Genomic DNA, 57,671 nt, shown 5'->3' on the forward strand with positions numbered 1-57,671 from the left:
CTTCTGGAAGTGCATCAACTTTCGCTTGTGCATCTTCTTTAGCAGCAAGTGCATCATCACGTGCTTGAGTCAGCTCAGCAAGTTCTGTTGGCGTGATTAAACCATCTGATTCTGCATCTGCTAGTGCTTGCTCTGCCTCAGCATATGCTGCTTCAGCCGCCTCTACTGCCTCTGTTGCTTCTTCAAGTGTAATATCTTCGCCGTCTGGTACGCCATCACCATCTGCATCATTGACTTCAGGTAAGTCAATATTTACAAGAGCATCTAGACGATCTTGTAAACCATCTTTAATCGCTCCATTTGGCAATACATTTACCTTATCTTGAGCAACTTCTTTTGCATCAAGTGCAGCCTGTACTTTCTGTTCAAGAATACTGAGTTCAAGCGGGTTAATTAAGCCATCTTTTTGAGCCAAAGCTAAATTATTAAGAGCTTCAGCATATTTAGCTTCAGCTTCTTCTACAGCTGACTGAGCTTCCTGAATCGCTTCTGGTAAGCCATCTACAATGCCATCACCATCTGCGTCATTTACTGCAGGCAAACTTATGTCAGTCAGATCATCTAATCGATTTTGAAAGGCATCTTTCTGTTCCTGAACAGATTCAGGTAGAGCATTTACTTTACTTTGAGCAGTTGACTTAGCAATTTGTGCCTGCTCTAAAGCATTCTGTAAAGCATTAAGCTCTGTTGGATTAATTAATCCATCACGATTTGCAACAGTTAAAGCATTTTCAGCAGCTGCATACTTTGCTTCAGCCTCCGCAACAGCCAACTCTGCTTCAATGAGTGCTTCAGCGATATCATCTACGATACCATCATCATTTTCATCATTAATTTCAGGTAGGATGATATCCACTAAATCTTCAAGACGTTCCTGCAAAGCATCTTTTTGAGATTGAACTGATTCTGGTAATAAATTTGTTTTAGTTTCTGCTAAGGCTTTGGCACTCTCGAAAGCCTCTTTAGCTTGATCTAATTCCGCTCTTTCAGCAGGTGTAATCAGGCCGTTTTCATTCTTCTCTAAAATTAAATCTTTTAATGCTTCGTACGCTTGTTCAGCATTGGCTACAGCTTCTTCAGCATCTAGTAAAGCTTGCTCGAGATCATCTGGTACACCATCACCATTTTGATCATTAATTGGTGGCAACTCTTCATCAACCAAATCATCTAGTCGATCTTGTAAATCAGATTTTTCCTCGCCATCTACCAAGTTATCGACTTTATCTTGAGCAGCATCTTTAGCATCCTTTGCATCTTGTAATGCTTCCTCTAATTCAGCTTTTTCCTCAGGAGTAATTAACCCATCATTTAATTTATCTTCAATCAAATCTTTAAGATCTTGATAAGCTTTCTCTGCATCATTAACGAGCTGTTTTGCTTCTTCTAATTCATCGTTAATTGGTGGTTCTGGTTCCGGCGATACAGAATTAAATTTTTTATCTGAATCACTCATATTATCTGCAATAGCAACTACTCCAGCAGCTAATCCCCCTGCAATTAACCATGGAGTTAACCCTGTCAAAGCTGTACTTGAGTTTCCAGCGATAAGTGCTGAAATATCATCAATTGGATAATATTTAATAGTCGAAGCTATTTCATTGGCAGCATCTGTGAACTCAACCCAATAAAGCTGACCATTGTCATTAAATAAAATATTATGACTATTTAAGGGATCGTCAAAATAACTTTCTACAACTAATTGTTCGCCATTTTTAAAATTAATAACTAAAGAATTTCCTTCTTTCTGAAAATTTAAGACCTCTTCGATTGATGCATCAATTTTCACAATTGAGTTCTGGTTTAATACGATTTTATTAGCAGTAGTCTTTTCTAAAACCGCCCCATCGTTTTTTGATAGTATTTCTAAATTTTTCATGACGTCACCCAGTATTATTAAGATATTCTTTAACCCTCTATTTTTTTATCAGATTGAGAATCAATGTAAACGTCATAAAAAGTCAGTTGAAAATCAACAAAAATTCATAGTTAAAAAAAATTTTTTACACCCCATTCGAAATTCTTAAAGCAATGTTTTTATTGAGAATATTTAATTTTAAACAAAGTCACAATTTATAAATTAATAGTGAAAAAAATCTCATTATTTATTATTTTATATAAGTTAGACATAAAATTTTTAAATATTGCAAAAAAACACCAGAAACAAAATTACACTATTACTTAATTAAAGTTACATAATAAAACCCAATGAAACAATATTTTATTTCTTGAAACAAATTAAATTTTATTTATTTTCAAACACTTATTTTTACTAATTTATTTTTTCTATATAAAACATAAAGTTAGGATTAATGAGTTTATTTCAATTTTTTATTCTTATTACTTCGAAATAACTTAAAAAATGGCCAAAAACACCATTGCAATATGGAAGTTAAAATATATTTATAGAAATTTTCTAGGCGTTAAAATATTGTTTTATATTGATAATTTAGAAATCAGTTTTAAATTATTAAGTTACTTTAAAATAAAAAACCGAGATTTAAATCTCGGTCTTTTAGATTCACTAATATTTTAGTTTGGAATTCTTAGAACCTGTCCCGGGAAAATATCATCTGCATTTTTAAGTAATGGTCGGTTTGCTTCAAAAATTTTGTTGTACTGATTTGCATCACCATAAAACTCTTTAGAAATTTTTGAAAGATTATCCCCTGATTTTACTGTATAGAATTTACTTTCAGGCTCTGGAGATGAAACAGTAAGTTGGTCATCGACTTGAGCAACATGATCAATATTTCCCACAGCCAAGATGATCTTTTCACGATCTGCTTGAGTTTGCACTTGTCCTTTTACAGTCGCTAAATCACTGCTTGCATTATAAGTCACAGACAGTCCTGTTACTGGTAAGCCAAGTGATTTAATATGCCCCAATAATTTATTCGCAATTTCTTGAGCAGATGGCTCTGCTGGCGTTGCTGGTGTAGCTTGTTGCTCAGCTGGTGCGGTATTCTTTTTCCCAATACCTTTCACAAAATCAAAAAGACCCATTGTTATTCTCCTATTGTTATTTCAGTTTGGTGATCAAATAATTTAGATCCCTTAATTTTTATACAGAAGAACTATACCTAACGCCGTTATCTTTCTTAAACTTAAGGTAACTTAATGTAATATTGCAATTTAATCCTTAATAAAAAAAAGCCACCATAAAGGTAGCTTTTAAGTTCGAAAAGAACTGAATCTGATGATTAAGCTAATTTCTTAGTTACATAATCGATAGCAGATTGAACAGTTGTAATTTCGTTAGAGTCTTCATCAGGAATAGTAATGTCGAAATCATTTTCGAAAGACATTACAAGCTCAACTAGATCTAGAGAGTCAGCACCTAAGTCATCCATGAAAGATGCTTCGTTTTTAATCTCTTCAGCTTTTAAGCCAAGTTGTTCAGCTACTGCTTGTTTGATACGTTGTTCGATATCGCTCACAGGAATTCTCCTCATTGCTTGTGGCGGCGTATAATGCCTATAGTTTAATTGAATCTTGATATATTTGAAAGTTTATACATCGCATTACGCCATGTATAAACCGCCATTCACGTGTAATACCGTACCAGTAATGTAACTTGCTTTATCAGAAGCAAGGAAACTTACTGCATTTGCGATATCTTGAGGCTGACCAAAACGGTTCAATGCCACTTGATCACTCATTTTTTTCTGAATTTCATCACTTAACTGTTCAGTCATCTCAGTTGCAATAAAGCCAGGCGCGATACTATTGACAGTAATTTGACGACTGCCCATTTCTTTAGCCAAACTGCGGCTAAAAGCTTCAATCCCAGCCTTCGCAGCTGAATAATTTGCTTGACCTGGATTTGCAAAATGCGCAACGACAGAACTAATATTGATAATTCGTCCAAATCTCGCTTTCGTCATACCTTTCAATACACGTTTAGAGAGACGGAACACTGCTTTAAGATGAATATTTTGGATATCATCCCAATCATCTTCAGACATACGAAGCAGTAGATTATCTTTTGTGATACCTGCATTATTCACAAGAACAAGTACAGGACCAAAACTTTGTTCAATATCTGTAATGAGTGCATCAATTGCAGCTCCATCACGAACATCGAGTACTTTTCCTGCACCATGTTCAGCAAATTGTGTAGATAATTTTTCAGCACCAGAATCAGATGTAGCCGTACCTACAACAAAAAAGCCATCTTCGATCAGCTGTTGTGCAATCGCAGCACCAATACCACGGCTTGCACCTGTCACTAACGCGACTTTACGTTCCTGCGTCATGCAATTTTCCCTTCTGCAACTAATACAGTATTTAAAGCATCTTCTAAACGAGATTTAGTATCTAAAGGCAATGCTTTTTCAACATGTGCTAGACGTTTTGCTAAATTTGTTAATACATTCCCAGGACCACATTCAACAACATAGCTCACATCTTGATCAGCCAATACTTGAAGTGTTTTAGTCCATTGGACAGACTGATAAAGTTGTGATGTCAACGCTGTACGCAATTCATCAACACTGTCAGCCACTTGTGCATTGACATTTTGAATCACTGGAATGCGAGGTAATTGAATATCAACATCTGCTAAAGCTTTGGCAAACTCTGCTGCCGCTGGCTTCATTAATGAACAATGTGATGGTACTGATACTGGTAACGCAATTGCTTTTGCACCTTGCTCTTTTACCAAAGCTATTAACGCTTCAACTCGTGAAGTATCACCTGCCACCACAACTTGACCCTGTGCATTATAGTTTGCAGCCTCCACCGAACCCTCACCTTGAGCGGTGACTTGAGCACACAGTTCTACAACCTTAGCATCATCAAGACCAAGAATCGCAGCCATAGCACCTTGCCCCTGAGGGACAGCATCTTGCATCAACTTACCTCGTAAGTTCACCAATTTAACTGCATCTTTTAAGCTTAAAGATTCTGCAGCAACCAATGCACTGTATTCACCCAGTGAATGTCCCGCTAAATATTTAGGAACGACACCACCAAGCTCTAACCATACACGCCATAAAGCAATGCTTGCTGTGAGCAGTACTGGTTGTGTAAATTCAGTTTGGTTTAACCCTTCACCACTTTGCGCAATGTGCCATAAATCAAAGCCGAGTGCTTCAGAAGCTTCAGCAAACGTTTCTTGCACACTACTAAACTGTTCTGCAAGCTCCGCTAACATTCCTGCTTTTTGAGAACCCTGTCCAGGAAAAACAAATGCAGTTTTGGTCGCAAGAACGGCTTGCTCGAGGCGTTTAGCAGACATATAAAAATCCTTTATTCAGAGCTTGACTATTCAATTTTGATTAATTTCGATCATCTTGAACATCAAACTCAAGTCTTAACTGATTTGATGGAGCGAAATTTATCATTAAAAAAAAGCTTTGGTAATTGCCAAATACAACAAAAAATACAAATAAAAAAAGGGAGCTTACGCTCCCATTTTTTCTACTAAGCTTGACGCTTAATACATCACCAATTATTCAGCATCAGCTGCTTTAGCGAATAATTGGCGACCACGGTAGACACCATCTTTAGTTACGTGGTGACGACGGTGAGTTTCACCAGTCGTTTGGTCTACTGTTAATGCATTCTCGGTTAAAGCGTCATGTGAACGGCGCATGTCACGGCGAGAGCGACTTTTACGGTTTTGCTGAACGGCCATGATGGCTCCTTACAAAGATCGAAAAAATGGATCAGAACAAATTCGATTGTCTTATACCTAAGAGTATAACACAAAAATTAGTTAAGTTTACCCTTCAAAGCTGCCAAAACACCAAACGGATTATCTCGTTTTTCTTCAACAACTTCTTCTTGGGCAGGTTGATGCTTATGCTCACAAGACTCATGTCTTGGTGACAAAGGAATCAACAATAACAATTCATCTTCTATGAGAGAAAGTAAATCAGCGGTTGCAGGTGCATCAAATGAACCTTTTGTCGTTGCTTCACTCTCACCTAAGACGATGAAATCAGCATCCTCATCCAAGCGCTCTATCAGTGACTCATCATCGACTAAAGCCAGATGAAAGTCCAATTCGAGAGGTAATTCAACAGTATCCAAACAACGTTGGCATTCCATTGGAACCTTCGTTTCAACACTACCATCAAGCCAAACGATACGATGATACGCATCCATTGATAGCTTACAGTCTATGTTGATCAATTGATTATCAATTGACCCAACAGCTTCACGGGATATACGAACAAAGCGCGACAATGGCAGTGTACCTGACCATGTGAAGCCCTGTTCAGCCCATTTAAACGGCTCAATCTGTGCCGGAAAGGTATTTGCTGACATAATTAAGGCGGCAATTCTACAAATTCATAAGTACTCTGTCAAAGATTAAGATACAATTTTGCACTTATTCAGACAGATCATTTGGGTTAATCAAGTCATGCATCAGTTGCAGCCGCAACCTGAAGTCACAACTTCATTACAGTTACACTATCCTTCGACCTCAAATTTGACCGATCACTTAGACCGCGTGCAACTCGCACCTTGGGTAAATCTGCAAACAGAAGCTCAACAGGTAGACTGGCTTATCTTACACTTTAATCATTGGTTTTCCCACTTAAATGTCACATTAGTCAAAGGCGACTTTGAACCTGAATACTTCCCTGCCTCAGACCAACAACCCGCTCGCATCCAATTCGCACATGGATTTTTCAATAGTGCTTTACATGAAATAAGTCATTGGACAATCGCAGGAGATCATCGTCGCACTCTTCCTGATCTTGGCTACTGGTATGCACCAGATGGTCGAACCGCTGAACAACAAGCCCTATTTGAACAAGTCGAAATTAAACCTCAAGCAATAGAATGGATGTTTGCCACAGCCTTTGGTCGAAAATTCCGCGTTTCTCTGGACAATTTAACGGGTGAAGGTGGTGATGGACAGTCTTTTAAAGACAATGTTTATGCTCAAGTACAGCGCTATTTTTCAGGTGACGCTCAGCTTCCAAGAGATGCTCAACACTTTATTCAGTGCATCTGTAAGTGTCTCAGAAGTGGCAAAACATTACATTTGGATGAATTTTCTCGTGCATCGCTAGATTAAGTCTAGTAAATATATATTCATGACATTGAAGTGAATGTCTATGCACGCAATAATACGAAAAAATAATCAGGAGAAAATAAAATGCTTCATTTAAGAGTACATCCTGACAATCCACAATCTCGACTTATTACTCAAGCAGTAGAAAGAATACGTGCAGGCGATGTCGTGGTTTATCCAACAGATGCGGCCTATGCCATCGGATGCCAAATTGGTAATAAGCAAGCAATGGAACGAATTGCTCAAATCCGTGATCTTGGTGCTAAGCATCAATATGCGATCTTATGTGCGGATCTCTCAGATATTGCAACGTATGCAAAAGTGGATAATGCAACTTATCGTCTGCTTAAAAATAATACACCTGCGATTACCACCTTTATTTTGCAAGCGACAAGTGAAGTCCCTCGTCGCTTGATGCACCCCAAAAAGAAAACCATTGGTTTACGTGTACCGAGCAACCCAGTCTGTCAAATGCTTCTTAAAGAGCTGGGTGAGCCTTTACTCACCAGCACCCTGATTCTTCCAGGTCAAACTGAGCCTTTGGATGATCCATATGAAATAGAACAACAATTAAGTAAAAGAATTGATGTTTTTATTGATAGTGGACTTGGCACATTAACAACAACAAGTATTGTTGATCTCTCAGGAAGTCAACCTGAAATTATCCGCCGTGGCGTGGGTGATGTGAGTGCTTTTGAGTAAAATGCCTCACCATTCATCTCGCTTTATTTAATTTACGCTGATTTTTCTTTATAAATTACTTGGAGGGTCTTTATTTGTTGACCCTCTTGCGTAAAGTTGCTTGGTTCAAGCCAAGCTAAATAACTTTCTTTTAAAGTCAGCCACTCTTCATCCAACATTGAAAACCAAAGCGTGTTTCGGTTTCTTCCCTTGACCACTTTATGTTGTCTAAACATTCCTTCATATTGAAAACCGAATCGTAGCGCGGCTTTTTTGGAAGCTAAGTTCAACTCATGACACTTCCACTCTATACGCCTAAATCCTAAAGTAAAACACTCATTCAACAGTAAAAATAATAATTCTGTAGCAGCTCTAGACCGTTTTAAATCTGCTGAGAAGTATACATTCCCAATTTCAACCACTCCATCATCCAACCCGATATTCATCAATGCGATCCACCCCACTGGTTTTTTCGCTATGCGAATAACATAATAAATATTCACTTGTGTACCAAATTACGATGAGAGTTTATATGACAAATCTTCAATCGAAGTTGGCGCATCGTAAGGCAAATAGGTAAAGCTTGAAATAAACTCATCTGTAATCTTGAGTGGGAATAGATCTCTTGCAAGCTCTTCAATATTTTGAATTAAATTTAAGGGATATAAATTTACATACGTTCCACTCAACGCTTTGAATGAGTCTATAGGGTGAGTATATGAGTGAACTTTTATACCTACACTTTGTTCATATACATTTTGTTCTACTTTTTGAAAATTATTCATACTCTTTTACTTCTCGTCGAATACACGCTAACAATGAATACCAGTTTACATTTATTAGTTAAAACACTAAATATATCTATATAACCTTAAAAAATACTACCTATTTATTTCAAATTTTTTATCGTAAAACTGCGGATAAAGATATATTCAGCACTCGATTTAATTTAGAATACCCATATTGTTTTTATGCTATTCGAATCACTGTCCTTTTACTGATTTCGATATGTGATCTCCTGAATCGCCCAACATGCTTTTGAAAATTCGCGTGGCTAATAATTGTAATGACTCAAGCTATCCATAATCCCATGGACGCACTTCCACACATCCGTGTTTTAGATGAGTGGCAAGATACGATTCCTGAAGATTTATATATACCGCCTGCAGCATTCGAAATTCTATTAGAACATTTCGAAGGACCACTCGACTTTTTAATTTACCTCATCCAAAAAAACGGTTTCGATCTACTTCAGCTCGATATAGCTCCGATTGCAACGCAATATTTGTCATATATTGACAGTATGAAGTCACTCAATATTGAGTTAACCGCAGATTATATGGTGATGGCGGCATTATTAGCAGATTTAAAATCACGCTTACTGCTTCCTAAACCTAAATCAATTCAAATTGAAAAAGATCCAAAACAAGAATTAATAGATCGCTTAGAGACATATTTAAGGATCAAGCAAGCTGCTGAGCGTCTCGGTCAAATGCCAATTTTAGACCGTGATACTTTTCTACCCAACGTTAGTCTTGGACAAATTAATACAGTAAATGAAGGTTATGAAGCCTCTCTTCTGCGCGATGCAATGTTTTGTATTTTTAATCGCCCAGAGCCTGTTACACACCAGATTACTCAAGAACCTGTTTTGCTTGAAGAACGTATTGCCTATATTGAACAGATGACAAAATCAGGTGAAGTTTTGAAATTTGATCAACTTTTAAAACCAAGTCAAGGCCGTATGGGGTTAGTGGTGACGTTTATGGCAATATTAGAGCTAACACGTCAGCAAAAAGTTCAAATTATTGCATCAGGTATTGAAGCCCCGCTGGCAATTCAAGGGCTGATGATATGACCATTGATCAATCAAACTCCTTTCAAGTTGATGAGTTACACCACGAAGTGCTCATGCAGCTCGAAGCTATTATTTTTGCCAGTGAAGCGCCTGTTTCTATTGCACGCTTGAAAGAGGCATTTCAAAACCAATTTTCCAAACAACAACTGCGCGCATATTTGCAACAGCTTGCAGTGTTACAACACGGTCGTTCAATTGAGCTGACTGAAACAGCTCAAGGTTTTCGCTTTCAAGTTCGTGCTAAGTATCGACAAGTGATTGCACAAACTTGGCCAGAACGTCCAACTAAATTATCACCATCATTGTTAGAAACTCTAGCAGTGATTGCTTATCATCAGCCCGTTACCCGAGCCGATATTGAGCAAATTCGAGGAGTCACGAATAACAGTCAGCAACTCAGAACGTTATTCGATTGGAACTGGATTAAAGAGTCTGGTTTCCGGGAACTTCCAGGAAGACCCGCGTTGTTGGTTACAACGCCACAATTTTTAAATGCTTTTGGTTTAAGTGATTTAAATCAACTGCCTCCCCTACAGGATGCCAAGGAAGCTTTTATGGCATTGGATGCTCACGCACCCAAGTCGTAAATAGGTGAACTGTTGATGATTATTTCTAAGGTTATGCTGTTATGAGTGAAAAATTGCAAAAGGTATTGGCACGTGTAGGTTTGGGCTCTCGCCGCTATATGGAAGAAGTCATTGCTGCCGGTCGTGTTAGTGTCAACGGTCAAGTTGCTCAAGTAGGTGAACGTATCGAACCAACCGATGAGCTTCGTATCGATGGTCGTAAAGTACAGTTCCAAATTGAAGATGAAATCCGTCGTCGTGTATTGATTTACTACAAACCTGAAGGTGAAATCTGTTCACGTAACGACCCTGAAAATCGCCCAACTGTATTTGATCAATTACCATCAATTCCGGGTGATCGTTGGGTCATGGTTGGTCGTTTAGATATCAACTCAACAGGATTATTACTTTTCACAAACGATGGCGAGCTTGCAAACCGCTTAATGCATCCATCTAGTGAAATTGAACGCGAATATGCTGTACGTGTGATGGGTGAAGTGACCCCTCAACTGAAAAAGAACATGACAGATGGTGTCATGCTCGATGATGGTCCAGCAAAATTTGAGTCATTCTCGGAAATTGGTGGTGAAGGGATTAACCGTTGGTATCAAGTGGTTGTAAAAGAAGGACGTAACCGTGAAGTACGCCGCATCTTTGAATCACAAGGTCTAAAAGTCAGCCGTCTATTACGTACACGTTATGGTACAGTCATTCTGCCACGTGAATTACGTACAGGTCGTTGGATTGAACTTGATAAAAATGACATTGATAACTTAACTAAGTCTGTTGAACTCAAACCACGTCAAGGTACTGGTCTTTACGGTATGGCGAAACGCCGCAATGAACGTATGCAAGAGAAACCACTTGCAGCACGTCGTGGTGGTTATTTACGCCAACAACGCCGTGACGAAGGCGAGCATCAAGAACCACGCCGTGACTTCCGTCAAGGTGGTGCTGATCAAAGCCGCAGCGATAATCGATTTAACAATCGCGCACCGCGTCAAGAAGGCTCAGAAAACCGTTTCAATGCACGTGCGCCACGTCAAGAAGGCTTTGAGAATCGATTCAACAATCGTGCCCCTCGCACTGAAAATCAGGATTTCCGCAATAAGCGTCCTGAAAACAAAGGTGAAGTAAACGGCAATTCTGTTGATTACAAACCACGTAATGAAAATAAATTTGGTCAACGCAAACCTTTTGGTATTAACAAAGGTTTTAAAAAGTTTTAATTAAAACTTGAATCAAAAAGCCACTATTTTTATAGTGGCTTTTTTCATAATAACCATTCAAAATCATGATAAAAAATTATACTACTCTCCTGTATCTCTTCATCATTTATCTATTGGCTTGCTGTTATATCGCTTATGAAGGGCAATTCCTTTCAAGCTATTTACAATCAAGAGGATTATTACAAGATGAATATCAATATCCTTGGGCAGGAGTATTGTTTTGTTGCGGATTATATTTTTTCGTAATTCTTAACTATATACCATTATTTACAATGAAATTCAGTCAAAATAATCCTGCTAAAAGCTATATATTAGCCAGCATCGCTCCCATATCCATCACTCTATACTCTTTATTGGGGGCTATGCATGCCTCGAGTTTCTCGGGCGCATTTATAATGGTTATGCTAGTAACCATATTAGTCCATTTTTTTGTTTTACCTTTTATACTCAAGTACGCCAATAAAAATTTAAAAGCACGAAATAGAAAATCATTCAGATCAATCTAATTTAGGTATATCGACCCATCGTGCTGTTGGAAAATGTTGCGATAAATAATTTTTTAAGTAGGTAGATGTATCACGTGAAATAAGCTCATCGTCAGATTCAGCATTCAAATTATATGCTAGAGCATATAACTCAAGCCCACGATGCTTCAGTGCCTCTAAGCTCAACAAAGTATGGTTGATGCTTCCCAAACGCCCCGAACTCACCAAAATTATGGGATATTTTTTATCCACCAAATAATCAATGGTTAAATATTGTGTTGTTAGAGGGACCATCAAGCCACCCGCCCCTTCAAGTAAAACAACTTCATATGAAGAGGACAACTGTTGAGTCGCTTGTTCAATTTTAGCGAAATCAATACTTCGCCCATCTATACGTGTCGCTAAGTGAGGCGATGCAGGATAACTGAAAATTTCAGGCATAGTGAGTTTTTGAGTATCTTCCTCTAACCAACCACACCCCATAATTTCACGATGTTTTTCAATATCTTCAGAAACATCCACATTACCCGTTTGAATTAATTTCTGAGTAATGACATTCCGCCCTTGTTCACGCCAAATTTTTGCCAAATAACCAGTGACATATGTTTTTCCAATTCCAGTATCAATACCGCTCACAAAGTAGATTTGAGCACTCATGACTTACTCCGTGCGATAAAAAATATAGGGTGATACGTTAAAGGATATACAAGATTCTCTTGCTCATCAGTCGCAATAAATTGTCGGTAACCTAGATAAAACTGATTCAAACTTTCCTTCGTCCAACGAAACCCCTGTGAGGTTGCCGTCACACCTGTGGCCTGTAAATGTTTTAGGACCAATTTTGGGTGCGCGAAGTGTAATTGAGCCAATTGTTGTTCACAGTGCATCACTTCAAATCCGTTCTGCTCTAGTAAGCTTTTAATTTGGCTTTGATCAAAATATTTTAATCCTTGTCCAGTTAAGGATTTAATTTCTTTTAAGTTCTGAGGCCCATAAGTTGAAAAGCAAAAATAACCATTGGGCTTTAAAGCCGAATAAATTTTCTGTATCAATCTTTCAAACTCAGACATCCACTGTAATGCAGAGCTTGAGGCACATAAATCAAGGTCTTTGGGTAACTCAATTTTTTCGACATCACCAATACGCCACTCGACAGGCTGATGATGACTGATGGTATGCTCAACATCAGCATATAAATCATTCAAAATGACTTGATCCATTTTAAAATGATGAAACATCTCTTGAGTTAGATTTCCAGTTCCACATCCAATTTCAAATACTTTAGCAAGCTCAGAAGATGAAACATAAAGACGCATCAGCTCGCTTAAATGCTTCGCTACATTTTGTTGAATACGTGCCTGATCTGCATAAGTCCAATGCGATTTTGCAAATCGAGTAGCAATCATTTCTTTTTGAATAAATTTGTTCAACATAGAGTCATTCATAATTGTTCTTTCAACCGCTCCAATTCATCTTGATTCAGCTGAGAATTCATACAAATTCTCAGGCGTGAACTTCCTTGTGGAACCGTTGGTGGCCGAACCGGCAAAATATAAAAACCAGATTGTTGTAATTGTTGTGCGCGCTCAAGTGCACGCTGAGAATCACCTAAAATTAAAGGAATAATCTGCGAGCTTGAAGGACATTCGTAACCTTGCTCAAGAATATATTGACGCAGTTGCAGACTCAAATCACTTAAATGAGCACGTTGCTCCTGCATTTTTTTCATTTTATTCCAAATAAAATGCGTCCAAGCCATGTTGATGGGTGGTTGTGCGGTACTAAAAATCAAAGAGCGCATTTTGTTGATTAAATAATCTTTTAAGATTGGATGACACACAATGTATCCACCAACAGATGCGAGTGCTTTCCCGAATGTTCCGACTAAAAAATCGATATCATCTATGACAGCATATTGTTCAGCACAACCGAGCCCTTGCTCTCCCCGAACACCAATAGCATGTGCTTCATCAACATATAACATGATTTTACTGAACTGATATTTCAGACTCACCAACGCAGTTAAATCAGTTTCATCACCATCCATACTAAAAATTGATTCAGTTACCACAATGATTCTTTGATACAAGGGATCATCATGATATTGCTCGATCAATTGCTTTAAATGAAGCAGATCATTATGTCGATAACGTATCAGCTTCGCTTTACTTAAGCGAATCCCATCAATCATGCTGGCGTGAATCAATTTATCCGAAAGAATTAAAGTCTGACTATCAGCAATCGCAGGCAAAATACCAATATTCATGTGATAGCCACTGTTGAATAACAGGACTGCCCTTTGATTGAATGATTGACTCATGTCATCTTCAAATTGCTCATATTCAGGATAATTTCCTGTGAGTAATCTTGAAGATGAAGAGCTCATTCTTTTTGAATCTACTGAACAATGATCAAAAAATGCTTCTCTTATTTGTAGATCTGACGCAATTCCTAAATAATCATTACTCGATAGATTCAACATTCTTTGTTGCTGAAGCTCAACCCATTTTCCATGCTGAACGATGGATTTAAACTGCCGAAAATTTCCAGTTTGTTTTAATGAGTCTAACTGCTCTGCGTAGTGGTCCAACAGATTCATCTCATTTCCTCTGCAAGTTCCATCACAACACTTACCAACTGCGTTAATAATTCAGTGAGTTCGACATCTGAAATCACAAAAGGTGGCATGACATAAACTAATTTTCCAAAAGGACGAATCCACACGCCTCGTTCTACGAAACGCTGTTGCAGCGTTTTCATATCAACATTTTGTTTAAGCTCAACAACACCGATAGTACCGAGCACACGAACATCTTGAATATGCGCTTGATCATCTAATCTATGTAAATAATGTTTTAGAATTTGCTCTATTCTTTGAATATTGGACTGCCAATCTTGTGACAATAAAAGCTCAGTACTCTTTAAGGCGACAGCACAAGCCAAGGGGTTCGCCATAAATGTAGGTCCATGCATAAATACGCCAGCTTCACCAGAGCTGATCACTTCAGCGACATGTCGTGTGGTCAGTGTTGCAGATAAAGTCATATACCCACCGGTCAGCGCCTTACCAATACACATGATGTCTGGTTCAACTTGAGCGTGTTCCCAAGCAAATAATTTACCTGTTCGCCCAAACCCCGTGGCAATTTCATCAAATATCATTAACACCTGATATTGATCGCATAGCCTCTTGGCTTCGCGTAAATATTCAGGATGATAGAAACGCATGCCTCCAGCACCTTGCACAATCGGCTCAACAATCATGGCAGCGATAGTGGCATGATGGTTTTTTAAAGTTTCTGCCAATACAAGAATATCTGCTGGATTCCAATCTTCATCAAATCTAGTCTGCGGTGCAGGAACAAAATAACGAGAAGGTAAACTAGAACCAAAGACCTGATGCATCCCAGTAACTGGATCACATACTGACATTGCATTCCATGTATCACCATGGTAACCAGAACGCGTCGTGATAAAACTGGTTTTATCTTTCTTATTTTGTGCGGTCCAATATTGAACTGCCATCTTTAGTGCGACTTCAACAGCGACAGAACCTGAGTCCGCATAGAATATTTTATCTAATTGAGGTGGTGTAATTTTTAATAATGCCTTCCCTAATTCAATCGCAGGATCATGAGTTAGCCCACCAAACATAATGTGTGACATGTGCTGCAATTGATCCGACACAGCTTGATTAAGTTGAGGATGGTTATATCCGTGAATGGCACACCACCAAGATGACATACCATCAATGAGTTGACGGCCATCTTCAAGTTCAATCATCACCCCTGTAGCCTTTTTTACTTTATATGTCGGCAGTGGGTTTAACATCGAAGTATAAGGGTGCCATAAGTGTGCTAAATCGAATTCGTCAACCATCCTGGAAGAATTTCCTTATTAATCTAGACAGAGCATAACGCGAATTATTTTTGTTATGAATTGCCTGATTAGACAATATTCATCAGGATTTCTCATTCTTTCTTAGATATTGAACGATTTTGTCACTTAGTTGTGTAGCTCTAAAAATTGAAAAGCAGTGAGAGCCTGGGATAATTTCGAATTTAAAAAACTTTGCATCTATCTTTCGGATATTATCTAGAACTTTGTTACTAACTAATCCATCATCATCAGCAAATACATGTAATTGTTTTCCGACATAATTTTTCAATATCTCGACAGTATTAAGATGATATAGTAAATCCAAGCCCTGCTTTTTTAAATCTAGCTCTTCACTCGTAATTGAATTTTGCAAAGATTGCCAATCTTGTTTAGCAGTTTGGCTGCCCTGTGAGACCAGATAACAAAATCGCTTTAAAGTGGTCATGGGGTCATTTTCAAAAGACTCTCTAAAACTTTGAAAAGTAGAAAGCGGCATACCTGTAGACCAGCGTTCATTGGCAACGAAGCAAGGATTCGATGCTAAAGTAATTAACGTTTTTGCCTGACCTGAAAGCTCGAAAACCTTTTGGGTGAGCAATGTTGCTAATTGCCCGCCTAAAGACCACCCTATAATGACATCGACTTTTTTAGCTAACTCAACATGTTTAGATAATTCAACAGGGTCGAGTGCATTAAAGATATTAATCAGATCGATTTGAAATCCTGCCATATCCAAAGCAGTTTTTAAGTTTTCGAGTGGTTTTGTTCCGAGTCCCCAACCGGTAATTAATAAGATTTTACTCATGATTGCCAATCCTTAGCTGATCGTTTTCGGTCAGTATATAAAGCCAAGCACAATAACTCATTGAGCAAATCATTCAATTTCACTTTGATTTTTAGATAATTATAAAAAATGAGTCAATTCAGGCAAAACTGAGGTATAAAAAAACCCAGCCTTGCTGGGCTTTAACTTACATTTGAGACTGAATATAGTTTTGTAAACCAATTAGTTCAATTAAGCGAAGCTGTTTTTCCAACCAATAGGTATGATCTTCTTCGGTATCCGACATTTGTTGACGCAACATATCACGTGTCACGTAATCGCCTTTTTCCTCACAAAGCTTTACACCTTGCGCTAATTTTTCACGCACTTCGTACTCAAGCTTTAAATCGGCTTTTAAACATGAAACAACGTCTTCACCTACTTCAATATCATCACGACTCATATTCGGTGTGCCTTCCAAGAATAAGACACGGCGAATAATAGCATCAGCATGTTGTGCTTCTTCTTGCATTTCGTGATCGATACGCTCAAAAATCTTAGTGAGACCCCAATCTTCATACATACGTGAATGAATGAGATATTGATCACGAGCAGCCAGTTCACCACCGATCAACATATTTAAGTAATCTACGACTTCTGGATTGCCACGCATTTCAATCACTCCATTCTTTAATAGCAACATTATGAACAATAAGAGCTTATTTTGCAAAAAATATAATGTGTAAGTTTATGATTTTTATATAATTAAAATGAGAAACATACGCATTTGCAGTTTGAATCACTTATTTTTTACTTAAAAAATAACCCCTTGCATACAGTTAAAAAAATTCGAGAGCAGTTTTAAACAAATTTTAGCTCTATTTAATTTTGTAACCAATCGAAGTGACTCTCATTACATTTGAGTTGATGTTGAAAATGATCAAGGACAAATCCTTTTTTTAATTTTAGAATGAATCTATTTGACCATCAGGCAATAACAATGATGACGACTACTGCCCCGATTTTGGTGACAGGTGCAACTGGCTATATTGCTGGTTGGGTAATTAAACAATTATTAGAACAAGGATACACCGTTCACGCCACTGTACGAGACTTAACTAAAAGTTCAAGTTTTCAACATTTAGAACAAATCGCATCTCAAACTTCAGGCGCTTTAAAGTTATTTCAAGCAAATCTCTTAGAAGAAGGTTCGTTTGATGAAGCAATGAAAGACTGTGAAATTGTGATCCATATGGCGTCACCTTTTTTAGTGACTAACTTTAAAGATCCAATCACAGACTTGATTGACCCTGCACTAAAAGGTACGACCAATGTACTGAACAGTGTCAATCGTACAGATACAGTAAAACGTGTCGTTGTCACATCTAGTATTGCTTCAACTTATGGCGATGCAGTGGATATTTTGAAAACTGAGCAGAACCAGTTTGAAGAAAGCCATTGGAATACCACCAGTAGTGCCGAACACCAACCTTATTTTTACTCTAAAGTCGCAGCAGAACGCAAAGCATGGGATATGCAAAAGGCACAATCTCGATGGAATTTAGTGTGTATCAATCCCTCATTGGTTGTTGGACCATCACTCACACCTTCTACACAATCTGGAAGTGTTGAAGTCATTCAACAATTTGGAAATGGCATGACATTATTTGGTGTTCCTCCAATGTGGAATGGTTTAGTCGATGTTCGAGATGTCGCTCATGCGCATATCCAAGCAGCACATCACCCTAAAGCACATGGACGATATATTATTAATGCTAAAACGATGACCCTACTCGAAATGGGTAAAACATTACGACAACATTATGGTGGACGCTATCCTTTCCCACGAATGATTGCTCCCAAGTTTTTATTCAAATTACTCGCTCCTCTGTTTGGCTATACGCGAAAATTCGTTGACTTGAATGTGGGTTACCCCATTTATTTCAATGCTGAGCGTAGTAAGCAAGAATTAGGCATGCAATATCGTGACGTTGAGACAAGTATCGTAGAACATTTTCAACAGCTACTTGACGATGGCATTATCAAAAAACGTGGTTAATATCTAATTACTCGAGAAAAAAGGGCATCTATTGATGCCCTTCGTTATGTGCAAGATACACTTAAGACTCAGGTTCAGTGAGCTGACCATGCTGAATCATAAATGCAATAAACTCAGCCTCATTCATCACCGGAATACCTAGTTTTTCTGCTTTTTCAAGTTTGGAACCCGCCTTTTCACCAGCAACCAAGCATTTCGTTTTACTGGATACACTACCACTCACACGTGCACCTAATGCCTGTAAGAGTTGAGTCGCTTCATCTCGTCCCATACTGCTTAAAGTACCAGTCACCACCCAGCTCTCACCATTTAAAGGTTGTCGAGTCGGTGCTATCGGTGCATCCCAATGAATTCCAGCCTCAATTAATCGATTTAATACTTCAATATTATGTTCAGCTTTGAAAAAGTCTAATATCCATTCTGCAGTAATATCACCTACATCAGGGGTTTTCTTCAATGCTTCTAAATCAGCAGATTTCAGCGCATCTAAAGTCTGGAAAGTATTGGCTAACATTCGAGCCGTAGTCTCGCCTACTCCTCGAATGCCTAGTGCGTAAATAAATGCCGCTAATGTTGTTTTTTTACTACTTTCAATTGAGTCGATGAGATTTTGTACAGATTTCTCACCCATTTTTTCAATAGTCAGTAATTTTTCACGATGCTCGTGCAAGTGATAAATGTCTGCAACATCTTTGAGGAGTTCAAGATGTAATAAAGACTCAACCCAACGATCACCCAAACCTTCGATGTCCATTGCTTTACGTGATACAAAATGACGTATCGCCTCTATACGCTGCGCTGCACAATAAAGCCCACCTGAACATCGTGCTAAAGCTTCGCCTTCGGGCATCACAACTGGAGAAGCACATACAGGACATTGTTCTGGCAATTGAATTTCAGTGGTTTCTAGAGGTCGAAATTCTGGCCAAACCTTTTCAACTTTAGGAATAACATCTCCGCTACGATAGACACTCACCGTATCTCCAACGCGCACGTCCAAGCGATGTATTTCACCAATATTATGTAAAGTCACGTTTGATACTGTGACTCCGCCAACCGATACAGGATTTAATCGCGCTACAGGCGTTAAAGTACCTGTACGCCCTACCTGCCAATCAATATTTTCAACTGTGGTTAGCGCAGCCACTGCAGGGAACTTATATGCTGTTGCCCATCGAGGTTCACGACTTAAAAAGCCTAATTGTTGTTGTTGCTTCAAATCATTGACTTTGATGACCATCCCGTCAATTTCAACTGACAGGTTTGGACGCTCCTGATTTACAGATTCATAAGCCGCTTGAACCTCTTCAATACTGTCACAAACAAAATGTTTTTCCCCAACAGCAAAGCCCAACTGTTCAAGCCAATTTAAGCTCTCTGACATCGTGCTCAGACCATGATGTGGCATGCATTGCGCAATTCCATAAGCATAGAATGCAAGTGGTCGTGATGCTGCTATGGTCGGATCAAGTTGACGCAAACTCCCTGCTGCTGCATTTCTTGGGTTAGCAAAAGTTTTCTCACCTTTGGCCTCATTTTCAGCATTTAACTTTACAAATCCAGCTTTAGGCATTAGTACTTCGCCACGAACTTCTAACAACGCTGGTGGTACACCTTGAGACATCATGAGTACTTTAGGCAAATTACGAATTGTTTTTACATTTTGGGTTATGACTTCTCCTGTTTCACCATCCCCACGTGTAACCGCTCGAATCAACACACCATGTTCATACCATAGTGAGATCGCAAGCCCATCAAATTTAAGTTCGACGTCGTATTGGATTTTCTGGTTAGGTAAACGCTCTTCAATTCTGCGTGCAAAGGCAAAAAGTTCATCCTGATTAAACACATTACCCAAAGACAACATTGGAACAGTATGTGTAATATTTTCAAACTTAGATAAAGGTTTATCACCGACTTTATTGGTCGGTGTATCCGTCTGTACTAAATCAGGATATTGTTCTTCTAAGTTTTTTAGTTGATAAAACAATTGATCATATTCACTGTCTTCAATTGTCGGCTGATCCATCACATAATAAGCATGGTTATGCCGAGCCAATAATTGAATGAGTTGGCGCATTTGCGCAACGACAGCGTTCTGATCCATATTTTCACCATATAAAAGGGCGGAAAATTCCGCCCAATAATTTCAACCTAAACAGTATAAATGACTTTACACAAATTCAGTAAGTCACCTAGGTGATTAAACAGCTTGACCTGATCTATAGTCGATCGCTTTATGGCGCCAGTGTTCTTTTAACTGCGGTGTAAATTCAAGATTATTTTCATCATAGACGGTACCATCTGTTTCACGTGCAATAAGCCCTGCAATACTCACCATACTGTCATAGCCTTTTTGAACATTATGATGCGGTAATGCTAAGAAGAATGCTAAACCTTGGACTTGTTCACCAGATAATGTTTCTAAATCAAAACCTGCAGGACCCTGATCTGTGATTCTGAGTACGGAAAACAGCAATGGGCTGACTACATCAGGAGTTTCATAACGATGGAAACAGTTCATTTCGCCAAAGCGCAATCCATATTTCATTAACACTTTCAAAGCTTTATCACCAGAAAGTGCTTTTCGAGGGTTCGGATACATATTCAAACTAATAATGTATTCGGCATTTGCTAAAGCACTTTCATCATCAAAACGTTGCTGTTCATGTAAATGCACATCCAAGATGCTGCTTTCTTCTTCAAATTCTTTGATTTCAGCAGTTTGAATATTCGGATTTAATACAAAACTTGGCTCAACTTTTTTCGAGTCTTCAATTGTATTTTCTACGATTGAATCTTTGGAAATAAGATCTGCACTTTGAGTGTCTGTTACACCATCAATCGACTGAGCTTTACTCTCAATTGTTTCTGTATTTTTTTCTAATGGGTCAGTCTCAGTGCTATCCGTGTTTTTACTGGAGTCGAGCAGAGATTTACTTTCTTTCTCTGCAAGGTCTACCGAAGTATTCAATTGCACTGTATCTACCACTTCTACAGTTTCTTGAATATTTTCAGGCGTCTTTGTAGCTTGTTGAACAGCTGTTTGATCCAATTGAGCCACTTCACTCGCTTCAATGTCTTTCAAACTTGGTTCTACACGCTCAGAAGAAGCCAATGGAGCGGCTTGCGCCTGTAAAAGACTACGAACATGACGCGGAATGACGGGTTGATTACATTGTTCATTTATATGTAATTCAGCATCTAATGACGGTGCTGCATCACTCGGCTTGCGCAGGATCATAAACAACCCTATGCAACAGATCACGATTGCGATCACAATTCCGATAATGGTACTGATTTCCATATTAAGACTCCGCAGCTAAACCGTATTCTTTCGCTTCTTCTAGATCAACAGTGACTAACTTCGATGTTCCTGGCTCAGGCATTGTTACACCAAGTAAATCAGTAGCCATCGTCATCGCAACTTTATTGTGTGTAATGTAAATGAATTGGACCTGTTCAGAAAGCTCTTTTACTAAATTACAAAAACGTCCAACATTTGCATCATCTAACGGTGCATCAACCTCATCCAATACACAAAATGGTGCTGGATTCAGTCGAAATATAGCAAAAACTAATGCTAGTGCTGTTAGTGCTTTTTCACCGCCTGATAACAATGCTAAAGAACTATTTCGCTTTCCTGGTGGTCGAGCCATTAGCTTTACACCAGATTGCCAATCATCTTCTAAACTTAAACTTGCTTCACCACCATTAAACACCTTTGGGAATAAGTTTTGCAATTCCGCATTTACTTGATCAAAGGTAGTCATGAATAGCTTTTTAGTTTCTTGATCAATGCTTTTCATCGCATCTTTTAATTGTGCGACTGTTTTTTCAAGATCTTCAATTTGATGGCTTAAATCTTCATAGCGCTTTGATACTTCTTCATACTCTTCTGAAGCTGCTAAGTTCACAGCGCCTATTTTGTCAAACTGACGCTGTGCCTGCTCTAACTGCTGTTGGTGCTGACTCAGATCGATTGGCACATTTTTTAATAATTCAGCATTAAGCTCTTTTAATTGTTCAGCATAATGTTGTAAATCAGATTTAGCCACTTGCCATGCTAAACGCTTCTCTTCTAACTGGGTTCTAAAGTGCTCATCACTTTGCTGATGATTTAACCGTAGCTCCGTCAATTTTTGTTGCTTGGACTGAATTTCATTAAGCTCGACTTGCCATGAGGACCAAGTCTTTTGTAACTTTTCAGTCTGCTGCTTTTGAGCCTCATATTGGCTTTGCAAAGTGGGTAATTCTAATTGAATCGGATCCACGAAATTTTTAGCTTGTGTAATTTGAGTGATGATCTGCTGATATTGAGTTTTTAGAAAACTTGCATCTTTTTCCAACAGCTCAATTTGTTGCTGATTTTGCGTATGAGTACGGCGGTTTGTTTCTAACTCTTGTTGTTTTTTGTAGACTAAGTCCTGAAGATGCTCAACCTGATCATTCAATTCTTCAACTTGAAACTCTAAGGTTTTGTAGTGTGGAAGATTGTGTTCAATTTTAAGCATCAATGCATGTAAATCGATTTCCAAATCATCTTTTTGCATCGCATCTTCTTCAAGCTGCGCATCAAGTTGAGCAATTTGTGACTCGATGTGTAGATTTTGCGATTCAAAAGCTTGCTGAGCCATTTGCTGTTTTGCAATCTTCACTTCAAATTGGTGAGCAAGAGCTTGATGATTTTTTAACGCTTTTTGTAACTCCGTAAATTCACTATTTTTTTGTTCAAGCTTTAATTGCATCTCAGCGAGTTCGAGCGTCATTGACTCATGCGCTTTCACCATTTGTGTCAACTCTGAATCAATTTCATCTAATCGAATTCGGTGGCTAAGTGCTCCTTGAGCATCTTGACTCGACTCATCAAAGTACAGACCAATCATCCAGTCAGGACCAATATGATAGCCATCCAAACTTAAAATAGACTCACCTTGTTTTAATTGAGGCTGTAATTGAAGCGCCTGCTCAAAATCTTGAGCTATCGCAACGTTTAACCATAATGAGTTTTGGGGGAAATCAATCCAGCTCGCTAATGTGGGTACACCAAGTACAGTCCCAGATACATCTTGCTGAATAACTTTTAATTGACGGGCAGATTCGGTCTGAAATAAATCTTCACTCTTTAACGTATTCGCATGCAGCCACTTTGACAGAAATTTTTCGACCAATGCTGCAAATGGTTTCGCCTGATCTTTTAGCTTCAAAATTTGCATTAAAGGGTCATTGCTCTTCGATGCATGTCGACTGACTTTCACCACAAGCTGTTGTAATTGTTTTTGTTCAGATTTCAAAATCTGTATGTGTGAATTCAAATCTGTGCATTTACTTTTTTGCTCAGTCAATGAGATTTGATCACGTTTCAATTGAGTTTCTAATTTCTCAATTCTTTCTTCTAGACGAACGATTTCAATCTGTACATCATTTTTTTCATGCAGGAGATTGTCAATATCATCCTGTTCATACTGTGCTTGATTTTGAGATTTTTGTTCGAGCAAAGTTTGTTTTTGCTGCTCAATTCGAAGCACATTTTTAGCCAATTGATCACTCTGCGCCAACATTTGTGCACGTTGCTGTTGTTGCTTTTCAACCAATGCTTTTATTTCAGAAAATGATTTTTGCGCTTCAAGTTGCTTTGCCTTCAGCTCATTGAATTGTTGTAAATCAAGCTGTGCATTTGATTCAGTATCACTCAATGTTGTTGCTTGATGTTCTTGCTGGAGGATCAAATCTTCCAACTGAATATCAATCAGTTGCATCCGCTCTTTGGTTTGTATTTTTTGCTCTTCAAGCTGCTTTAAAGTTAAAGTATTTTGAGCAAACAATTGCTGTTTTTGATCCAAATTGGCTTGTAATTCAGCCAGCTTTTTTTCAGCTTGTTGCCATTCTTGCTGAAGTGGTGTGGATTGTTGCATTAATCGCTGAAATAACTCATTTGTTGCTGTTAAATCATGCTCAACAGTGGTGAGTTCAGAACGAACAAGCTTAAATTGCTCACCCAATTCAGTCATTTCAGTTGTATATTCTTGTTGAATTCGTTCACTTTGATGGCATTGAAATGAAAGTATCTCAACTTTCAAAGTTCGAATTTCAATCTCTAAGGCTTTATATTGAAGTGCAGCTTCTGCTTGACGCTTTAGTGTCTTTAATTGGGATTTTAATTCAACAGCAATGTCATTTAGACGACTTAAATTTTGATGAGTATGTTCTAAATGTTGCATCGTCTCACGACGACGTGCTTGATAACGTGATACTCCAGCAGCTTCTTCGATATAAACGCGCATTTCATCTGGTTTTGCATCGACCAAACGGTTAATCATGCCTTGCTCAATAATCGCATACGAACGAGGACCTAAGCCTGTTCCTAAAAAAATATCTGTAATATCACGGCGGCGGCATTTTGTACCATTAAGAAAATATTCAGATTTACCATCGCGATTGACTTGGCGACGTACCGCCAACTCACTATAAGCGTTATATGCTCCACCTAGTTTTCCATAGGTGTTTTCGAAGCGTAATTCTACACTCGCCATTCCCACTGGTTTACGCTTTGCTGTCCCAGTAAAAATGACATCCTGCATACTTCCACCACGTAACTGGCGTGCGCTTGACTCTCCCATCACCCATCGGATTGCATCGATGACGTTGGATTTACCACAACCATTTGGTCCCACGACTGCGGTACGGTTAGCTTTAAATTGTAAGGTGCTGCTATCCGCAAAAGATTTAAAGCCAGAGAGTTTTAAGCTGCTTAATCGCATAGTGTCCTGATTATCTGCGCGATCTCCGCGCCCAAGCTAGTTCAATTTGTTTCATTCGTGTCAGTGACTCTAACACTAGATTGCGCAAGTGTCGGCAAAAATCTTCCATAAATAAAGTAGCTTGTTGTGATTTTCGGATCAAAATTGCATCGATCACGAGCTTAATTAATTCAAGTGCTTCTTGGAGCTCTCTACGCGAAGTATTTAAGGTTAAAAAATAACTACGACGTATAGATGGCAACAGTTCGCGATAAAACTTCATTAAGTATGGGTTGGCTACCATATCTTGTTGCTTAGCTAAAAATTGAAATACACCATCGTAAAATTTTTCAGTATTACTTTGTTTAACTTGTTCAATTAAATATTGCAAAAGTTGCTGAAGCGCCTCAGCTTCATGATTACGCCAAGTTTCACTCATACGCTGGACGATCTGCCCTAACATAAGAGCACTCGTATCAAATAAAGCTCGCACTTGTTGGGCAGACATTTCTGACACAATTGCGCCGCGTCTTGGATAAATTTCAATTAAATGCGTGCGTTCAAGTAATAATAAAGCTTCACGTACCGAACCTCGACTCACGTCTAATTCTTTAGCGATACGCAATTCTTGTATACGTTCACCTTCGACCAATTCGCCACTAATAATCTGTTCACTTATATGTCTGGCTATTTGCTCTGAAAGGCTGTCCACTTCTTCCAATTGCATAATATTCCTATTTATTTTTTTACTCACACTTCATCAAGCATGATGCTATTTTATTGTTTTTATACCAATAGCATCATACTGACTATGTCTTTGTCTGACAATTTATCAAATTTTTAAGTCAATACACATCACTATTTTTGAGAGTTATTTGGCATATTTTTCTCAAAATACGCCTTGATAAATAAAATAAATACCTACAGTTGTAAGCAAAGCTGCAAAACATTTTTTCAACATCGCTGCTGACAGTTTATGTGCAACTTTTGCTCCTACTTTTGCGGTGATAAAACTCATTACACTAATGCCAATGAATGCATAAACATGAACATATCCAATGGCATTTTCGATTTCAGCAGGTGCTTGTTGTCCATAGAATATAAATCCAAATGCACCTGCTAAAGCAATCGGCAGTCCACATGCAGCAGATGTTGCAACAGCTTTTTGCATCACCACCCCATGATGATTCAAATAAGGTACGGTTAAACTTCCTCCACCGATCCCAAAAATTGCTGAAGCCACCCCAATTCCACTTCCCGCAGCCAATTGAGCAGGTACAGAAGGTAGTTGCTTAGATTGATCGACCACCACATTAGCTCCACGGAACATACGGTATGCAACCCAAATTGCGAAACAACCGATAATCAATTGCAGCACTTGTCCAGAGATAATACTGGCCAATCCAGCACCAAAAAATGAGCCCAGTACCAAACCTGGCGCTAAATTTTTAAATACTGACCATAACACTGCACCTTTTTTATGATGTGCCATAACCGAGCTAATCGATGTGACCACAATCGTAGCTAATGATGTTCCAAGCGCCATGTGCATAATGACAGTTGGGTCATAACCCATTTGGGTAAATACAATAAATAAAATGGGTACGATGATTAATCCACCGCCCACGCCAAACAACCCTGCAGTAAAACCAGCGATTGCACCAATAGCTAAATATATGATTAACTCCATAAATCTTTTACTCTTCTCAGATTCAACATGGATTTAGAGACTCGCCACCTCAGTCAGCTTTTAACTGAAGCTCAACAACTTCCAGAAGTTTTACTGTTAAAACAGAGCACCACTTCAACCAATGATGAAGTACGTGCACTCATCAGAAAAGGTGTACAGGGGATTCTTGTATGCAGTGAGACTCAAACTCAGGGACGTGGACAACATCAACGACAATGGGTTTCCCCAGTCGGGAATATTTATTTAAGCACATTGCTAGAAACCAAAACACCCTTAGATGGTCGACTATCCCTTGAAATTGCACTTAATATTTTGCAAATTCCTTCATTTAAGTCATTGGATCATTTACAAATCAAATGGCCAAATGACCTTTATAGTGTGCAAGGTAAATGGGGTGGCATTTTGGTAGAGCCTGTAACCCCACATCAGGCGATTGTTGGCGTTGGTGTTAATTTATTGCCTGTTTCTGATGCAGCAATCGAACAGCAAACCACATCCATTATGCAATTGGGTTTAGCTCATCCAAATCGAATTAAGATTATTTCAGAACTTTATCTCGCCATCATGCAAGCCGGACAATGGTTTGAGCACGGAAGTTATAATCTCTCAGGACGTTTCAATCACTATGCTGCTTTTATGAATCAGACTGTAGAGTTTGAGCAAGTGAATAAAACAGTACAAGGTATCTTTAAAGGTATTGGAGATGATGGTCGAATTAATATTTTGACTGAACAAGGTTTAATCGGTTTGTATCAAGGGCGTTTACGCTTAAAAAAATAAAGAAAAGATAGGTCAGCGAATACATGATGAAACGTCTTTGGTTAGATATAGGCAATACGCGTTTAAAATATTGGATCACGGAAGGTGAGCAAATCTTGGAGCATGTGGCGGAGCTTCATCTACAATCTCCTGCGGACTTAATGTTGGGTCTCATCCAACACTTTAAATCTCAAAACCTATCAGAAGTCGGTATCTCATCTGTTCAAGACAAGAAAAATAACGATCGTATACTCAAAATTTTAAAACTGCTAGATATCCCAATTGTCGTTGCTAAAGTTCATCAAGAATATGCAGGACTTCAATGCGGATATACAGAACCGAATCAATTGGGTATCGATCGTTGGCTACAAGTTCTAGCGGTCGTCACTGATCCTCAAGAGAAATATTGCGTGATCAGTTGTGGAACGGCCTTAACGATTGATTTAGCAGATGGATTTAAACATCTAGGTGGATATATCGTACCAAATCTCTATCTACAGCGAGATTCACTTATTCAAAATACCAAAGGGATCAAAATCCCTGATGCTGCATTTGATGAGTTAAGTCCTGGGCAAAATACAATGGATGCTGTTCATCATGGTATTTTATTGGGATTGGTCAGTATGATCGAAAAAGTTTTAATAACATCACCAAGAAAATTAATTCTTACTGGTGGTGATGCTGCACTCTTTGCTCATTATTTACAATCTTATGACCCGCAAATCGAAACCGATTTATTATTAAAAGGCTTACAACGCTATCTTGCTGTTGCGCAACAAAAAACATAACTTGGTCATCAGGTCTGCTGAACTGAGTGTCTCTTAAAACAAAAAATTATTCACTCAGTATCAGTACACACACCCAAAATATAAAAAGTAGGCTGAACAACATGAATAACAAGACGTTAAATGCTTGGAATATTGCGAAGAAACTTCCCTTAGGGAAAGCGCTTTTCAATCAAATGATTCAACTCAAAGCACCTTATTTCAAATCGATTCGCACGAAAATTATTGAATTGAGACCAGATTTTTGTCAGGTCCAGATGTCTAAAGAAAAAAGGGTTTTAAATCACCTTAATACTGTACATGCGATTGCATTGTGTAATTTGGCAGAGCTTACTGGTGGCCTAATGACAGAAGTTACTCTTCCACCAAGTCATCGATGGATACCCGACGGTATGCAAGTCAAATATATTAAAAAAGCTACGACCAATTTAATAGCAGTTGCTTATCCTCTGACGCCAATTCAAGCGGGGCAATCCATACCAAATAGATTTGTAGCGTGTGTCGAAGTCCATGATCAAAACCAAGCGCTTGTCTTTAGAGCAGAAATTAATATGTGGGTGACATCACGTTAAACACGTCAGTGAGAGCTTATAGCTTCTGAATTAATCTCGAATAATCTCAGCCCAGACCTCAGGCAATGCCGTACAACCTTCTGAATCAATAAAATGGCCTTGATGTTCAGCAGCAACGACATGTGCATCAATACTTTCAGCTTGCTGGAAACTAAATTTAGGCAGAACGCGCTCATCACCTTCAGAATAAATGACCACGCGATCATGAACTTGGTCACGAATGAGTTCAAAATCTATATCAGCAGCATCAATAAATGGATTGACTTGCTCAAGACGCCCTAAACGTCCATTGAAACCAGCAACTAGAATTAATTTTTTGATTTTTTGGTTTAAAAGCACTTGGCTTAAGTAATGTAAAGTTGCAATACACCCGAGACTGTGAGCAACAAAAATTGTTTGATCATCAATTTGAGCTATTTGCTCTTTCATTTGTTGTTCCCACGTTCCTAATTGTGGCGTCTCAGAAGGATCTAATCTCAATACTTTTAATGGAATACCATACTGATCAGCTTGTTGTTGTATCCATGGAAACCAATTTTCTTCAGGGCTTGCCGTATATCCATGCACAACATAAACCTGTGTCATTTTCTTGCACTCTTGACTATATTCTCAACATCATGAATTGATTATTTTTTAAACTAAATAGTAAGTTTGCAAAATTATGTAGCATGAAAAAAGGCGCCAAAGCGCCTTTTTAAATTATGGGAGTTATTTTGGATCTTTGCCACCAAATAACGGACCAACGCCACCGCCGCCACCAAATTTCTTTTGCATACCGCTTAATGATTTCATCATTTTCGCCATACCCGATGGATTCGCAAATTTTTTCATCATTTTTGCCATTTGGGCATGTTGTTTGATCAGCTTATTGACTTCAGCAACATCCATACCACAACCTGCTGCGATACGTTTTTTACGGCTTGGATTCATCAAGTCAGGATTGCGACGCTCTTTGATGGTCATCGATTGAATAATCGCTTCCATTTTCTTCACTTGCTTTTCAGGATTTGCTTGAGCAATCGCATCCTGAATTCCTGAGTTACTCATGCCAGGCAACTTGTCTAAGAAGCCCATCATACCGCCCATTTTATTCATTTGTTCAAACTGCATCAGCATATCTTCAAAGTTGAAGCTGCCGCCTTTTTGCAGTTTTTTCGCCATTTTTTCAGCTTTTTCTTTGTCGACTTTACGTTCAAGCTCTTCGACCAAAGAAAGCACATCACCCATACCTAAGATACGTTGTGCTACACGCTCAGGATGGAATGGTTCAAGGGCATCGAGTTTCTCCCCCATCCCCAAGAATTTAATAGGCTTACCAGTAATTGCACGAACAGAAAGTGCCGCACCACCACGCGCATCACCATCAGTTTTTGTAAGAATCACACCGGTTAAAGGCAATGCATCATTGAATGCTTTTGCTGTATTTGCAGCATCCTGACCGGTCATTGCATCTACAACGAACAGTGTTTCTGTAGGATTAATCGCTGCATGCAATTCTTTAATTTCGCCCATCATATCGTCATCGATATGTAAACGACCTGCAGTATCGACAATCAATACATCCGCAAATTGAATTTTGGCTTGTTCAATTGCTCGGTTTGCAATCGTAATTGGCTTTTCATCAGCACTTGATTCAAAGAAAATCGCGCCGACTTCACCTGCTACAGTCTGGAGCTGCTTAATCGCTGCAGGACGATAGACGTCGGCAGAAACCATTGCGACTTTTTTCTTTTGACGCTCTTGTAAAAAACGAGCTAATTTTGCAGCAGTCGTCGTTTTACCTGCACCTTGTAAACCAGCCAATAAAACAACAACGGGAGGCTTTGCAGCAAGATCAAGACTTTCATTTGCCTCACCCATCATTTTGGTGAGTTCATCATGAACAATTTTGACGAATGCCTGGCCTGGAGATAACTGTGACATCACCTCTTGGCCTAATGCCTCTTCCTTAACTTTCGCGATAAATTCACGAGTTACAGGAAGTGCAACATCGGCTTCAAGAAGTGCCATACGCACTTCACGTAACGTATCTTTAATATTGTCTTCGGTCAGTTGCCCAGAGCCAGTAACATTTCTTAAACTCTGCGTGAGTCGTTCTGTTAAGGTATCAAACATTGCAAAATCCGCTTAAAATGGTTGTTGCAAAAAAATCTTTCTTAAAATAGAAAATTTATGCATAAGATGCTATAGGATACTGTAGTTCGTTTGGAATTTATATCTTATTAGATGAATATTCAGCATCCATAAAAAGGTTTGACATGATTAGCCTCCCTTTGGTTTACACAATTTTAGCATTGATCGCCTATACCACTGCCTTTTGGTATTTATTTACCCATTTAATGACTAAACGTGTCCCTAATCATTGGTTTATCAGTCTCGTAGCTGGATTAGGCTTGATCTTGCATGCTGTCGTCTTATTGATAGATATGAAAACGCCTTTCGGCATTAACTATAATGTTTTTAATCTCCTTTCATTTACTTCAGCACTCATGCTGTTATTGAGCCTGCTTTATAGCACTTATCGACCTGTACTTGCCCTAAATCTGATTGGAATACCAGTAGCTGCATTGGGTTTAATTTTAGGCTATTCCTTGAGCCAGCCTATACTTACACTTAAACAGAATACGCTTGGACTTGATGTCCATATTATTTTGTCACTCTCAGCTTATGCAGTGCTATTAATGGCAACAATTCACGCAGTTTTGTTGTGGTTACAAGATCGTGAGTTAAAAAATAAACAGAAACATCGTGTTTGGGTAAATCTATTACCCTCCTATCAAGCAATGGAATCTCTGTTATTCGATATGCTTGTTACAGGTTTCATTTTATTAAGTACTGCACTTATCTTCGGCTTTTTTACGATTGATGATTTTTTTGCACAACATTTGGCACATAAAACAGCGTTTAGTATTGTCTCTTGGTTTGTTTACGGCGCACTTTTATTTGGACATTATCGTTTTGGTTGGCGCGGTCAAAAAGCGAGACGCTTTACCATTATTGGTTTTATTTTACTTGCAATAGGCTTTATTGGATCAAAATTTGTATTAGAAATGATTTTAGGAAAATAACCATTGTGTGATTTAAATCACAATAAATAATAATAATTGAATAGATATCACATCATTATTAAATTTTATATACTTTAAATACATTTAAAATATAGGTAAATAAATTTTAAGTATAAATATTTTTTTATATTAAAAATAACAATTAAAATCAATTACTTATAATAAAAACCGCATTAAACCTTTTATGATGATTTAATAAATAATAGTTAATATTATTTGAATTATTTAATTAATTAATATTAATAATCTGTTCATCGCTTAATACCCCCCATTAGTCTCCTATAAGTTGTTATTATTTAGGTTAGTAACTAATGTTACAGTTAGTAAATGGATATTTTTGATGATTATTTTGGGGTATGTATGAAATTGCAAAAAGGTTTTACCTTAATCGAATTAATGATCGTCATCATTATTGTTGCAATCTTGGCCGCAATTGCAGTACCTAGTTATCAAAACCACGTCACCAAAGCAAAAATCAAAGAAGCTCAATCGAATTTAATCGCACTTTCATTAGGTGCTGAAAATGCATATCAAAGAACACTAAACTACCCTAAAGAAACCTTATCAAATACCAACGCAGTAAAAACTAAATTTACAACTTGGAATCCAAGTTCTGATTCATTTAATTTTACGTACACTTCATCAGATGGTGTGAATTATGCGGTTCAGGCAATAGGAACTGAAGCAAGAGTTTTAGGTTGTACATTAACACTCAAAAATGATGGAACTCGTACCGTGGCCGGTTGTGGTTCATATACTGACTGGGTGAAATAATATGCAAAATACTGGTTATAGAAAACAACTTGGTTTCACGCTGATCGAACTAATGATTACGATCGTTGTACTGGCTATTTTGTTATTTGTAGGTACTTCTTTAACCAGAGCTTGGGTAGATCAAAGTCATGTTGATGGAGCGCTAGCAGGTATTAAAAATGCGACTTATCAAGCCCGTTCTGCAGCAATTCGAAACACGAATAATCAAGAGTCTTCACTTGCAGCAGCATCTGTTTGTATAGATAAAACCCATCAAGAAATTAGAGTGATTCGAGTTGCTAAGGACAATACTGATGCGTGTTCAACAAGTGACGGCAACTCGCCTGACCAAAACTATATCCTTCAAAAAATCCCCTATGCATCGAATGTATTTTTCAAAGTAAATAATACAGAGTTTTATTGTCTATCTTTTAACTCGAATGGGATGTTGGTTGCTGCAAGTTCAGCATCAGCAACGTGCAATTCAAATTTAAATTTAACCGTTACAGTTGAGAAGAATAATGAATCAGCAAACATTCAAATCAACTAATCAACGTGGTTTCACATTGTTGGAGTCTCTTGTTGGTTTACTTATATTCTCGATTATTGTTTTTGGTAGCGGTTTAGCAATCAGCAAAATGTTGAACACGCAACGATATATGAACATTGACAATATAGTGATAAACGAACTGCAAAATCGCTTACAAACCATCACTATATCTACTGATTCAACTGATGTTTGTGCTTCATTCAATAACCAATCTACCGAAAGTAAATCGTTCACATTAAATGGTAATACCTACTACATTTATTGCAATTTGAATTCTGAAAATATTAGTGAAACGAGCGGTGTCGCAGGTACAAAAATTACATGGCCTGTATTAGCTGCGAGTACAAATCAATCTAATGCCAAGACCTGTGCTGAAGATAGTATGGAAGGCTTAGATTGTTATCGAGTCGGGAGATAAATCATGAGTCAAAAAGGATTTACGCTCGTTGAGTTGATGGTTGGATTAGTCATTGCAATGTTATGCATGCTAATGATGCTCATGCTTTTTAAACAAACGACTCAAATTGGTATTAGTTCTTCTCGTGATTCGGAATACGATGCTCAAATACGAACAGCATTATCAGTTGCACAGAAGCTCGTTCAAAATGCAGGCTATGGTTCAGGAAAAACATCAGATATTGCTGTAGGAGTGGACACTCAAAATTTACCTGCTGTTTTCTGGCGTATGAATCCAGATCCTGTAACAAGCTTAATGTCTGCAAATACAACGATTAATTACAACTGTGAAGCATTAACTCAAGAAAAAGAAGGTGATACATATCGCTTAATCTTTCTTAAAAAGAATAACTGTGGTTCTGAAGCAGTATTAAATATTGAAACTTTTAGCCAACCTGATGAAAAACAGCATATTGTTTCCTTTAAGACCTTAGAAACAGGCACCGTTTTTAACTTTGTATTAACACCGGGAAATTGTACACCTTTTGGAATTGATAAAAACAACTCCAAAGGTACGCGCCAACTGACGATAACTGCCAATCGTCAATACGCAGATGAAATGCAAAATTCAAATATTGGTCAAACAGTGAGTAATACTGTTTGTCTTAATAACATTGTTAACCTTTAAGAGCGAGATTAAAGATGAATAGTTTAAGAAAGCAGCAAGGCATGGCCACTATTCTTTTGGTCTTGCTCATCGGGCTTACAGTGATGATCATAACATCGACTGTTGCAAAATCACTCATCTCCAACAAAGAAGCAAATGTTGCTGCGCATGCACAAACCAACGTACAACTCATGGGATGGTCAGGTGTTAGTGCCTTTCGTGAATATTTATTAAAAAAATATAAGGATACCGATATTAATGACTTTCGCCAAAGCTTATTAAATACAGGTGAAATTCAACTTTTAAATGATGATACCAACCAACGTTATGTCACAGTTGAAGTAAAAGATGTAAAAGGTTGCAATGGTTTAACCAATAACCCAGATGGTTCTACTGGAACCAAATGTATTGTTATCGCAAATATTCTGTCGAAAAGTGGGTCAGCTCAATCAGCTACTACGATACAAGCAATCTATGATCTTGCAGCAGACCTGATTAAGTACAAGAGTGTTATTAATTTCACTGGTCAAACATTTATGTCTGGCACTACTATTTCTGGCGAAGATCCAACTAAACCAGATGAATATGTCGAACTGAATGTCGATGGTGGCAGCCTGTCCTTACAAGCTGGCTTCAAAATCCAAAATATCAAAAACTTAACTATTAACGTTAAGAAAGACAAAGATGGCAAAGGTGGAAATGTCTATATTGATTGCTTAATTGATGCCTGTGGTACAAGAAATGGGGCTGTAATTAACATCAATGCTGAGGGCTATGTTCATATTATTAACGGCGGAAATTTTGGCAATATTTCATCTGGTGAGTGGGTTAAACTGTTAACCAATGTCAAAGCAGAAAATATTAAAGCAATTGGTGATGTCACACTTTCTCTTGGTTCTAAAGCTCAAAATATTTCCACTGACGGAAATATTAGTCTTACAGAAGGAGGCTATGCTGCAAACTTACATACTAATAAAGATGTAACACTACGCACGAATGTTGAAGTGTCTTCTATCACCACACACCAAGGGAATGTCAATATTTCCGTTTCTAGTAAAGTCAACGGAAATGTCATGGCAGGTGGCAACGTAACAATGATCGGAACTAGTGTTGTTACGGGTGATATTACATCAGGCGGGAAAGTTAATATTTCTAGTAGTGACGTTAAGGGCAGTGTAAGAGCCAAAGAATTTATTGACCTTGATACCTTCTCCAAAATTGAACAATCGGCCTATGCTCACAATCAGTCGAAACAAGGGATTGGCGTGTACAAGGCTGGAGTCCGCTTAAGTACAAGTTGGATTGGTGGAAATGTGTATTCTAACGGTCCATTACGCTTATTAGATGGTCTTATTACTGAAGACGTAAAAGGTGATGTCTATCTTGCCAACTTTAGTACTTCAAATCAGAATGGTGTAGTTGAAGGATTTAAGAATGCGATTAGTGGGAAAATTTATGAAAAACTCACAAGCATCCCTCAGCTCAGTACTTTTCCAGATATTCCTAAATACGATGTGTCTGAAACCATAGCCAGTATTCAAGAAGCAATTCAAAATATGACGTTTGAAACCAGAGTCGATGTTCGTCAATATCGAAATGATGCAAACTATATTTTCGTACGTGAATATGGCGCTGCTCGCGTATATTTAAATCATCTTCGCAATGAGAGCTCTAAAATCACTTACATGTATGAGTATGACGCTACTAATAATATTCACAAACAGTTTGCTGTAGATGCTTCAGGAAATAAAACTCAAATCATGAAAATTGACCCTGAGAACTCAAACTCAGGCTCACGAGGTTTCTATTTAGGGAAATACACCTTGAATAGCAAAGATTATGTCGGTGCTATTTGTGAAACTATTCATGAAGAACAGGTCATGACCAATAGTTTAGGGCTACGTACTGAGCATAAGAGCGGTTATTGCACGAGCCAAATTATTGGATATCTTCCACGGGTCAGCTTAGACTTCAATGGTCTTGATGGTAAAGATCGTTATATATTTGGCTGGCCTAAAGATTATGACTATACATTACCAGACACTTGGTATATTCGTTCAATGGATACATCTACATTCGATAACGCAAGTTTTGCTCCAGGTATTCTGTATTTCGAAGGTAAATTAATTATTTCTGGTAAAGCGAATCTTGCGGCGGATAGTACTGATTCTGTATTCACCAATACTTTCCTTGCTGAAGGTGATATTGATGCGATTGCGATGTCTCCTCGCATTTATTCGCCTCGTAATATTACGCGAAATCCAAATGCAACAGATGCCTTAATTTGTTCACGTAACTTAGGCACTACGTCTAATACTAAGTTTAGTGTTAGTCCACCTGCAACAACACCTGCAACTTTATCGAACAAATTCTTGACGCCAGTGAATTTGTGCCAAGATGCGAATACGATGTATAAAAATACCAATAGATTACCTAACGGTACGCTTGATACAGTGACTATTGATAATAAAGAAATAACAAAGTTAGAACTTGGTTTAGTTGCCTTGATGTCTAATCAAGTTGTGCGTATTGGTGCATGTGCACAAATTTATGGTGACGTATTAGCAAGAAGTAATGTTGAAGGTAGTGCAGCATGTGGTATCGGTGAAAAAAATGGAATCTTTGGTAATATCAGCTCTCAAGGTGTCCCACCGTATACTAGTGTTCAACAACACAATACAATGGGTGCTGGTACAAATATTTATATTCCCAAAAATGAATATAAAAATTTAAATAAAGTTGATGATGTGAATGCCAATGATTTCATCGCCATTAAAAATGCAGACCTACAATGGGCTAAATATCAATAATTGGAAGCGAAAAGCCCAAACATAAGTTTGGGCTTTTTTTTGTGTGAAATTTCTGACTAGACAAGCTATACAAAACACCGTATAACACCGTTTTTCCCATATTCAGGTGACCAAGTGAAACTCGTTTTAGCACCCATGGAAGGTTTAACTGATCCCATCATGCGTGATGTTCTCACACATGTCGGCAGCTTCGACTGGTGTATAACTGAGTTTATCCGTGTCACTGATTCTGTCCTTCCAGATCACATCTATCATTCTTACTGTCCCGAATTATTGAACGATGGCAAAACAGCAGCAGGAACACCCGTTCATGTTCAATTTTTAGGGAATAATCCAACCATGTTGGCTGCAAATGCCGTTCGAGCGGTGGAGTTAGGTGCACCTGCAATTGATATGAATTTTGGCTGTCCAGCTAAAACAGTAAACAGGCATCGAGGTGGTTCTGTATTATTGGATGAACCTGAAACAGTGTATCAACTGGTTAAAGCTGTACGTGATGCAGTGCCTGCTGAAATACCAGTTTCAGCAAAAATGCGTTTAGGTTATATGGATCGTAATTTCACCCTGGAAAATGCACATGCGATAGAAGATGCTGGTGCCGCTTGGGTTACCGTTCATGCACGAACAAAAGCAGATGGCTATACCCCACCCGCCTTTTGGGATCAACTTCAACCCATTCGTCATGCGCTTAGCATTAATGTGATAGCCAATGGTGAAATCTGGAATAACCAAGATGCGCGCCAGTGTTTAATAGAGTCAGGTTGTGAAGATCTAATGATTGGTCGTGCAGCAGTGACAACACCCGATGTCACACAATGCATCCGACATAATAAAGACGAAGCGATATTACAATGGAGCGATTTAATTACACTCCAAATTCGCTTCTTAAATGGTTCTTATAAAAAAGAAATGAATATGGTCGGACGTTATAAGCAATGGCTAGGTATGATGTCTAAACATTATCCTGAAGCAAAACTGTTATGGGATGAGGTGAAACGTCTGAAACAAGTAGATGAAATCATTGCTAAGCTCAATCATTTTCAAAACATTATGCAAACTGTCTAATTTCTAAATTCTAGAATGAATAACTCCGAACTTCACCTTGAAAATTCAGACAGTCTTGAACGCGAGTGCGTTGAACTTCAGACAGTTGCTCTGGACTAAACCATGCATATTCCGTATGTTCCTCAGAGAGTTGAATTTGGGCGTTATTTTCAATCATGCATCTAAAGATAAAGGTATGTGAGTTTACATGTGCGTGATAGTAGACCCCTGATAAATATTGGATGCTTACATCACAACCTATTTCTTCTTTACATTCTCTGAGCAAAGCTTGATGTATGGTTTCACCTTGATCTAAACCACCACCTGGCAACCCCCAACTGTAATTGGAATAGTTTGCTTTCAGTAATAAGACTTGTCCCTCTGGGTTGGTGATCACCGCATGAGAACTCAAACGATAAAAATCATAAAATCCCATGACACGTCTCCAGAATTTAACTCATTCATGAAAGATAACACTGTTTAAGCCCATCTAAATGCTCAAGATAAGCTAAACCACAAGCCTTAATTTTGATTTATCCTTCAAGATGATAGCCTTTCCCGTTGCTAAGTCTACAGGCATAGAAATATGTTGGTGTACCATCACCCATTGTTCATTGGTTTTTTGTAGACATAATGTTGTACGACACCAAGGCATTTGCAACTGACCTTTTAAGGCTTTATGTTCCACTTTAGAGTGACAATGTAATACAACCAAATGATCACTCGCATGCACTTTTACATCACGGCGAGTGATTTGCATTCCATCGAAGAAATAGGGACTAAATTTTTGCCATTCTTTTCGATAAGCTTCAGCTCCCTCAAGTTGGGTGCTGACATCAAACATACTTACATTTTGCGCACATTGTTCGATTAACGCATCAACATTATTACCTACTAATGCTGAATCCCATTCTTTTAATTGCGCTAATACTTCATGAGCAGCAACAACATTACCCTCAATCTGAATAGACATGATGTGACCTTATTGTTATTAGTGTGATGAAGTTAACACTTTTAAAGAAAAACTGTAATGTTATTTTGTGCCAAGCAAAGAAATTTTTATTCTAATTTGTATCTAAAATTCAATTTAAATTGATAAAAAACAACCATTATTTATTAAAACTTATCATTATGATCAAATTAAAACCAACGACGAGTTATTATCACATAAAAAAATTGGCCCCAGTTTCACTGAAGCCATTATAAAAGCTTATGCTTTCTTTACATATTCGGACTTAAGTTTCATTGCGCCAAAACCATCTACTTTACAATCAATATCATGACCATCCGTTGCATCTGGCAACAAACGAATACTTTTTGCTTTAGTACCGACTTTGATTACGGATGATGAACCTTTAATTTTTAAATCTTTGATAACCGTTACGGTATCGCCATCTGCAAGAAGATTGCCATTTGCATCTTTGATCTGAACCACTTCTTCGAGTGTCTCTCCTTCTTTCCATTCATGTGAACATTCTGGGCAGATCAAGAGGTCCCCATCTTCATAAGTATATTCAGAGGAACATTTTGGGCAATTTGGCAAAGACATAAAAAATCCAAAAAATAAAAAATTTTGCTCAATATACCACTTTCATCTAGCGAATAGAAAAAAACCTTAAATTTTATAAGGTTTAAATAAAAAAAACCTAAGTTCAATCACTTAGGTTCTTTTATTGGCTCTAGCCTTGTTTAGCTTTGAAACTCATCTTCTATATCTTCATCATCATATACATATGCCATACATCCCCATCCATCGTACTCACCGTCATAGTCATTGGCTATTTTGGTAAACCACTCTTCTAAATCCACAATATCTGAGTATTCTGGCTCCATATACACATAAATCGTGATAATCCATTCTGCGGATTCAGACTCTTCATCAATAAATAAACTGATCTTTTGTTCTTCCTGAAGCAAGAACAAGGCACATTTTTCAGCTTTGTCTTTAGAGCTAAAAGCAATTGAGTACTCAATCTCATGCGGCTCGCTTAAATCATCTCCATCCTGGAACATTTGCCACAGTACATCGCCATTATCATCATTTGGAAATTGTTCTAAATCACGGCTCATACGTTCATCCTTATTGTGGTTATTGCGTATACAATATCCTAGAGTAGCCTATATTTATTTCATTTTGGAGAAGAATTCATTAGAAATTGTTCTTAAACTTATATGATCGTAATTGTTAAATTTTAGTTAGGCACTCACATTACATATTCTGCTTGAAGCGTTTCATTCAAAATGGAACTTCACTCACAATTTTAATTTCAATACCACTCAACGGTTGTTGAAACTCTAAATAACTTGCATGCAAAGCCATACGCCCTAAATTACTGAGTTTAGGGTTTGGATGATAGAGTTTATCACCTGTGATCGGATGACCTATGGCTTGCATATGTACACGTAATTGATGTGAACGCCCCGTAATTGGCGTCAACAAGACACGACTAACATCTAAATGCGCATCATAAGCGACCAATTCAAACAGTGTTAAGGCTGATTTTCCAAGTTCAAAATGAACGATTTGTCTCGGTCTGTTTTCCCAGTCCGTAATTAAAGGCAAGTCTACTTGTCCCTGTTGTGCAATTTTACCTTGCACCAGTGCCACATAATTTTTTTTCACGGTGCGCGCTTGGAACATTTTGCTCACAGCCACTTCAGCATCGCGATGTTTTGCAAACATCAAAATTCCAGAGGTTGCCATATCTAGACGATGAGTAATTTTTGCATTTGGATATTGAGCAATCACTCTTGAATACGCACTGTCATGATGTTCAGGCAAGCGTCCTGGCACAGACAATAATCCTGCTGGTTTATCAATGACCACCAAATCATCATCTTCATAGACGATGTTAAGCGGACCTTGAGGTGGCATATATACAAAATTATCGTCTAAAGGCATGTGAACAAAGCATTTCTTTGGGATGCGGAAAAATAGCAACTGATCAACTCAGTGTCAATTTATAAGATGCGCGATTTAAGAATTGAGAATTGAGAATTGAGAATTATAATTTTTTTAAGAGAATTTTTGAGGGTGTCAGGGAAAACATGTTGTTTACTTCAACTATTATAACTTTGTAAGTTATAACCCTATTGCCTATAAACTTCTGGTTTATAGCGTCCTAAGCCGAATCAAGACCTTTTGGGTAAGTACTACACGCACGTTGTACGCAACTGGTAGCAATCTACTCTTTTCGATCCCGTCACACCCTTGAGATATATAATAGCGAGACTGCGTCGGGATTAATTTCCTAAGATTAACGAATTTTAGCATCGAATAAAAAAATATTTCATATCACCTTATAAATATAATATTTTTTCCCAAATAGGTTCATTGATACACTTTTTTTAGCGTCTTTTTAGCTAAATATTGCAATTAAAATTCAAGTTGACCTTTCATTTTAGAGACTGGCTTGAATCCAAGATGCAATGCTCCACCACAACATCATGGCAAACATTCCGCACATAAGATTAGCGAGTACTTTTTGTAGTTGAGATAATTCAGATTTATAAATTTTGAGGTTAATTGTATAAGCAATTGCACCGAGTGAACCACCCACAGCACCACCAATAATCAGTAGTAACAACGGCCAGCCTGCCATCATGTGGACTTTAAAAGGAAGTTTTGCGCGGGATTTTTCTTGTACTGTATTCACAGGGTGATCCTATAAGTTTATTTCAGTCTTCAATGAGCTTAAGTGCTATAAATCTAAAGCAAGCTTTAGACCAATGCTGAGCTAAAATAGCTGTAAAATTGATCGTGGTTTTTAAATATTTAAACAATCTCACTTAAAAATCAAAGATATAGTTTATTCAGAAGTCTGTAAATTCAATTCATCCACTGAATAATTTAGATATTTGCTTGAACAAACGTCAGAATGATAAACAATATTACAGCTAAACCCATTAAAGGCTGTTTAGGCGCAATACTGTTAATTAATCTGGCAATTCTCTGAGCACTCAGCATAAATAATAGAAAAATCAGTAGTGTTGGTAGCGAAATCACCCACATTATTATGTAATAGATGACAAATAAGCTTGTCAAAATAAGACTACCTACAAGCCCCATAATAATTGGATGATGCATCCCGCTCGGTTCCAAATGCAGTGTCTGTGCGAGCGTGTTGTATATCTGAACAAATATTGCTGTAAAATTTAATGAAAAAAGATAGTCCATTATTCCTGCAATAAAAGGCGTTACACTTAAAAAAGCAACTTGCTTTGCCATCGAAAGGATCATGTTTTTATGATCAATTGTCCAGGTCAAAGACAACCAAACAAATATACAAGCAACAAATGCAGCGGACAGAAGATGAAGCAAATAAATTTGTGAAGGCCATAATTTTTGGATAACGAGAAATATAATGATAAAAATTATAGATAAGTAACCATGAATCTTCTTCAACAAAAATAAGCCTGATTTTGCATTTGAATCTTTGAGCTTGTGATTCCAATTTGAAAAATTTTTTTCAGTATTTTGTAAAAAACCATCAATCTTTGGATTCTGTCTAATCAGATCACCCAAAAAGTAAAGCCCAATTAAAACTTGAAATAATGCCAATATATTTTTCATTCTTTATCCGAGATTTTTAATACTTCTTTTATAAATTTACTGAGCATCAGCTTGACGCTGCTTTTTCTTTTTGAACCAACGTACTGTCCAAACCACACCAATTAGTAAAACGATTACTACCAATACTGGTATAAAGAATGACAATACGGAAATCACCAATGCGCTGACCCACTCACCTGTAGAAACCACAGGATTTGCCACGCCACCCGTGGTTGCGGTCGAGACACCCCGTGCTGCAACTGTCCCAAGTTGCACTGCTCCTGCTGTTCCACCACCGACGATGATTGCAGCAGCCCAACTTGCAAATTGCGACATTTCGCCAGAGCTGACCGCCATCGTGGTCAGTGTACCCGCCACCAATGCCGCAGGCGTCGCAATAGTATCCAGTAAGTTATCAATCCAAGGAATGTAATACGCCCCGATTTCAAAAATGGTGGCAACACCCAATGCAATACAAACCGATGGCATCGCAAGCCATTCAAAGCCTTTCATCGGTTCAAACCATCCCATGAGGGAGGCAATACTCATCACCAATAAGGGAACAAATACGCGGAAGCCACATGCAGCACTCAATCCTATACCAAGACATAAACCGAGTATTGTTTCCATAGCAAACCTTTTTATTTATATGTTTTTAATTTTCTTAAGGTAACAAAAAAGCCCTATGGTGTAATAGGGCTTTTGTTTAAAACAGTGGTGTCTGTTTTAGTCTGTTTGCTTGAGCGAATTATTTTTTAAATTGATTGCTTAAGCATTTGGTACACGGTGGTAAACGATCAGTACCAATTTCTAAGTAAGCACGATGCCCACATTGAACGCAAAAATAGAAACCTGTTCCCGGTTTAGAGCCAGCTGTAACCATTTTTGTTCTCCGTATAATTTTAGAAATGGTGAAGTCACTATAACGGAGTGTGAATGACTTTTTATTGTCCATTTCGACAGATGATGATGGCGATTGGGCAAAATCAATTACGATACTCTATACCTTCATAAAAAATTTTGAGTACATATTCATCAAAAATATCTAAATCTTCTATTTCTTCAATTAGTTGATCTAATCCTATTTTTAGAAACTCACTCACTACTTTATTAATTTCTAGATCATTATTTTCTAAATCGATTAATCCAGATAAATGTATTTTCTTAGAAATAAAACGTGGCAACCCATATTCTTCCAAAAAGAAAACATTTTTTGGCAAAAATGCATGAGAAACTTTCTCGATAAAGCTATTAATATTTAATTCTTTATCATATTTTTTATTATAAAGAGTTTGTAAAGATTTTAAAAAATTCGACAAATTATAAGTTAATATTTTTTCCATCTTAAAAAAACCATCTATGCCTAAATTATATTGATCCAATTCAGTTAATAATTCAGGAATCGTTTTTTGCCAATTTTCTTTTACAATTAAAGTATATTTGATGATTTCATTATAATTTCCACCCAAACTTGAAGGATGTACTATATTCAAAATATGCCATAAAGAGCTCTCCCAAAACTCCGAACCCGCATTCAATAAATTGATTTTTCGATAGTCCAGTCTCTTTGACAATACAGCATGAGCAATTTTTTGTAGCATGGACTTATTAGAGGTGTCTAAATCCTGAAAAGAAATTAGCTCTGAATATTTTACATCTAAGAGTTTTGCCATTTCTTTTTTGAAAATGATGATTTTTCTCAACTCCTCAGGAGTCAACTCATCGTTCAAATAGTCTTCATCAATCAACAATGACGCTTCATCTTGAAGTGATAAATCTAGTTGTAAATTAACTTCTTTTGGTGGTTTTTCTAATAAAAATGCATTACCAATAAAGTATTTAAACATGCGTCCACTTCTACCCATAATATTTTTATAAGTAAAAAATTTTAAAGAAGAAGTCCCAATTTTATTACTCCATAAAATTATATTTTTCGTACTCGTATTTACACCTTCAATAATAGATGACGTAGAGACCATAAGATCAAGAGGAACTGTTTCATATAAATTAAGTTGAATCTGAGACAATGATCTATGTAAATTACTATTATAAGTACATACACCTTTTTGCACTAAAAAACTAAGTTTCCATGTGGGTGAATAATTCTTTTTTATCCAAGTGGAAAACTCCTTAAGAACCTGATTTTCTTTAGTTTCCATATTTTCAGAAAGTAAAGTTAAGACATTATCTAATGCTGTGTGCGACTTTACATATATTAAAGTCTTACCATCAACTTTTGCTAAGATATCAAATAATGCTTTATTCTTATCATACGTATCATTTATTTTTTCGTAAGTATGTTCAATATCTAATGCAACGGTATTGCAATCAATACTGACAAACTCGACTCCTTTTGTAAAAATATTTTCTGTAAGACTCTGTATATTTGGTGCTAAATAATATCTTTGTTTAGCTATACGTTGAAATTCAAGCATTGCTCTTTGTAAGGTAATACTTCTAGAGTCTTTTTCTTTCTCACTTGCTTTATAAAATTCATCTACTACAAGTAAATCAACTTCCTCTATTACACCTAAATAACTTAAGGCTCTCTCCTGAGGTAAAATCAATATATTCTTTTCTGCCAACTCTATGTCAGATGTAGTTATAATCTTATATTGTCCCCCAAACTTTGGCTGTAATCTTCTTCTAACTTCGTCAGCCAATGCAATCGTAGGAACGATCATCATAACTGTATTGGGATTTTTTAATTGTAGAAATGCATCAACTGTAAAACTTTTTCCAAAACTTGTAGGAGCACTAACTGCTAAATTTTTTCCATTTAACAAACCAGATAAAAGTTTAGATTGCTCTCTATGCAAAACTACTTCTTTTCCTCCGATATCGACTGAGAAAGCATTTAGTACAATAAGTTCTTGCCACGTAGCATAGTCTTTATCTATATAAGGATAGAGTCCTACTTGCCTTAACATGTCATTAAGAGGTGGAATCACGATTTGCTTATTTTCTAAATCCAAATTATCTAAACTGCTAACTAGTCTAATAATTTTATCTATTGCATCTTTTTTATTACCACAAATTAGAAAATCATTGATTACATGTAATTCTTCGAAAGCTTTCATTAATCTTCAGCCTCCGCCTTGTAATATTCAATATTTTTTATAAATCTATCAACTACTTTATCTTTATTAGGCACTGGAAATAATATTAAATGAAATTTAATTAAATGGTAAAAAGGTACATCTTTTAACTTATTGTACTGACTTAAAAAGTATCTATTAGCCTTTTCACAATAAATTGATTTGATTTTAGAAATATATTCTTCATCCAAGAATGTTGTATGCTCAGTTATTTCACACCCATGTATAATCATAATAGGTACATTAATTATATTCTTAATATTATCAATCGAATTTCTTGGGGATAAATCTTTAATGATTCTATCTATTAAATCTTTTTCGATACCCAAACCATTTAAATCACTTAAACCTGTAATAATAGAATTTTCTTTCTTTAATTTTTCTTTTTTTAGAGCTTCACTCAATGAATTTGTAATTTGATAAAAATTTTGCTCATCCAAGCTCGAAAAAAATTTTGCCTCACCAAACCATAAGCTATAGTCATTGCCATCAACTATAATATGAACACTATCTGCACCTTTTGCATTATCTTGACTATTTTGTTTGTAATATATTTTAGGGACCACAGGTAGAGCACCATAGTGATGCTTCATAATTGCATAAAGCATGATTTCTGCTATTTCACTGCCTCGACCAATCTTGTCAGTAGGATCTGATAATCTTAACTTTTTGGCAGATTCTATTAGCTTTTCTTGACTTTTATCAAACAAAGCTTCTCTTTCATTTTGATTCAAAGCTGTTTCAGCAATATTATTCCAAATAAAGTTAAAGAACTTACTTGACCGCCATTTTCCATCCTCAAAATCATTGATAAATGAAACAATTTTTTTATTATCCTTAATTACTATTTTATCGTTTTCACATATATTTAAAAAATCATCAGATACTAAGACATCAAAATCCATATCCATTCCAAAAAAAATGCCCCAACACAAAGTTAGAGCATTTTGTAATCACTTACAATGTTTTACGTAACATTCCCTTCTAAAAAGTCCTGTGCAAAGCGTTGTAATACCCCACCCGCTTCATACACAGAAACCTCTTCTTCGGTATCCAAACGGCACGTTACAGGAACTTCAATCGTTTGATTTTTACCATCCGCCGTTGAGCGCTCAATAACTAAAGTCAAAGTCGAACGTGGCGCAATATTACCAATCACGCTATACAGTTCTGTACCATCCAAACCTAAAGTTTTACGGTCAGTTCCTGCTTTAAACTCAAGTGGTAACACGCCCATACCCACTAAGTTAGTACGATGGATACGCTCAAAACCTTCTGCCACAATCGCCTCTACACCTGCAAGGCGTACACCTTTTGCAGCCCAGTCACGGCTAGAACCTTGTCCGTAATCTTTCCCTGCAATAATAATTAAAGGCTGTTTACGGTTCATGTAGGTTTCAATCGCTTCCCACATACGCATCACTTCGCCTTCAGGCTCTACACGCGCTTTAGACCCTTGCTTAATCGTACCGTCCGAACGTACCACCATTTCGTTAAACAGTTTCGGGTTGGCAAAGGTCGCACGTTGTGCCGTTAAGTGGTCCCCACGGTGCGTTGCGTATGAGTTAAAGTCTTCCTCAGGAACGCCCATTTTATGTAGATATTCACCTGCTGCCGAATCCATCATAATCGCATTCGATGGTGATAAATGATCCGTTGTAATGTTATCGCCTAAAATCGCAAGCGGACGCATATTGGCTAAAGTGCGTGGTGCAGCAAGTGCGCCTTCCCAATATGGCGGACGGCGGATATAAGTACTTTGCGGACGCCAATCATACAATGGGCTTGCCGCTTGAACTTTCTCACCCAAATCAAACATTGGGATATACACTTTCTTAAATTGCTCAGGTTTTACCGCAACTTTTACCAGTGCATCAATTTCTTCATCAGATGGCCAAATGTCTTTGAGGTAAATTGGGTTGCCATCTTTATCATGACCTAAAGCATCCGTTTCAATATCAAAACGAATCGTACCTGCAATGGCATATGCAACTACGAGCGGAGGCGATGCCAAGAATGCTTGTTTTGCATACGGGTGGATACGACCATCGAAGTTACGGTTACCTGATAAAACAGCCGTTGCGTAGAGGTCACGGTCGATAATTTCTTGCTGGATTTTTGGATCTAACGCACCTGACATCCCGTTACATGTGGTACATGCATACGCCACAATACCAAAACCGAGTTTTTCTAAATCACCGAGTACACCTGCTTCTTCTAAATACAATGCTGCGGCTTTAGAACCCGGTGCAAAAGATGATTTCACCCACGGCTTACGCACTAAGCCTAACTCATTCGCTTTACGAGCAAGCAAGCCTGCTGCCACTGTATTACGTGGGTTTGATGTATTGGTACATGATGTAATTGCAGCGATGATGATTGCACCATCAGGCATTAAGCCTTCTGCTTCTTGAGCACGTGCTGCTTCTAAATTGCCTGCAATGCCTTTCGCTTTTAAATCACTTGTAGATACACGTGCATGTGGGTTTGATGGCCCTGCAATGTTACGAGTTACGGTTGATAAATCAAAACGAAGTACACGTGGGTACTCAGCTTTGGTCATATCACTTGCCCAAAGACCAATTTCTTTGGCATAGTTTTCTACAAGTTTCACTTGCTCAGGCTCACGACCTGTAAGCGTTAAATAATCAATGGTGTTTTGGTCAATATAGAACATCGCAGCCGTTGCACCATATTCAGGGGTCATATTCGAGATCGTTGCACGGTCACCAATCGACATGGTGTCCGCACCTTCGCCAAAGAACTCTAAATATGCACCAACTACACGCTCTTTACGCAAGAACTCAGTTAAAGCCAATACGATATCAGTGGCAGTAATACCCGGTTTACGCTGACCAACAAGCTCTACACCAATGATGTCAGGTAAACGCATCCAAGATGCACGACCAAGCATCACGTTTTCAGCTTCTAAGCCGCCGACACCAATTGAGATCACACCTAACGCATCGGTATGTGGGGTATGTGAATCAGTACCCACACACGTATCAGGGAAAGCCACGCCACCACGGTTTTGAATCACTGGAGACATTTTCTCCAAGTTGATTTGGTGCATGATGCCGTTACCCGCAGGGATTACATCGACATTTTCAAAAGCGGTTTTTGTCCACTCAATAAAATGGAAACGGTCTTCATTACGACGATCTTCCACCGCACGGTTTTTCTCAAATGCATCAGGATCAAAACCACCGTACTCGACTGCGAGTGAGTGATCGACAATCAGCTGAGTTGGTACCACGGGATTGACTTTAGATGGGTCTCCACCTTGATCGGCAATCGCATCACGCAAACCTGCAAGGTCCACCAATGCTGTTTGACCTAAAATATCGTGGCAGACCACACGTGCTGGATACCAAGGGAAATCGTGGTCTTGTTTATTAAAGATTAATTCTTTAAGAGACTGCTCTAAAATTGCAGGATCGCAACGGCGTACCAATTGCTCTGCAAGCACTTTAGAAGTATATGGGAGTTTTGCGTATGCGCCTGGCTGAATATCCTCAACGGCTTGACGCACATCATAATATTCGAGCTGGGTACCTTGCAGTGGTTTACGGTAGTTGTTATTCATCGCGTTCCTGCCTTGCCTTGAGCATCTTTTTTCTAAACTTTCTAAACATTTTGTTGTTGATGAGACTTCATCATTTGTGTTGGCATAGTACACTGCTGAAAGTCCATTTCCCAAATCTTATATATTTCATACATTTAGGTGTAAAAAACAGGGTTTTTGAAATATTTTGTTTCAAATAACGCAGTTAAATTAGCAGTTATGTGCTTTTTTTTGAAAAATAGTGGAAAATTGGGATAATTCTTTAGTATTAGATTCAGATTCGAGCATAGAAAATGAACAATTTATCTTTCTCCTCATTTACGCTTAATGGCGTGGATGCTCAAAAATTTTTACAAGGTCAAGTGACGTTGCATGTTGAACGCCTTGAAGAAAATATCACGCGCTACACAGCAATTTGTGATTTAAAAGGTCGAATTCACTTTGGTTTATGGCTAACAAAGCTGAATCCTGAAAGCTTTGTCATTGTCACCACTCAAGATCAAGCTGAAGAATTTTCTAAACACATTAAAAAATTTGGTGCTTTTTCCAAAATGAAACTTGAAGAATCAGGTCAGGTCTATCCTACGCTTCAAGGTGACACCACAACGTTCTCAGCAGAAGTAACAGATATTGCCGCTTGGCAAGTTCAAGCTATTCAACATGGTCAAGCTTACATTGATCAAGTCATAGAACACGTGTTCCAACCCCAAGAACTTCGTTTACATCAACGTGAAGGCGTTCACTATGACAAGGGTTGTTACTTGGGTCAGGAAGTGATTGCACGTTTATGGTTTAAAGCTAAACCGAAAGCGTGGTTACATTTAATTCAGGGTACAGGTGCTGTACCTGCAGAAGCTGAACAACTCGATAAAAGTGTACAAGTCGTCAATAGTGCGCCTTTCGAAAACGGTTATATCGCTTTGGTGGTGGCACGTCCTGAAGCATTAGCAGAGTTAGACGTGACTGTTTTAGATTTGCCTGAGTATTTAAATGGTGATGTGGCTAGACCACAGTAAGCTTGAAATAATTATTGAAATACTAATTTAGACGACATAAAGGAAGAATGCCAAACTAATCAATATGACAGTTTGGTATTCTTCATGAAATCTAAATCCCTATTTTTTTATATCTAAAATTAGATCTTTTGAAGATGCGACTAAAATCCTTTTCACTTCAAAGTCAGTTCTTTATCATTTTTTTCGCGGAAAATCATAATCTCCCCACTTACTGGTTTTGAGGCCCATACCATGTAAACCCTCAACCAACTTAACCGCAGCACGTACACCATCAATAATCGGGATATTCAGCTCTGCACTAACTCGCTCTGCCATTTCAGCCATGCCTCCACAACCCAGTACAATCGCGCCAATTCCATCATTATTTTTAGCTTGAGTACAGCTCACTAAAAGTTGTTGATACGCAAAATCAGGATCTTGCTCTAAAGCCAAAACAGGTAAATCAATACAACGTATTTGAGCACAATGATCTCTAAACCCATACTCATTCAATAAATGCTCAGCGATGATTTTCGTCCGTGCCAATGTAGTGACAATTGAAAACTTGGTCGCGACCAAGGTCGCCATATGAAATGCAGCTTCAGCAATTCCTATTACAGGTGCTTCGGCAAGTTCACGTGCTGCATGTAAGGCAGGGTCACCAAAACACGCAATAATATGACCATCAACGTTTAATTCTTTACCTTGTTGGATTAAATCCAAAACACCGATGGCAGATATTGCTTCATCATAATGCCCCTCAATTGAGGCTACGCCCTTTTTTGGACATACTGCTAAGATTTCTGTACCCATATTTGCTACATTTTGGGCTGCTTGACCAATAACTTCTGTCATTGCAGCACTCGTATTGGGATTGATCACTTGAATTTTTAGAGACATAAGATCGTTACACTTTGAATTTCATAAGAAAATATTAGTTTTTTTATCAACAAAAAATTGCAATAAAAAATTGAACATAAAGATCTAGCAATTTTCAAACCAAAAGAGAAATATAAAATATTTTATTAAATAACAATATCTTATATTTATTATTTTATCATTTGGCATAGTTTCTGCTCAGAACAAAGTAGCGAAACAATGTGAATATTAAAATGAATCAAGAAAATTATAGTCCTAAATTAACCAATGCCGATCTTGCACCCGCAAAACAAAATTGGTCTTGGTACAACATTTTTTCATTTTGGATGTCTGATGTTCATAGTATGGGGGGATATGTCGTAGCTGCGAGTTTATTCGCACTCGGTCTTGCAAGCTGGCAAGTGTTTATCGCCTTAATTGTCGGTATTGTAATTGTACAAATTGCTGCAAATTTAGTCGCAAAACCCAGCCAAGTCTCTGGCGTACCTTATGCGGTCATCGCAAGACAATCCTTTGGTGTGTTCGGGGCAAATATCCCCGCACTTATTCGGGGAATCATTGCCTTAGCATGGTACGGTATTCAAACTTGGCTCGCTTCAAATGCACTCATGATCGTCGCGCTCAAGTTTTTCCCAAGCTTGATACCTTTATCAGAAATCAGTTTTGCAGGACTTTCAGCGATTGGTTGGATCTGTTTTGGATTGATGTGGGTTTTACAGGCTTTAGTCTTTTGGAAAGGAATGAATGCGATTCGTATATTTATTGATTGGGCTGGACCATTAGTATATGTGGTCATGTTTGCGCTTGCAGCTTGGTTAGTTGCACAAGTGGGCTGGTCAAATATTTCTTTCAATTTAGGCTCGAAAACGCTCACCACCTCTGAACAAGTTACACAAACCATTATTGCAATTGCTTTGGTCGTTTCTTATTTTTCAGGTCCTTTACTCAATTTTGGTGATTTTTCGCGTTATGGAAAATCAATGCAACAGGTTAAAAAAGGTAATTTCTGGGGACTTCCATTTAACTTTATTTTCTTCTCATTAATCACTGTGATAATTGTTTCAGGAACTTATAGCTTATTCGGCAAAATGGTGACTGACCCGCTAGAAACAGTCGCAATGATTGATAATACTTTCGCAGTTGTTTTGGGCTTATTAACAGTATTGACTGCCACTATTGGTATTAATATCGTGGCGAATTTCGTTTCTGCTGGGTTTGATTTTTCTAATATTTTCCCACAGAAACTCAGTTTTAGAAGTGCCGGTATGATCGCAGCGGTCGGTTCAGTTCTCATTACACCTTGGAATTTATTTAACTCTCCTGAACTGATTCATTATACCCTCGATGTATTGGCTGCATTTATTGGTCCTTTATTCGGGATATTAATTGCCGATTTCTATTTTGTTAAAAAACAGCAAGTGATTGTTGAGGATCTTTTTAACGACAAAAAGGATGGCGCATATTGGTATCGAAATGGATTTAATCCAAAAGCAATTGGGGCACTTGCACCAGCTGTTGTGATTTGCTTGACGTTTACCCTTGTACCTTTGTTGCAAGTTTTAGCACCATTTAACTGGTTCATCGGTGCATTTTTAGGTGGAACGTTCTACTATTTCCTCGCTCGAGATGCAAAACAAAAAGTCCACGTCACCAAGAAAAAAGTAGCTTAATTAGAAAGCCTCCTTAACGGAGGCTTTTTTAATCTAAGAGTTATCAAACCCCAAATGCAATTTACTCAATCTTCTCAATCATCTTTTTAGAAACATATTTTTGATAAAACAATAGAGTCAAAATCACCAACACTGCACAGCACAAGTACATAAATTCAAAGCTCCATTGTGCGATAACTAATCCCATTACAACTGAACCAACTGCCAGACCAATATCAAAACAAATAAAGAATGTTGATATTGCATGCCCCATCCGTTGTTTATCTACAGTTTGAATGGTGAGCGTTTGCAAACAAGGAAATACTGAGCCATATCCAATTCCAATAAAAATTGCAGATAACCACAACATCCATTGATTATTGACTAATGTTACGACCACAAGCCCAATCGCAAAAAATATAAAAGAAGGAACGATAACAGCACTCGGACCTTGACGATCATAAATTTTACCAACCCAAGGTCTTACAATTAACATCGACGCCGCAAACAATATAAAAAATACACTGGTGTACGCCAGCAGTTGTTTGCTCTCACTATAAACCGTAATAAAACTGGTAATACTCGAGTAAGCAAAAGCTGTAAGTAAAGCAACACCACTTACAGCAAAAACTTTAGGCTCAAGAAAATCGTCTAGCTTAAATCCTTTTTTATTCATTTTATGTTGCTGAGGTATCTGATTCGCTGGAATATTTAATAACCAGCTAAAAATTAGACCTACACTGATGAGCACCGCGAGAGCACCGAATAAAATTTGGAAGCTATAAAATTGAATCGTGGTAAGCGCAATTAACGGTCCAAATACCACACCTAGGTTAGTGGACATCACATAATAGCCCATGCCTTCACCTTTACGATGCTCAGGAATAAAGTCATTCGCGACTGGAACAGCCACAGTGGTCAACACACTAAACCATATCCCATGTAAAAATCGTATAAGCAACAATGACCACATGTTATCAATGAATAAATAAGCAAATGCAAAGACCGCAAAAAACGTGCTCGATCCACGCATAGTGAGTCGCTTACCCATTTTTTGAATGATCATGCCTGAAAATGGTCGTACTGCTATTGATGAGGCGAGAAAAAGCGTTAACGCTAATCCTGCTTCTTCAACTGATCCCGCTAAGTCCTTCACAATGTAAATCGGAAGGACAGCCAACATGGCAAAGTAGTAAATAAAAACAAATAAATTATTTAATACACACAAGATAAATGAACGATTCCAAAGTCGTTCGACGGTTACACTCATGAAAATCTACTCTTGTCGCATTAATGTTTAGGCGTGAGGGCGTAATGGATCTAAACTCAGTTTGACCAATTGACGGATATAGTGCTCATCAGGCAAATGATTAAAGAAAATAATTTGGTAATGAATAGGACCATAGAGTCGATCAAGCACCAAATCATAGTGATCATGTTCAATCAGCTCCCCCGCCTCAATCGCCTGTTGGATCAGTTGATGCAGTTGAACTCGTTTAGGTAATAAATATTGCTTGAAGAATGTTGCAGCCAATTCACGATGATTCGCCATAACCACCAACATTGCACGTCCCACTGGATGATCTAAAGCCTTAGCCAAACGAAGCAATTGTTGATTAAGATTTTGTTCAAGGTCGAGTTCTGGATCAAACTCAAAAATTGAGAGTGTGAGCTCCTTAAACGTGTCTAGAACCAATTCAGATTTATGTGACCACCATCGATAAATAGTCGACTTTCCCACCCCAGCACGTGAAGCAATGTCTTCTACTGTCAGTTGGTGATATTCCACTTCATTCAAAGCCTGTTTGACTGAAGCTAAAATACATGATCGGCGTCGTGCACTTTTGTCTTTGCTTGTCATGAAATCCCCAAATAAAACGATACGTTTCGTATCGTTTTATAATAAAGAGTTTTTATTGATAAAGATATGAAAATAAGACCAAGGCATTAGATAGAATAGATTTTAACTCTCAATCGATTGAGAGATGACTCATAAAAAAACCTCCTATATCGCTAGGAGGTTTATTCTAAAAGCCATGAAATAGTTTATTCATATCCTTCACCACATAATCTTTAAAATGAAATGCTCTCGCGTGTTTAGCATCAAACTTTACGGTTAAATCACCTTTTTGGAATACATACACTCGATTCTCCTGACTCACCAAATACTGCTCGCCAAGTTTCAATAAGAGCGCATCTATCTTTTGATCATCTGGGATTGAATCATCTTGAAAAACTTTATCGTAATTACGTTTAATGCCTTTTATAAACATCGTTGACCACCTCATTGCACAATGCGTATTTAAGCAAAACCATTGAAGAACTACTAGTGCATTAAAATTTTGGTTAAATCCATATATTCAAGGCTGAACAACATAAATCCAGTATCGTTTATATGCACACATTGCAATAATCACACTTTATTCACAAAGCGAAGCTAAATTTGAAGGATGTATACATATTCTATATTTACATTCACATAATTCGGACTATGATTAAATGGTATAAAACTCTATTTACATCAAATAAATAGGGTTGCTTTTAAGATAGGTATAAAACAATTATGAAAAAAATATTATGTGGTGCTTTACTCGCTGTTGCCACCTCATTTAGCTTCGCTGCCGCACCAGTCGATCCTGCATTCAGCAAAGTACAGGAACTGATTCAAGCAAAGAATTACAATGCGGCCTACCAAGAACTTGAACGCTTATCAAAAGCTGGGAATCCTCAAGCGACTTATAACTTGGCATATCTGACCCAAGCTGGTCAAGGAACCAAACAAGACAACAAAAAAGCAGTACAACTTTATGAACAAGCTGGCACTGCAGGCTATCCTCTAGCCAATTATGTATTGGCGCAAAACTATGCCACTGGTGGCTTGGGTCTGACCAAAAATGAAAAAAAATCTCGTGAATACCTAGATAAAGCTGCAGCTCAAGGTTTTGAAGATGCGATTGTTGAATCTGCGGTTCTGCTGTTCTCTGAAGGTAAAGAACAATCTGATAAGCTCGCGTTACAAAAACTTGATCCTTTAATTAAGAAAGGAAGTTATCCAGCCATTCATGCTCGTGCTTTATACGATATTTCATTAGGCTTCAAAACCAAAACTGAAGCGCCTGTGAAAAAAGGTTTAGCGAGCATTCAAGATTTAGGTAAAAAAGGATACATCCCTGCGCTTATGGCCATTGGTAACATGTTCGTAAACGGAAATATCGTTCCGCAAAACCTACCTGAGGCAAAAAAAATATTTAGTGCTTTAGCAGATGAAAATATTCCTCAAGCCAAAGAAAATCTAGCGATCGTGAACAAACTGATTGCTGAGAATGCAAAAAAACCTGCAGCAAATACGAAAGCTAAATCTTAAGCATTAATTTAAATTTTAAACCGATGCTCAAAAACAAAAACCCTATCGCAAGATAGGGTTTTCTTATATGAAAAGGATATTTATGATTACATTCTAAGTTTTATTCAATTACCACCATAAAATAATTAATCCAGCAGTCACAATAAATCCAATCACTGTACTCATCAATAAAGGTGTAATTGCACGATCATTGAGTCCATATGCTTGTCCCAACATTCCAAATAATGCAGGTGTAGGTAAAGCTGCAATCAATGTCCCTACATACACGATATCCATCGGTGCTTGAGCAATAAATCGTAGAGTCAAATACATGAGTATTGGAAAAATAAAGTTGGATGATAGAACAATATAAAGACTCTGCTGGTTGACATATTTTAAGGTTAAACCTGCGACGCTCCCGCCAATCACAAATAACGCCAAAGGAGATGCCGTCTGACCAATCATTAAGAAAACTTGATCTATATAATGCGGCAGTTTAACCTGAAAAACCGCGCACAAAATTCCGATTACCACACCAATAAACAATGGATTTTTACATAAGTTTATAAAGTTATTTTTTAATGTATTGAGTACTGCTTGCTGATTTTGAGCTTGCAAGCCCGCAATAAATAAAGCTGCTGGAACAAGAAAAACACTTTCGATAATTACAATTAAAGAAGTAAAAGCAAGCGCAATATGACCAATCAATAGACTTAAAATGGCCGTACCAAGTAGTCCAGTATTAGACATTGACGCTCCAATCGAGAGGATGGCAGCATCACTTAAATTGTTTTTAAAATGCTTTACCAAAATCCCTAAAGCGATTGCAAATACAAAGGCGGTCACCACAATATAACTGTAAAAAAGTTCAGGTTGCCATATCGCATCAAGATCTTTTGATGAAAGCGCTTGTAAAAATAGAGCAGGTAAAGCGACTCGAATGACGAATGTACCGACAATGGAGACTTGCTCTTTGCTAATTAAATTCAGTTTAACCGAAGCATATCCCGAAAAAAGCAGTAAAAAAATCGGAATAATGACCGATAAAACCATGACTTAGCATCCCTAGCTATTGTATGAGTTAGTCAAATTATCATACAACAGCCGTCATTACCCAGGATGACTTTTTAAGTATACCTTTATGCCTATTTTATCTATCAGCATATGGCTTAAATAATGATTTCACATCATGCGGTTGGCATCGTA

At 37.7% G+C, this 57,671-nt stretch carries 59 protein-coding genes and 1 pseudogene (1 of these 60 running past the window's edge); 20 read left to right on the top strand and 40 right to left on the bottom strand.

The window, feature by feature from the left end:
• The 7 genes from AC1M86_RS10340 to AC1M86_RS10370 all read right to left on the bottom strand — a co-directional run.
• A partial coding sequence (locus AC1M86_RS10340) for a GA-like domain-containing protein (protein WP_481607897.1) occupies nt 1-1,876 on the bottom strand: 1,876 nt, incomplete at its 3' end.
• 653 nt (nt 1,877-2,529) lie between these two features.
• Nucleotides 2,530-3,003 (bottom strand): peptidoglycan-binding protein LysM, encoded by a 474-nt coding sequence (lysM, locus tag AC1M86_RS10345; protein WP_035269196.1) that lies wholly within the window; start codon nt 3,001-3,003, stop codon nt 2,530-2,532.
• Nucleotides 3,004-3,200: 197 nt separating this feature from the next.
• Entirely contained in the window at nt 3,201-3,437 is a 237-nt protein-coding gene (gene acpP / locus AC1M86_RS10350; protein WP_035269198.1) for an acyl carrier protein, read from the bottom strand.
• Nucleotides 3,438-3,521: 84 nt separating this feature from the next.
• A complete protein-coding gene (fabG, locus tag AC1M86_RS10355; protein ID WP_481589204.1) occupies nt 3,522-4,256 on the bottom strand; it encodes a 3-oxoacyl-ACP reductase FabG in 735 nt (244 codons plus the stop codon).
• Complete coding sequence (fabD, locus tag AC1M86_RS10360) at nt 4,253-5,239, bottom strand: ACP S-malonyltransferase (protein ID WP_481587231.1); 987 nt, start codon at nt 5,237-5,239, stop codon at nt 4,253-4,255. Before fabD ends, fabG begins: the two co-directional genes overlap by 4 nt.
• 213 nt (nt 5,240-5,452) lie before the next feature.
• Complete coding sequence (rpmF, locus tag AC1M86_RS10365) at nt 5,453-5,638, bottom strand: 50S ribosomal protein L32 (RefSeq protein ID WP_035269206.1); 186 nt, start codon at nt 5,636-5,638, stop codon at nt 5,453-5,455.
• 77 nt (nt 5,639-5,715) lie between these two features.
• Entirely contained in the window at nt 5,716-6,273 is a 558-nt protein-coding gene (locus tag AC1M86_RS10370; protein ID WP_179999015.1) for a YceD family protein, read from the bottom strand.
• Between the two features lie 97 nt (nt 6,274-6,370).
• Between AC1M86_RS10370 and AC1M86_RS10375 the strand changes: the two genes are divergently transcribed.
• Both AC1M86_RS10375 and AC1M86_RS10380 read left to right on the top strand, forming a co-directional pair.
• A complete protein-coding gene (locus AC1M86_RS10375) occupies nt 6,371-7,033 on the top strand; it encodes an elongation factor P hydroxylase (protein ID WP_180028321.1) in 663 nt (220 codons plus the stop codon).
• An 81-nt stretch (nt 7,034-7,114) separates the two neighbouring features.
• A complete protein-coding gene (locus tag AC1M86_RS10380; RefSeq protein WP_035269212.1) occupies nt 7,115-7,732 on the top strand; it encodes an L-threonylcarbamoyladenylate synthase in 618 nt (205 codons plus the stop codon).
• 32 nt (nt 7,733-7,764) lie between these two features.
• Here the strand turns inward: AC1M86_RS10380 and AC1M86_RS10385 are convergent, their stop codons facing one another.
• Together AC1M86_RS10385 and AC1M86_RS10390 are read right to left on the bottom strand one after the other, a co-directional pair.
• Nucleotides 7,765-8,214, bottom strand: a complete 450-nt coding sequence (locus AC1M86_RS10385) for a GNAT family N-acetyltransferase (protein WP_481607898.1) — start codon at nt 8,212-8,214, stop codon at nt 7,765-7,767.
• A 12-nt stretch (nt 8,215-8,226) separates the two neighbouring features.
• Entirely contained in the window at nt 8,227-8,496 is a 270-nt protein-coding gene (locus tag AC1M86_RS10390) for a hypothetical protein (RefSeq protein WP_481607899.1), read from the bottom strand.
• Nucleotides 8,497-8,777: 281 nt separating this feature from the next.
• Between AC1M86_RS10390 and AC1M86_RS10395 the strand changes: the two genes are divergently transcribed.
• The 3 genes from AC1M86_RS10395 to rluB are packed head-to-tail and all read left to right on the top strand — an operon-like array spanning nt 8,778 to nt 11,364.
• A complete protein-coding gene (locus AC1M86_RS10395; protein WP_481597909.1) occupies nt 8,778-9,569 on the top strand; it encodes a segregation and condensation protein A in 792 nt (263 codons plus the stop codon).
• On the top strand, nt 9,566-10,156 hold the full coding sequence (gene scpB, locus AC1M86_RS10400; protein ID WP_035269219.1) for an SMC-Scp complex subunit ScpB: 591 nt from the start codon (nt 9,566-9,568) through the stop codon (nt 10,154-10,156). Before AC1M86_RS10395 ends, scpB begins: the two co-directional genes overlap by 4 nt.
• Before the next feature lie 41 nt (nt 10,157-10,197).
• On the top strand, nt 10,198-11,364 hold the full coding sequence (gene rluB, locus AC1M86_RS10405) for a 23S rRNA pseudouridine(2605) synthase RluB (RefSeq protein WP_081403293.1): 1,167 nt from the start codon (nt 10,198-10,200) through the stop codon (nt 11,362-11,364).
• A 497-nt stretch (nt 11,365-11,861) separates the two neighbouring features.
• On the opposite strand, the gene bioD is transcribed toward rluB, so the two are convergent.
• From bioD to ftn, 6 genes are all read right to left on the bottom strand, one after another.
• A complete protein-coding gene (gene bioD, locus AC1M86_RS10410) occupies nt 11,862-12,506 on the bottom strand; it encodes a dethiobiotin synthase (protein WP_481607900.1) in 645 nt (214 codons plus the stop codon).
• On the bottom strand, nt 12,503-13,282 hold the full coding sequence (gene bioC / locus AC1M86_RS10415) for a malonyl-ACP O-methyltransferase BioC (protein WP_481607901.1): 780 nt from the start codon (nt 13,280-13,282) through the stop codon (nt 12,503-12,505). Before bioC ends, bioD begins: the two co-directional genes overlap by 4 nt.
• Nucleotides 13,283-13,290: 8 nt before the next feature.
• Nucleotides 13,291-14,448, bottom strand: coding sequence for an 8-amino-7-oxononanoate synthase (locus AC1M86_RS10420; protein ID WP_481607902.1), 1,158 nt, complete (start codon nt 14,446-14,448; stop codon nt 13,291-13,293).
• Nucleotides 14,445-15,728, bottom strand: a complete 1,284-nt coding sequence (bioA, locus tag AC1M86_RS10425; protein WP_481607903.1) for an adenosylmethionine--8-amino-7-oxononanoate transaminase — start codon at nt 15,726-15,728, stop codon at nt 14,445-14,447. The genes AC1M86_RS10420 and bioA overlap by 4 nt, the downstream gene beginning before the upstream one ends.
• Nucleotides 15,729-15,810: 82 nt before the next feature.
• Nucleotides 15,811-16,536, bottom strand: coding sequence for an alpha/beta hydrolase family protein (locus tag AC1M86_RS10430; protein WP_212771600.1), 726 nt, complete (start codon nt 16,534-16,536; stop codon nt 15,811-15,813).
• A 163-nt stretch (nt 16,537-16,699) separates the two neighbouring features.
• Nucleotides 16,700-17,164: a heteropolymeric bacterioferritin subunit Ftn gene (gene ftn / locus AC1M86_RS10435; protein ID WP_035269243.1), complete on the bottom strand. Its 465-nt coding sequence runs from the start codon at nt 17,162-17,164 to the stop codon at nt 16,700-16,702.
• 321 nt (nt 17,165-17,485) lie between these two features.
• Here ftn and AC1M86_RS10440 point away from each other — a divergent pair, with 321 nt between their 5' ends.
• Complete coding sequence (locus AC1M86_RS10440) at nt 17,486-18,550, top strand: NAD-dependent epimerase/dehydratase family protein (protein WP_481589273.1); 1,065 nt, start codon at nt 17,486-17,488, stop codon at nt 18,548-18,550.
• A gap of 61 nt (nt 18,551-18,611) precedes the next feature.
• Here AC1M86_RS10440 and ligA read toward each other — a convergent pair whose 3' ends face one another.
• The 5 genes from ligA to AC1M86_RS10465 all read right to left on the bottom strand — a co-directional run bounded on the left by ligA (nt 18,612) and on the right by AC1M86_RS10465 (nt 26,980).
• Nucleotides 18,612-20,657, bottom strand: a complete 2,046-nt coding sequence (gene ligA, locus AC1M86_RS10445; protein WP_035269246.1) for an NAD-dependent DNA ligase LigA — start codon at nt 20,655-20,657, stop codon at nt 18,612-18,614.
• A 96-nt stretch (nt 20,658-20,753) separates the two neighbouring features.
• Entirely contained in the window at nt 20,754-21,857 is a 1,104-nt protein-coding gene (locus AC1M86_RS10450) for a cell division protein ZipA C-terminal FtsZ-binding domain-containing protein (protein ID WP_481607904.1), read from the bottom strand.
• A gap of 1 nt (nt 21,858) precedes the next feature.
• Nucleotides 21,859-25,311, bottom strand: coding sequence for a chromosome segregation protein SMC (gene smc, locus AC1M86_RS10455; protein WP_481607905.1), 3,453 nt, complete (start codon nt 25,309-25,311; stop codon nt 21,859-21,861).
• Between the two features lie 10 nt (nt 25,312-25,321).
• Entirely contained in the window at nt 25,322-26,017 is a 696-nt protein-coding gene (locus tag AC1M86_RS10460) for a GntR family transcriptional regulator (RefSeq protein WP_035269253.1), read from the bottom strand.
• Between the two features lie 162 nt (nt 26,018-26,179).
• Nucleotides 26,180-26,980, bottom strand: coding sequence for a sulfite exporter TauE/SafE family protein (locus AC1M86_RS10465; protein WP_481607906.1), 801 nt, complete (start codon nt 26,978-26,980; stop codon nt 26,180-26,182).
• A 27-nt stretch (nt 26,981-27,007) separates the two neighbouring features.
• On the opposite strand from AC1M86_RS10465, the gene AC1M86_RS10470 reads away from it, so the two are divergent.
• From AC1M86_RS10470 to AC1M86_RS10480, 3 genes are all read left to right on the top strand, one after another.
• Nucleotides 27,008-27,760 carry a biotin--[acetyl-CoA-carboxylase] ligase gene (locus AC1M86_RS10470; RefSeq protein ID WP_481607907.1) on the top strand — a complete coding sequence of 251 codons (753 nt, stop codon included), beginning with the start codon at nt 27,008-27,010 and terminating at the stop codon, nt 27,758-27,760.
• A gap of 26 nt (nt 27,761-27,786) precedes the next feature.
• Nucleotides 27,787-28,527: a type III pantothenate kinase gene (locus AC1M86_RS10475; RefSeq protein WP_481607950.1), complete on the top strand. Its 741-nt coding sequence runs from the start codon at nt 27,787-27,789 to the stop codon at nt 28,525-28,527.
• 101 nt (nt 28,528-28,628) lie between these two features.
• Nucleotides 28,629-29,096 carry a hotdog fold domain-containing protein gene (locus tag AC1M86_RS10480; protein WP_481607908.1) on the top strand — a complete coding sequence of 156 codons (468 nt, stop codon included), beginning with the start codon at nt 28,629-28,631 and terminating at the stop codon, nt 29,094-29,096.
• A 30-nt stretch (nt 29,097-29,126) separates the two neighbouring features.
• Here AC1M86_RS10480 and AC1M86_RS10485 read toward each other — a convergent pair whose 3' ends face one another.
• Together AC1M86_RS10485 and ffh are read right to left on the bottom strand one after the other, a co-directional pair.
• Nucleotides 29,127-29,681: an RBBP9/YdeN family alpha/beta hydrolase gene (locus tag AC1M86_RS10485; RefSeq protein ID WP_179999002.1), complete on the bottom strand. Its 555-nt coding sequence runs from the start codon at nt 29,679-29,681 to the stop codon at nt 29,127-29,129.
• 123 nt (nt 29,682-29,804) lie between these two features.
• The gene (ffh, locus tag AC1M86_RS10490) at nt 29,805-31,211 is read right to left on the bottom strand and encodes a signal recognition particle protein (RefSeq protein WP_035269264.1); all 1,407 of its coding nucleotides are present in this window, start codon (nt 31,209-31,211) and stop codon (nt 29,805-29,807) included.
• A 143-nt stretch (nt 31,212-31,354) separates the two neighbouring features.
• Between ffh and AC1M86_RS10495 the strand changes: the two genes are divergently transcribed.
• From AC1M86_RS10495 to AC1M86_RS10530, 8 genes and pseudogenes are all read left to right on the top strand, one after another.
• Nucleotides 31,355-32,164: a cytochrome C assembly family protein gene (locus AC1M86_RS10495; protein ID WP_179999001.1), complete on the top strand. Its 810-nt coding sequence runs from the start codon at nt 31,355-31,357 to the stop codon at nt 32,162-32,164.
• Between the two features lie 366 nt (nt 32,165-32,530).
• Nucleotides 32,531-32,618: pseudogene (locus tag AC1M86_RS10500) on the top strand (prepilin-type N-terminal cleavage/methylation domain-containing protein); the annotation flags it as partial.
• Between the two features lie 20 nt (nt 32,619-32,638).
• Nucleotides 32,639-32,938: a hypothetical protein gene (locus AC1M86_RS10505; protein ID WP_228143118.1), complete on the top strand. Its 300-nt coding sequence runs from the start codon at nt 32,639-32,641 to the stop codon at nt 32,936-32,938.
• Nucleotide 32,939: 1 nt separating this feature from the next.
• Nucleotides 32,940-33,467 (top strand): pilus assembly FimT family protein, encoded by a 528-nt coding sequence (locus AC1M86_RS10510; RefSeq protein ID WP_092767479.1) that lies wholly within the window; start codon nt 32,940-32,942, stop codon nt 33,465-33,467.
• On the top strand, nt 33,439-33,885 hold the full coding sequence (locus AC1M86_RS10515) for a PulJ/GspJ family protein (protein WP_092767481.1): 447 nt from the start codon (nt 33,439-33,441) through the stop codon (nt 33,883-33,885). Before AC1M86_RS10510 ends, AC1M86_RS10515 begins: the two co-directional genes overlap by 29 nt.
• A gap of 3 nt (nt 33,886-33,888) precedes the next feature.
• Nucleotides 33,889-34,551: a PilW family protein gene (locus AC1M86_RS10520; RefSeq protein WP_092767483.1), complete on the top strand. Its 663-nt coding sequence runs from the start codon at nt 33,889-33,891 to the stop codon at nt 34,549-34,551.
• 41 nt (nt 34,552-34,592) lie between these two features.
• Nucleotides 34,593-37,340 (top strand): bactofilin family protein, encoded by a 2,748-nt coding sequence (locus AC1M86_RS10525; RefSeq protein ID WP_481607909.1) that lies wholly within the window; start codon nt 34,593-34,595, stop codon nt 37,338-37,340.
• Nucleotides 37,341-37,454: 114 nt separating this feature from the next.
• Nucleotides 37,455-38,405: a tRNA-dihydrouridine synthase gene (locus AC1M86_RS10530; RefSeq protein ID WP_481607910.1), complete on the top strand. Its 951-nt coding sequence runs from the start codon at nt 37,455-37,457 to the stop codon at nt 38,403-38,405.
• A 10-nt stretch (nt 38,406-38,415) separates the two neighbouring features.
• On the opposite strand, the gene AC1M86_RS10535 is transcribed toward AC1M86_RS10530, so the two are convergent.
• The 12 genes from AC1M86_RS10535 to acnD all read right to left on the bottom strand — a co-directional run bounded on the left by AC1M86_RS10535 (nt 38,416) and on the right by acnD (nt 49,620).
• Nucleotides 38,416-38,820 (bottom strand): NUDIX hydrolase, encoded by a 405-nt coding sequence (locus AC1M86_RS10535; protein WP_481607911.1) that lies wholly within the window; start codon nt 38,818-38,820, stop codon nt 38,416-38,418.
• 72 nt (nt 38,821-38,892) lie between these two features.
• The gene (locus AC1M86_RS10540; RefSeq protein WP_092767489.1) at nt 38,893-39,357 is read right to left on the bottom strand and encodes a YybH family protein; all 465 of its coding nucleotides are present in this window, start codon (nt 39,355-39,357) and stop codon (nt 38,893-38,895) included.
• A gap of 237 nt (nt 39,358-39,594) precedes the next feature.
• Entirely contained in the window at nt 39,595-39,933 is a 339-nt protein-coding gene (locus AC1M86_RS10545) for a zinc ribbon domain-containing protein YjdM (RefSeq protein ID WP_035269853.1), read from the bottom strand.
• Between the two features lie 140 nt (nt 39,934-40,073).
• Complete coding sequence (locus tag AC1M86_RS10550; protein ID WP_035269856.1) at nt 40,074-40,454, bottom strand: ribonuclease E inhibitor RraB; 381 nt, start codon at nt 40,452-40,454, stop codon at nt 40,074-40,076.
• 166 nt (nt 40,455-40,620) lie between these two features.
• Complete coding sequence (locus AC1M86_RS10555) at nt 40,621-41,286, bottom strand: RluA family pseudouridine synthase (protein ID WP_481607912.1); 666 nt, start codon at nt 41,284-41,286, stop codon at nt 40,621-40,623.
• Between the two features lie 499 nt (nt 41,287-41,785).
• Nucleotides 41,786-41,989, bottom strand: a complete 204-nt coding sequence (locus tag AC1M86_RS10560; RefSeq protein ID WP_481607951.1) for a hypothetical protein — start codon at nt 41,987-41,989, stop codon at nt 41,786-41,788.
• A 245-nt stretch (nt 41,990-42,234) separates the two neighbouring features.
• Nucleotides 42,235-42,957, bottom strand: coding sequence for a hypothetical protein (locus AC1M86_RS10565; RefSeq protein ID WP_481593566.1), 723 nt, complete (start codon nt 42,955-42,957; stop codon nt 42,235-42,237).
• Between the two features lie 36 nt (nt 42,958-42,993).
• A complete protein-coding gene (locus AC1M86_RS10570) occupies nt 42,994-43,566 on the bottom strand; it encodes a DUF4126 domain-containing protein (protein WP_481593565.1) in 573 nt (190 codons plus the stop codon).
• A 118-nt stretch (nt 43,567-43,684) separates the two neighbouring features.
• Nucleotides 43,685-43,891 carry a zinc ribbon-containing protein gene (locus tag AC1M86_RS10575; RefSeq protein WP_481596079.1) on the bottom strand — a complete coding sequence of 69 codons (207 nt, stop codon included), beginning with the start codon at nt 43,889-43,891 and terminating at the stop codon, nt 43,685-43,687.
• A gap of 31 nt (nt 43,892-43,922) precedes the next feature.
• Nucleotides 43,923-46,016, bottom strand: a complete 2,094-nt coding sequence (locus AC1M86_RS10580) for a DEAD/DEAH box helicase (RefSeq protein ID WP_481607913.1) — start codon at nt 46,014-46,016, stop codon at nt 43,923-43,925.
• Nucleotides 46,016-46,939, bottom strand: a complete 924-nt coding sequence (locus tag AC1M86_RS10585) for a HamA C-terminal domain-containing protein (protein WP_481607914.1) — start codon at nt 46,937-46,939, stop codon at nt 46,016-46,018. Before AC1M86_RS10585 ends, AC1M86_RS10580 begins: the two co-directional genes overlap by 1 nt.
• 62 nt (nt 46,940-47,001) lie before the next feature.
• Complete coding sequence (acnD, locus tag AC1M86_RS10590) at nt 47,002-49,620, bottom strand: Fe/S-dependent 2-methylisocitrate dehydratase AcnD (protein WP_481607915.1); 2,619 nt, start codon at nt 49,618-49,620, stop codon at nt 47,002-47,004.
• A gap of 272 nt (nt 49,621-49,892) precedes the next feature.
• Between acnD and ygfZ the strand changes: the two genes are divergently transcribed.
• Nucleotides 49,893-50,615 carry a CAF17-like 4Fe-4S cluster assembly/insertion protein YgfZ gene (ygfZ, locus tag AC1M86_RS10595; protein ID WP_481587203.1) on the top strand — a complete coding sequence of 241 codons (723 nt, stop codon included), beginning with the start codon at nt 49,893-49,895 and terminating at the stop codon, nt 50,613-50,615.
• A 174-nt stretch (nt 50,616-50,789) separates the two neighbouring features.
• Here the strand turns inward: ygfZ and AC1M86_RS10600 are convergent, their stop codons facing one another.
• Nucleotides 50,790-51,494 carry an aspartate/glutamate racemase family protein gene (locus AC1M86_RS10600; RefSeq protein WP_481587202.1) on the bottom strand — a complete coding sequence of 235 codons (705 nt, stop codon included), beginning with the start codon at nt 51,492-51,494 and terminating at the stop codon, nt 50,790-50,792.
• Nucleotides 51,495-51,706: 212 nt separating this feature from the next.
• Between AC1M86_RS10600 and AC1M86_RS10605 the strand changes: the two genes are divergently transcribed.
• Nucleotides 51,707-53,143 (top strand): NCS1 family nucleobase:cation symporter-1, encoded by a 1,437-nt coding sequence (locus AC1M86_RS10605; protein WP_481607916.1) that lies wholly within the window; start codon nt 51,707-51,709, stop codon nt 53,141-53,143.
• 61 nt (nt 53,144-53,204) lie between these two features.
• Here the strand turns inward: AC1M86_RS10605 and AC1M86_RS10610 are convergent, their stop codons facing one another.
• From AC1M86_RS10610 to AC1M86_RS10620, 3 genes are all read right to left on the bottom strand, one after another.
• Entirely contained in the window at nt 53,205-54,392 is a 1,188-nt protein-coding gene (locus AC1M86_RS10610) for an MFS transporter (RefSeq protein ID WP_481607917.1), read from the bottom strand.
• Between the two features lie 27 nt (nt 54,393-54,419).
• The gene (locus AC1M86_RS10615; RefSeq protein ID WP_481587200.1) at nt 54,420-54,983 is read right to left on the bottom strand and encodes a TetR/AcrR family transcriptional regulator; all 564 of its coding nucleotides are present in this window, start codon (nt 54,981-54,983) and stop codon (nt 54,420-54,422) included.
• 166 nt (nt 54,984-55,149) lie between these two features.
• A complete protein-coding gene (locus AC1M86_RS10620) occupies nt 55,150-55,395 on the bottom strand; it encodes a hypothetical protein (protein WP_481587199.1) in 246 nt (81 codons plus the stop codon).
• Nucleotides 55,396-55,685: 290 nt separating this feature from the next.
• Here AC1M86_RS10620 and AC1M86_RS10625 point away from each other — a divergent pair, with 290 nt between their 5' ends.
• Complete coding sequence (locus AC1M86_RS10625; protein ID WP_092767509.1) at nt 55,686-56,486, top strand: tetratricopeptide repeat protein; 801 nt, start codon at nt 55,686-55,688, stop codon at nt 56,484-56,486.
• A 108-nt stretch (nt 56,487-56,594) separates the two neighbouring features.
• Here the strand turns inward: AC1M86_RS10625 and AC1M86_RS10630 are convergent, their stop codons facing one another.
• Nucleotides 56,595-57,518: an AEC family transporter gene (locus AC1M86_RS10630; RefSeq protein ID WP_481607918.1), complete on the bottom strand. Its 924-nt coding sequence runs from the start codon at nt 57,516-57,518 to the stop codon at nt 56,595-56,597.
• Nucleotides 57,519-57,615: 97 nt separating this feature from the next.
• Nucleotides 57,616-57,671, bottom strand: partial view of an NADH:flavin oxidoreductase/NADH oxidase gene (locus AC1M86_RS10635; RefSeq protein WP_481587197.1) — the final stretch only. Its footprint extends 1,063 nt past the window's final position; only the last 56 of its 1,119 coding nucleotides appear in the window; the start codon falls outside the window, past its right edge — the gene reads right to left on this strand; the stop codon is at nt 57,616-57,618.

This window comes from Acinetobacter sp. ANC_7654, assembly GCF_056779855.1.

Excerpts from the sequence above, each read along its gene's own strand:
- lysM (WP_035269196.1), bottom strand. The coding sequence starts at position 3,003 with ATGGGTCTTTTTGATTTTGTGAAAGGTATTGGGAAAAAGAATACCGCA.
- fabG (WP_481589204.1), bottom strand. The coding sequence starts at position 4,256 with ATGACGCAGGAACGTAAAGTCGCGTTAGTGACAGGTGCAAGCCGTGGT.
- fabD (WP_481587231.1), bottom strand. The coding sequence starts at position 5,239 with ATGTCTGCTAAACGCCTCGAGCAAGCCGTTCTTGCGACCAAAACTGCA.
- rpmF (WP_035269206.1), bottom strand. The coding sequence starts at position 5,638 with ATGGCCGTTCAGCAAAACCGTAAAAGTCGCTCTCGCCGTGACATGCGC.
- AC1M86_RS10370 (WP_179999015.1), bottom strand. The coding sequence starts at position 6,273 with ATGTCAGCAAATACCTTTCCGGCACAGATTGAGCCGTTTAAATGGGCT.
- AC1M86_RS10375 (WP_180028321.1), top strand. The coding sequence starts at position 6,371 with ATGCATCAGTTGCAGCCGCAACCTGAAGTCACAACTTCATTACAGTTA.
- AC1M86_RS10380 (WP_035269212.1), top strand. The coding sequence starts at position 7,115 with ATGCTTCATTTAAGAGTACATCCTGACAATCCACAATCTCGACTTATT.
- AC1M86_RS10390 (WP_481607899.1), bottom strand. The coding sequence starts at position 8,496 with ATGAATAATTTTCAAAAAGTAGAACAAAATGTATATGAACAAAGTGTA.
- AC1M86_RS10395 (WP_481597909.1), top strand. The coding sequence starts at position 8,778 with ATGACTCAAGCTATCCATAATCCCATGGACGCACTTCCACACATCCGT.
- scpB (WP_035269219.1), top strand. The coding sequence starts at position 9,566 with ATGACCATTGATCAATCAAACTCCTTTCAAGTTGATGAGTTACACCAC.
- rluB (WP_081403293.1), top strand. The coding sequence starts at position 10,198 with ATGAGTGAAAAATTGCAAAAGGTATTGGCACGTGTAGGTTTGGGCTCT.
- bioD (WP_481607900.1), bottom strand. The coding sequence starts at position 12,506 with ATGAGTGCTCAAATCTACTTTGTGAGCGGTATTGATACTGGAATTGGA.
- bioC (WP_481607901.1), bottom strand. The coding sequence starts at position 13,282 with ATGTTGAACAAATTTATTCAAAAAGAAATGATTGCTACTCGATTTGCA.
- AC1M86_RS10420 (WP_481607902.1), bottom strand. The coding sequence starts at position 14,448 with ATGAATCTGTTGGACCACTACGCAGAGCAGTTAGACTCATTAAAACAA.
- bioA (WP_481607903.1), bottom strand. The coding sequence starts at position 15,728 with ATGGTTGACGAATTCGATTTAGCACACTTATGGCACCCTTATACTTCG.
- ftn (WP_035269243.1), bottom strand. The coding sequence starts at position 17,164 with ATGCGTGGCAATCCAGAAGTCGTAGATTACTTAAATATGTTGATCGGT.
- ligA (WP_035269246.1), bottom strand. The coding sequence starts at position 20,657 with ATGGATCAGAACGCTGTCGTTGCGCAAATGCGCCAACTCATTCAATTA.
- AC1M86_RS10450 (WP_481607904.1), bottom strand. The coding sequence starts at position 21,857 with ATGGAAATCAGTACCATTATCGGAATTGTGATCGCAATCGTGATCTGT.
- smc (WP_481607905.1), bottom strand. The coding sequence starts at position 25,311 with ATGCGATTAAGCAGCTTAAAACTCTCTGGCTTTAAATCTTTTGCGGAT.
- AC1M86_RS10460 (WP_035269253.1), bottom strand. The coding sequence starts at position 26,017 with ATGCAATTGGAAGAAGTGGACAGCCTTTCAGAGCAAATAGCCAGACAT.
- AC1M86_RS10465 (WP_481607906.1), bottom strand. The coding sequence starts at position 26,980 with ATGGAGTTAATCATATATTTAGCTATTGGTGCAATCGCTGGTTTTACT.
- AC1M86_RS10470 (WP_481607907.1), top strand. The coding sequence starts at position 27,008 with ATGGATTTAGAGACTCGCCACCTCAGTCAGCTTTTAACTGAAGCTCAA.
- AC1M86_RS10475 (WP_481607950.1), top strand. The coding sequence starts at position 27,787 with ATGAAACGTCTTTGGTTAGATATAGGCAATACGCGTTTAAAATATTGG.
- AC1M86_RS10480 (WP_481607908.1), top strand. The coding sequence starts at position 28,629 with ATGAATAACAAGACGTTAAATGCTTGGAATATTGCGAAGAAACTTCCC.
- AC1M86_RS10485 (WP_179999002.1), bottom strand. The coding sequence starts at position 29,681 with ATGACACAGGTTTATGTTGTGCATGGATATACGGCAAGCCCTGAAGAA.
- ffh (WP_035269264.1), bottom strand. The coding sequence starts at position 31,211 with ATGTTTGATACCTTAACAGAACGACTCACGCAGAGTTTAAGAAATGTT.
- AC1M86_RS10495 (WP_179999001.1), top strand. The coding sequence starts at position 31,355 with ATGATTAGCCTCCCTTTGGTTTACACAATTTTAGCATTGATCGCCTAT.
- AC1M86_RS10510 (WP_092767479.1), top strand. The coding sequence starts at position 32,940 with ATGCAAAATACTGGTTATAGAAAACAACTTGGTTTCACGCTGATCGAA.
- AC1M86_RS10515 (WP_092767481.1), top strand. The coding sequence starts at position 33,439 with ATGAATCAGCAAACATTCAAATCAACTAATCAACGTGGTTTCACATTG.
- AC1M86_RS10520 (WP_092767483.1), top strand. The coding sequence starts at position 33,889 with ATGAGTCAAAAAGGATTTACGCTCGTTGAGTTGATGGTTGGATTAGTC.
- AC1M86_RS10525 (WP_481607909.1), top strand. The coding sequence starts at position 34,593 with ATGGCCACTATTCTTTTGGTCTTGCTCATCGGGCTTACAGTGATGATC.
- AC1M86_RS10535 (WP_481607911.1), bottom strand. The coding sequence starts at position 38,820 with ATGGGATTTTATGATTTTTATCGTTTGAGTTCTCATGCGGTGATCACC.
- AC1M86_RS10540 (WP_092767489.1), bottom strand. The coding sequence starts at position 39,357 with ATGTCTATTCAGATTGAGGGTAATGTTGTTGCTGCTCATGAAGTATTA.
- AC1M86_RS10545 (WP_035269853.1), bottom strand. The coding sequence starts at position 39,933 with ATGTCTTTGCCAAATTGCCCAAAATGTTCCTCTGAATATACTTATGAA.
- AC1M86_RS10550 (WP_035269856.1), bottom strand. The coding sequence starts at position 40,454 with ATGAGCCGTGATTTAGAACAATTTCCAAATGATGATAATGGCGATGTA.
- AC1M86_RS10555 (WP_481607912.1), bottom strand. The coding sequence starts at position 41,286 with ATGCCTTTAGACGATAATTTTGTATATATGCCACCTCAAGGTCCGCTT.
- AC1M86_RS10560 (WP_481607951.1), bottom strand. The coding sequence starts at position 41,989 with ATGATGGCAGGCTGGCCGTTGTTACTACTGATTATTGGTGGTGCTGTG.
- AC1M86_RS10565 (WP_481593566.1), bottom strand. The coding sequence starts at position 42,957 with ATGAAAAATATATTGGCATTATTTCAAGTTTTAATTGGGCTTTACTTT.
- AC1M86_RS10570 (WP_481593565.1), bottom strand. The coding sequence starts at position 43,566 with ATGGAAACAATACTCGGTTTATGTCTTGGTATAGGATTGAGTGCTGCA.
- AC1M86_RS10575 (WP_481596079.1), bottom strand. The coding sequence starts at position 43,891 with ATGGACAATAAAAAGTCATTCACACTCCGTTATAGTGACTTCACCATT.
- AC1M86_RS10580 (WP_481607913.1), bottom strand. The coding sequence starts at position 46,016 with ATGAAAGCTTTCGAAGAATTACATGTAATCAATGATTTTCTAATTTGT.
- AC1M86_RS10585 (WP_481607914.1), bottom strand. The coding sequence starts at position 46,939 with ATGGATTTTGATGTCTTAGTATCTGATGATTTTTTAAATATATGTGAA.
- acnD (WP_481607915.1), bottom strand. The coding sequence starts at position 49,620 with ATGAATAACAACTACCGTAAACCACTGCAAGGTACCCAGCTCGAATAT.
- ygfZ (WP_481587203.1), top strand. The coding sequence starts at position 49,893 with ATGAACAATTTATCTTTCTCCTCATTTACGCTTAATGGCGTGGATGCT.
- AC1M86_RS10600 (WP_481587202.1), bottom strand. The coding sequence starts at position 51,494 with ATGTCTCTAAAAATTCAAGTGATCAATCCCAATACGAGTGCTGCAATG.
- AC1M86_RS10605 (WP_481607916.1), top strand. The coding sequence starts at position 51,707 with ATGAATCAAGAAAATTATAGTCCTAAATTAACCAATGCCGATCTTGCA.
- AC1M86_RS10610 (WP_481607917.1), bottom strand. The coding sequence starts at position 54,392 with ATGAGTGTAACCGTCGAACGACTTTGGAATCGTTCATTTATCTTGTGT.
- AC1M86_RS10615 (WP_481587200.1), bottom strand. The coding sequence starts at position 54,983 with ATGACAAGCAAAGACAAAAGTGCACGACGCCGATCATGTATTTTAGCT.
- AC1M86_RS10620 (WP_481587199.1), bottom strand. The coding sequence starts at position 55,395 with ATGTTTATAAAAGGCATTAAACGTAATTACGATAAAGTTTTTCAAGAT.
- AC1M86_RS10625 (WP_092767509.1), top strand. The coding sequence starts at position 55,686 with ATGAAAAAAATATTATGTGGTGCTTTACTCGCTGTTGCCACCTCATTT.
- AC1M86_RS10630 (WP_481607918.1), bottom strand. The coding sequence starts at position 57,518 with ATGGTTTTATCGGTCATTATTCCGATTTTTTTACTGCTTTTTTCGGGA.